The following is a 40,539-nucleotide window of genomic DNA, read 5'->3' on the forward strand; positions in this document are numbered from 1 at the left end:
ATCAGACACCGTCTGAATTTGCAGCGGGCTGGAGAAAGGGTCATTCTGAGAATGAAGATTCCGACGTTACTAACTGAGTGTTGTATCTAATCGTGGGGGCAGGTCATCCTGGCAACGAAGGAGGACGCCAGATCCTGCTGGGCAATATGCTGAAGACCATCACCGCAAATGGCACAAAGACACAGCAACTGGCGGAAGAGGATATTGCTGAGGTCCTGAGAACCCGTTTTGCGCTGACGGCCGCGTAACGGATCGGGGGACAATTTCGCTTTCAGCACAGACCGGGTTTTATACGCTGTGCCGGTTGCGTAAACCGTCCCCCCACTGTAATAACAGACTGAACGACGCGGGCAGTACCGTGAGTGTGACCAGCGTCGCGACCAGCAACCCCCCGATAATGGCATACGCCATAGGTCCCCAGAATACCTGGTGCGAGATGGGGATCATGCCCAGAATGGCGGCACAGGCGGTCAGACAGATAGGTCTGGCCCGGTGCTCTGCGGCTGCGATAATGGCGGCATCGTTCGTCATCCCCTGAGCCAGATTGCTGTCAGCTTCGCCGAGCAGGATCACCGCGTTACGAATGATCATGCCCGCCAGCGCGATCACGCCTAGCAGGGCGACGAACCCCATCGGTGTTCCACCCGGCAGCATCGCCAGAACGATGCCCGGTAAGCCAAACGGGGCCATGAACAGGGCCAGAAACATCCGGGAATAGCGTCGTAGCTGAAGCATCAGCAATAACAACATAATGACCAGCGTCACCGGAAGAACGGTAAAGACAGAGCGGTTTCCTTTATCGGATTCCGCAACCGCGCCGCCTTCCTCAATACTGTAGCCCGCAGGCAAACGGGCACGCAGTTTATCCACTGCCGGGCGCAGCGCGGCGGAGACGACCTCGGCTCTGAGTCCCGGCGCAAGGTCAGTTTGCACGGTGATAAACGGCAGGCGCTGACGACGCCAGACAACCGGATCGTCCACACCCCAGACCGGCGTTGCGACAGCACTGAGCGGAATTTTTTTGCCATCGTTCCCCTCAACGGTCAGTGACGACAGTGTGGCCAGATTAAGACGTTCACTGTCTCTGGCGCGGAGCACCACATCCACCAGCCGGTCATTATCCCGTATTGAGGTCACGACGCTGCCGGACCAGACCGTATTCAGCGTCCGGGCCAGACTTTCTGACGACACGCCCGCAGCCCGGGCCGCCGTCTGATTCACCTCAAGGGTAATCACTCTCTCCGGTTCACCGGCGGTCTGGTTGACTTCACGTGAGAGCGGTGACTGGCCAATCACTTCCGTCAGGTGATTCGCCAGCGCCCGAACCTTCACATAGTCCGGCCCGCTAACCCGGTATTTGATTGGCCAGCCGACCGGGGGGCCGAGCTCCAGGGGCGATACGCGTGTGATGATGTCGCTAAATTGCGTCGCCAGTATCTTGTTCAGCTGTGCGTGCAGACGGTCGCGGGCGGCGAGGTTTTTCGCGACCACCACCAACTGGGCACTGTTTTCATTCTCCAGCAGCACATCCATTGGCAGATAAAAACGGATGGCGCCCGATCCCACGTATGTTGAGTAATGATCGATATTGCTATTGCCTGCCAGCGCCTTCTCCAGCTTTTCGGCCTCTCTTTGCGTTTCCGACTGTGAGGCGTTGGCCGGAAGCGTCAGGCTCACCAGCAGCTCTGGTCTGTCGGAAGCGGGAAAAAACTCGCCTTGCATAAACGTCGTCCCGTACAGGGACAAACCCAGTGCGGCAAGGGCACAAAGCACGGTGGTGAGTCGGTGGCGCAATACCTTACGCAGCAGCCAGTGATACCCGCGTGCGAGCCGCCCCGGGCCGGAGGCATGATGCCTGACGTTCTCCGGCAGCAGCCATGTTCCGGTCAGCGGTGAAAACAGGATCGCGACCACCCATGAACACAGCAGGGCAATCAGCACGACCGCAAACAGAGAAAAGCAGTATTCACCCGCGCTGGATGCCGCAAAGCCGACCGGAATAAATCCGGCGATCATCACCAGTGTGCCGGTGAGCATCGGGAATGCCGTCGTGGTGAACGCCCGGGTTGCCGCTTGCCGACGGGAATCGCCAGCTTCCAGACGAGAAACCATGGTTTCCACGGTGATCATGGCGTCATCCACCAGCAGACCCAGCGCAATAATCAGTGCCCCGAGCGAGATGCGCTGCAAGCCAATCCCGGCCAGCATCATTCCGGCGAAGGTCATGGCCAGAACCAGCGGGATTGCCGCAGCCACAACCAGCCCCGCCCGTAGCCCCAGAGAGACAAATGAAACGGCCAGGACGATAACCACCGCTTCAATAAGAACCCTGATAAAACCACTCACCGCGTCGCTGACTACCGCGGATTGATCGGCGACCTTCACCATCTCGATACCGTGCGGCAGCCCGGCGCTGAGGGCGGCCACTCTTTGATTCAACGCGGCGCCAAAGCGCAGCATATTGCCTGTCGGCGCCATTGAAATCGCCAGCCCGATAGCCGGTTTTCCGTTAACCCGGAACGCCGGTGAGGGCGGTTCGGCGCTTTTCCGGGTGAGGGTGGCAATGTCAGTCAGGGGGATATAACGATTGTTAATATGCAGCGTGACCGCGCGTAAACTCTCCTCTGAGCTGAGCGCACCGCTGACGTGGAGTGCGATGTTCTCCTGCCCCGTGCGTATGATGCCCGCCGGGACGACTGCATTCTGCGCCCTGAGCGCCTCCGCCACCTGCTGAATATCCAGACCCATCCCCGCCAGACGGGCCGGGGAAAAGGTCAGAACCATCTGTTCCTGCTGTTCACCCAGCAGGGTGGTTTTGCCGATATCCGGCAGGGACATCAGCTCCCGACGCAGTGTCTCCACCCGATCCCGAACCTCCCGCAGGGTATAGCCTTCGGGGATGAAGCCATAAATTGTGCCGAACGTGTCGTCAAATTCGTCGTTGACATCAGGGCCCTGAACGCCTTCTGGCAGGGACGGGGCGATATCCTGCATTTTCTTCCGCACCTGGTACCAGATATCCGGCACCGTTTGCGGCGGCGTATCATCGCGCAGGTTGACATGAATAACGGTGCGTCCTGCCCGGGTTTCGCTTTCGATATAATCAAGCCAGGGGATCTCCTGTAACTTTTTCTCAAGCGTATCCGTCAGTAGGCGAGTCGTGTCCGCTACCGATGCCCCCGGCCATTGCGCGGAGACCACGGCCGTTTTGATGGTAAACGCCGGATCTTCGTTGCGCGGCAGGCGCTCGTAACAGAACACGCCCATCGCCATCACTAGCAGCATAAAGAAACTGACCATCTGCTGATTTTTAAGCGCCCAGGCGGAGAGGTTAAATGTCTCTTTTGTGCTTCTCATGTTCATGGCTGCTCCTCCCCGGCAATCACCTGTTCTCCTGAGCGTAATTTGCTCACGCCAGCCGTAATCACCCTGTCACCGGGCGCAAGACCGGAGGCGATGATGACGGAGGAGGCCGTGTAACGTGCAGGCACAACCACGCGCAGTTGCGCCTGAGATTGCCGGTTGATTACAAACACAGCGGGCTTGTCTGCGTAACGACTCAGTGCCGACGCAGGAAGGACGTAACCGCACGCGGCACTGGAGGGCAGGGTTACGGTGACGCTGGCACCCAGTGCCATGGCGGCGGGCGAGTTGTTCAGGGTGGCTCTGACCCGCCAGGTACGGGTCAGGGGATCGGCCTGAGGCGTGATATCGCGTAACAGAGCTGAAGCATTGACCGTCGGGTCGCTGAGCAAGGCGACGCGGAATTCGGCCTTATCCGGTGAGGGGATCTCATCAGGCGCGGCAACATCAAACACCACATCGCGGGCTTCACCGGTCGCCAGCGTCAGCACCGACTGGCCTGCGCTGACAATCTGGCCCGCAGAGGCGCTGACCGCGGTAATGATGCCTTCCTTCGGCGAGAGAAGGCGGGTCCAGCCCAGGCTTTCCCGGGCGTTGCGCAGTGCCGCCTCGCTACTTTTCAGACGCGCGCTGGCGACAAGCCAGTCTGCACGGGCTGTGTCGAGTTGTGTGCGGGCTATAGCGCCGGTGGACATCAGCGTTTGCATTCTGTTGACGTTGAGCGCGGCAATCTGCGCTGAGGCTTTGGCACCCTCATAGTCAGCGGTGGCCGCGTCGAGCTGATTTTGTCCGGTGGTATTGTCGAGGGTCGCCAGCAGTTGCCCGGCGGTAACCCGATCGCCAATATCGACGACGCGCGTGAGGATCCTGCCCCCGGTACGGAAACTCAGCGTCGTCTCATCATGGGCATGGATCTCACCGGTTCTTTCCAGTGCTGGCAGCGTTTTCGCTGAACCCACCACACTGTAGCGTACCGCCCGCACGGGGGGCGGCGTGTTTTCGTGTTTATCGCCGCAACCGGTTAGCGGGAAGATAGCCAGGGCAAGTATCACCAGGGGAATAAAGTGTAGCCAGGAAAGGGTGCGCGCCACGCTGTATACATGATGCAGGCTGTGGCGGAGGGAGAGAATGAATTCGTCTGACATAACGCCGCTCCAGAAAAGGGATGGCGTTATTTAATCGGCTGTTCATCGAGAAAGATTCGATGTTGTGTCAAGGGTTTATCAAGAGCGGGAATTTTCCTCGTCACAAGCGCGCCAGGGCAGTTGGATGCGCACCAGAAGCCCTCCGGTTTCTGGTAATGACGCGCTAATACTTCCCCCATGCGCCTGACAAATCGCCTGCGCAATTGATAAACCGAGGCCGCTGCCACCGGAGTGCCGGGCGCGTGATTGTTCCTCGCGGCTAAATCGCTTAAACATGTCCGGTAAAAAGTGCTTTGATACACCCGGACCGTCATCGGCGAATTCGAGGGTGTACTGCCCCTGGGCATAATGCAGGGCCACCTCCAGATGGCCTCCCTCGCATCCGTAGCGGAGTGAATTCTCCATGAGGATCGTAAATACCTGTCCCATACGGAACGCATCGCCTCTGAAGGGGCATGCGCGCGGGTTACGCAACGTTATCGTAAAATTATGCGCATCGGCCTGCGGGGTTATCCAGTCTGCCCGCTCCTGAATCAGCTCATCCAGACGGAATTGCCTGTCTTCAAGCACAAGATTTCCCGCATCAGCCAAAGAGAGAAGGTGCAATTCATCGGTCAGCCGGTTGAGGTGCTGGAGCTGTTTCATCACCATCCCCAACTGCTCCGGGGTGGCGTCAAACACGCCGTCCATCATACCCTGCAAACGCCCAATGGCTGCCGTCAGGGGAGAGCGCAGCTCATGTGCCATGGCAACGTGCGAGGCGCGCAGCTCCTTTTCATAGCGAGCCAGTTGTCCGGTCATGGTATTAAAGTCAGCCGCAAAGCTGATCATTTCTGCGGGCGCATCTTTCACCAGCTCTGCCTGTCGGCCAAACTGTCCATCGGCCACATCTTTGGCCGCATCACGAAGACAGCTGAACTGCAGCGCCAGAGGACGTGCGTGCTTAAGTCCCATTACCACAATGAAGGGGATCATCACCAGCACCAGCAGAGCCACGGTGACCCAGTCAGCCGAGGCGATAGATGGGGTGGAATAACTGAGCCCCCACCAGCTGTCTACAATATCGTGAAAGCGGGCCGGGTTTGACTGCGGATTCTGGCTGAGCGTGAGAAACTCCTGCCGGACCGCTGCGGGCATTTTGCCCATTATCCAGTAGTTCTGCACGGCGTAACGCAGCCACATACAGGCTGCTATAACAATCACGCTGCCAATCGCCAGCGCCAGGATGCGCGCGCAAATCCAGCGCCAGAGGGAGGAATGACGGGTCTTTATCATGGCTGTCTGAACCTGTAACCCACGCCGCGAACGTTAACCAGCACGCCGGAAAGACCCGCGGCTTCGAGTTTTTTACGCAGGTTATAAATATGGGTATCCACCACCCGCTCCAGGGCCTCGCTTTCCGGCAAACAGTGCTCCAGTAAATATTGACGGGAAAAAGGACGCGAAGGTGAACGCATCAGCGTGGTCAGTAGCGAAAATTCCGTTGGGGTCAGATCCAGAACCCGCGGCGTGTTGTCATCATTGATGATGCTCGCCACAATGGCCGTGACATCCACCTCCAGCGTCTGCCAGCGAAGGATCTCTTCTTCGCGCGTGTTTTTATTGCTCCGGCGCAGCACCGCCTGCACCCGTGCCACGACTTCACCTGGATGATAGGGTTTAACGACATAGTCATCAGCCCCGTATCTCAACGCGCCGATGCGATCGGGCGTATCGCCCATAGCCGTCACCATGATAACGGGCACATCGCTTTTGCGACGCAGGCTGGCCAGCACCTCAGTTCCGTTGAGTCCGGGAAGCATGACATCCAGCAAGACAAGATCGGGTTTCCAGCGTTGCGCCATCTCCAGCCCGGCCAGCCCGTCCCCCGTGACGTTCACATCGTAATTTTCACGGCGTAAATAGGCTTCAAGTACGCCAGCCGCATCGGCATCATCTTCAATAATCAGCACCCTTCTGGACAACATCTGTTCACCTTGACCGTTTCTTAACACTATCCCGACTATTCATTGATTTAGCCAAATCATACTGCGCACAACGTAGAAGTGGAGACCAGTATGATAGCGAGAAAAAAAGCCCTGTATATGACCGTTCCGTTTCTGATGACGGCAGCATCCGGCGTACACGCCGATGAGGCACAAACGTCTTCCGACTATTTGACGATTGGGGCAGGAGGACGCTATGCGCCTCGTTATTCAGGCTCTGACAAGCAGGTATGGCAAGGGGTTCCTGTTTTACAGGTGCGCAAAGGTGCATTCTTTATTGATGCGCAGAAAGGCATTGGATATGACCTGCAAAATGACAGCGGCGTGTACCTTGAACATACGCTGGGTTACGACCTGGGGAGGGCGGACGAAAACGCCAGCTGGCGCGAGGGAGCGAATAATCTGAAAGGGATGGGAGAGATCGATACCAGCCTGAATACCGGGCTGGCGGTCGGCTGGCAAATCACTTCCTGGCTGAGTGTGGAAGGCAAAGCGACCCTGCCTGTAACGGACAGTCAGGGGGTAAACTACCAGGCCTCTGTTACGCTGCTCCCTCTACAAACCAGTCAGGACACGATTGCTTTTCAGTCTGCATCCCTGTTTGGCGACAGCCGTTACCTCAATACCTGGTATGGGGTCAGTCAGCAGCAGAGTCAGCGCTCCGGTTATAGCCGTTATTCAGCGCCCGGTGGATTCTACGGTATAGACAGCAGCCTGACATGGAGTCATCAGTTCGATACCCATTGGGGCACGGTACTGAGTGCCGACTACACCTGGCTTGGGGAGCATGCAAATAACAGTCCGATCGTATCGCGACGTAACGAAGGCGCTGTCACCGCCGCCATCACCTGGACATTCTAGTGTGGAGGTGAGAGATGCGATCTTCCTCGGCGTAGCCGGGGTAATCATTACGGCCATCTATGTCATTACCTGGTACGTCTATGTATACGGGTGAACAGAGCTGGCCGGAGCGAGAAAATTCCTGGAAGATTATTTCTTCTTGTTCATCATCGCTTTCAAATCAGCAAACGGATTAAAGGTGGCCACACCCACATCTTTTTGCGCGTCTTCTCCCGCGACAACGGTGGTGCCGTACTGATCCGCTTCGGTGTACTTCGAGTGTTCATGATCGTGGCAAAACAGGCATAACAGCTCCCAGTTACTGCCATCTTCCGGGTTATTGGTATGGTCGTGATCGATATGGTGAACCGTCAGTTCCCGAAGGTTGGAATAGACAAATTCCCGTGAGCAGCGCCCACAGACCCATGGATAAATTTTTAATGCTTTTTCACGGTAGCCGCTTTCCAGCCGCGCGTAGTTTTTAGGGATCAGAGCCATTGCCGGTTTTACCTGCCAGGAAAAGAGTGAGCGAAATTATATCCCATTATGGAACGCAATAGCGATCTGCTCAGGTCAGTCAATTTATTTGACGCTTTCCGTTAAATAAACGGCATTTATTGTTGCCCGGTAATGCGTAGAGTAGAAGAAACGCAACACATTCTCAGGATTACCCCTTATGAAAAAGATCGGATTTTTATCATTTGGTCACTGGACGCCGTCGCCACAGTCCGGTACCCGAACCGCAGCGGACACGCTGCTGCAGTCCATCGACCTGGCCGTGGCCGCTGAAGAGCTGGGTGCCGATGGCGCTTATTTCCGTGTGCACCACTTTGCCCGCCAGCTCAGCTCGCCGTTCCCCTTGCTTGCGGCGATAGGCGCAAAAACCAAAAACATCGAAATCGGTACCGGCGTGATCGACATGCGGTATGAAAACCCAATGTACATGGCGGAGGATGCCGGGGCGGCGGATCTGATCTCTGGCGGGCGTTTGCAGCTGGGAATTAGCCGCGGCTCGCCGGAGCAGGTGATTGATGGCTGGCGTCACTTTGGCTATGTCCCGCAGGAAGGGGAAAACGAATCGGATATGGCGCGTCGTCATACCGAGGTGCTGCTTGAGATGCTGCGCGGAGAAGGGTTTGCGAAACCAAACCCGCAACCGATGTTCCCGAACCCGCCGGGCCTGCTGCGCCTGGAGCCTCATTCCGAAGGTTTACGCGACCGCATCTGGTGGGGCGCCGGTTCAAATGCAACGGCGGTCTGGGCCGCAAAACTGGGCATGAACCTGCAAAGCTCAACGCTGAAAGACGATGAAACCGGCGAGCCGTTCCATATTCAGCAGGCAAAACAGATCCGCGCGTATCGTCAGGCCTGGGCTGAGGCGGGCCATACCCGTCAGCCGCGCGTGTCGGTGAGCCGCAGTATCTTTGCCCTGATGGACGATCGTGACCGGATGTATTTCGGGGCCAGCCGCAACGACAGCGATAGCGTGGGCTATCTGGATGAAAAAACGCGGGCGATTTTCGGGCGCAGCTATGCGGCAGAGCCCGACAAGCTGGTTGAACAATTGAAGCAGGACGACGCGATAGCCGAAGCGGATACCCTGTTACTGACCGTACCGAATCAGCTTGGCGTGGACTACAACGCGCATGTGATTGAGTCGATCCTCAAACATGTGGCGCCAGCAATGGGCTGGCGCGAGTAAGTTAACTGACGGGTTGCTCAGCCTCTGTGGCTCATATCGCTCAGCAGTACGGCGATACTTTGCCCGCCCGCCGTCTGCTCAAGCGCTATCTTGACGATGATGGTCAGCGGAACGGAGAGCAGCATGCCAACGGGGCCGAGCAGCCAACCCCAGAATATCAGGGATAAAAACACCACCAGGGTCGAAAGCCCGAGCCCGCGTCCCATCATGCGCGGTTCAAGAATGTTTCCGAAGACCAGGTTAATCACCAGATAACCGGCCAGCAGAATCAGGGCATCATACAAACCACTGAAAACCAGCACCTGCAGAATAGGCGGGATGGCCGCCAGCACGGAACCGATGTTGGGAATATAGTTAAGCGCAAAGGCGAGCAGTCCCCAGACGAACGCAAACCGCACATCCAGCGCAACCAGCATGCCCCAGACAACACACCCGGTGACGAGACTGATCGCCGTTTTCAGCACCAGATAGCGGGAAACACTGTCCAGTGCACGCTGAATCGCGCCCATGCCTTCCACCGGCCGAACCATTATATGCTGTAGTTTGGCAGGCAGTTGCGGCACCTCCAGCAGCATAAACACCACGGTTAAAAACAGCAGGAAAATAGAGGTCATGGCGTTGGAGAGCTGCGCCAGCAGGCTGGTGACGAGGGTCATGGCTGCGTTGGGATCGATATACTTCAGCAGTTCCTCAACGGAGACCTCAATGCCCGCGCGCTGCAGCCAGGGTTCAATCTGCAACAGCGGTATCACCAGCGACGAGCGGTATTTCGGCAGCGTGCGCGCCAGTTCATTCAGGGATGTGCCCAGATAAGCGACCAGCAGCACCATCGCAATAATAATGATGCTGATGAGCAGGGTGATCGCCAGCACGCGCGGTATGCGTATCCGCACCATGCGCTGAACCAGCGGGTTAAGGATCACTGCAATAAACAGCGCCAGAATAAAAGGCACGATAATATCGGCGGCAAAACGAACGCCCGTCAGGATGATCACCAGCATACCGAGCATGGTGACAATCTTGAGGCCGTTCAGGGTAATGATGGGTTTAGCCATGGCAATTCCTGCGTATTTTTTTATTTATAATAAAGGCGAAAGGCGTTTAATAAACTAACCAAAATCAAACGGCCTCGGTAAAGAATTGAAAAGACTTTGAGTAAAATCCTGGCTTATGGTACAAATTTAGCGTGTTTAACTACCGAGGACAATTTTGATCCGCAAAGACGAGAAGCAACATCGCGGATAATTGTAATTTTATGGACAATTTGTTCAGGACGTATTCTTCAAACCATACTGCTGTATTCTCCACCTCTTTCTTCCTTCTGTCCGGTGAGCAACACTGGCGCAACGCGCTATAGTCACGTCTTCTGCCTGAGCTGGCGCCATGCGCTTAGCTATCTGATTTTATTTCCTTTTTTGGGTTTGCTGTTCGCAGCGAGCCGCGATGGATTATATTCTCAAGCAGGAGAAAAACATGTTTTACTGGATTTTATTAGCCCTGGCTATTCTCGCTGAAATTACCGGCACGCTGTCTATGAAATGGGCAAGCGTCAGCGATGGCAACACCGGTTTTATTTTAATGCTGGTGATGATTTCGCTTTCCTATATTTTCCTCTCGTTTGCGGTGAAGAAAATCGCGCTGGGGGTGGCTTATGCCCTCTGGGAAGGTATCGGTATTTTGTTGATTACGCTGTTCAGCGTTTTGTTATTTGACGAAACCTTATCAACAATGAAGATCGCCGGATTGACGACGCTGGTAGTCGGGATTGTGCTGATTAAATCGGGTACACGTAAACCGACAAAACCGCAGAAGGAGCAGACCCATGCAGCAGTTTGAATGGATCCACGCGGCCTGGTTGGGGTTCGCCATTGTTCTGGAAATTCTGGCGAACGTGTTTCTGAAATTCTCTGATGGTTTTCGCCGTAAAGTTTACGGTCTGATGTCGATTGCCGCTGTGCTGGGGGCGTTTAGCGCCCTGTCTCAGGCGGTCAAAGGTATCGATCTGTCTGTAGCCTATGCCCTGTGGGGCGGGTTTGGTATTGCCGCGACCCTGGCAGCAGGGTGGGTGCTCTTCGGCCAACGGTTAAATAATAAAGGCTGGATCGGCCTGGTATTGCTGCTGGCCGGTATGATTATGATAAAACTCGCCTGATGACGTCAGGCGAGGCGGCGCTGGCCTGTTATTGTGCCAGCGCTTCCAGCTTGTCGCGAAAACCGGTCACCGAGAGAGCACGGTTATCCGCGCGCCATCGGTCTTTGGCCGCCGGGGCTGAACTCTGCACACCAATCAACTGCCAGCCGTTATCCGTTTTCAGCATCAGCGGTGAGCCGCTGTCGCCCGGTAACGTATCGCACTGGTGAGAGAGCACGCTGTTTTGCGCCCAGCCGGTCACAATGCAGTCGGTGTGGGTATACAGCGTATCCAGATGATCGACCGGATAACCGGATTGCGTCACCTTGCGATCGACGGCTTTCAGCGCGGCGGTCAGCGCGGCTTTATCGCCATCAAACAGGGGCAGAGGAGTGATTCCAGAAGGCGGGTAGCGCAAAATGATGAGACCGAAATCCCAGGAGGCCGCAGCGGGCGGGACTATCCAGCCGTCGCCGTCCGGTTTCAGGCGCTTACCCAGCGAAGGGTCAACCCGGCCTTCAATCCCGTGAATTTCATAGCGCCACATCCCTTTCTGAGACACAAATCGCAGTACCACGGCTTTGTCGGGTTTGCCGTCCGGCGGCGTCAACAGGCAATGGCCTGCGGTCAGGGCAAGCTGAGGGGTAATCAGCGTGGCGGTGCATAAGTTACCGCTGGCGGTTTCCAGTTGCCCGATGGCATCCCACGGGGCCTGGGTAGGATCGGCGACACGCGTACGATCATCATGACCGAAAAACAGCGTTTTAAGCTCTTTCGCGCTAATGGTGTCATCATCGCCATCATCCGCATGCGCGAATCCAGAAAAAAGAGCAAACGTTCCCAGTAATAACACAACAGATTTACGCATATCACACTCTGGTGGGGGTAATTATGATTATTAAAAGTGAACCCTATGAAAATACTATAGACGGGACAGCGCTAAAGTGGGAGTAAAATCAGCGTGCTACGATCAGGAAAGATAAAACTGGCTTGCGATGAGCGCGCATAAAATAAGCAGGATAAGGATCAACTCAAACCGATAGCGTCGCAGCATACGCCCTCCGGATAAAAAAACGGCGCTGTATTGAAAGGTTCAGCGCCGGTTTACCAACGTGCCCCGAAGGGCACGGTTTAGCTTGTACTCTTACGCAGCTGGCTGAGCAGCTGGTTTAGCAGCTTCGTGTTTTACTGCTTTTTTGTGATGCTTTTTAGCGGCCTGAGCTTTCTGCTCTACAGCGGGTTTAGTCGCTTTTTTGTGGTGCTTTTTGGCGGCCTGTGCTTTCTGCTCAACAGCAGGTTTAGCGGCGTCTTGTTTTACGGCTTTTTTGTGGTGCTTTTTAGCCGCCTGCGCTTTTTGCTCAGCAGCAGGTTTAGCGGCTTTGTGATGTTTCTTGTGGTGTACCGTTTTTGCCGGTGCAGCGGTGGTTGCAGCAGGTGCAGCGGCAGCTGGAGCAGTTGCAGTAGTCTCAGCAGCGAACGCAGCAGAAGACAGACCCATAGCAGCGGCAACAACCAGAGCTAATACTTTATTCATGTTCATACCCTCGAATTTGGTTTTTCATTTAACCCCACTGCGGGGCCGTTGAAATAACTATATCCCTGTAAATTCGGGGTTTCCGTGAGTGATTGGTATCGGCGTGTAACCGTTTGTACAACGCCGGGGCTTTCCCCGGCGTGGGTCATTACAGGTAACGCGAGGTCAGGTGTTCACGGAAGTAGCGGATATTCAGATCTTCTCCCGTCGCCTGGGTGATCAGCTGTGATGTGGTAAACCGGCTGCCGTGTTGCCAGATGTTCTGGCGCAGCCAGTCAAACAGGGCCGACAGATCCCCGTCAGCGATAGAGGCTTGCAGACCTGGCAGCGCCGTTTTCGCGGCATGGAACAGCTGCGCGGCGTACATCGCCCCCAGCGTATAAGACGGGAAGTAACCGAATCCGCCGTCGGTCCAGTGGATATCCTGCATACAGCCGTTGCGGTAGTTGTCTTTGGTGGATAACCCGAGCCACGCCTGCATTTTCTCATCCCACAGGGCCGGGATGTCCTCCACCTCGATATCGCCATTGATCAGCGCCCGCTCAATCTCATAGCGCAGCACCACGTGTGCCGGGTAGCTCACTTCGTCGGCATCGACGCGGATATAGCCCGGCTTCACGCGCTGGTTCCAGGCGATAAAGTTCTCTTCGCTAAACGCCGCCTGGCTGCCAAAACGGGCATGAACGGCAGGGAGGAGATGTTTCAGGAACGCCTCGCTGCGGCCAAGCTGCATCTCAAAGAACAGACTCTGGGATTCGTGGATTGCCGTTGAACGCGCCAGGGCAACGGGCTGACCGGCCCACGCGCGCGGCAGGTTCTGTTCGTAGCGCGCGTGTCCGGTTTCGTGGATCACGCCAAACAGGGCGCTGAGGAGTTCATCTTCGTCATACCGCGTGGTAATGCGCACATCTTTCGGCACGCCGCCGCAGAACGGGTGCGCGCTCACGTCCAGACGACCGCCGTTGAAATCGAAGCCGAGCATCTTCATGGCTTCCAGCCCCAGCTCACGCTGCGTTGCCGTCGGGAAGGGGCCCTGAGGCGGAACGAATGTCTGCCTGGACTGCTTGTCGACCACGTTTGCCAGCAGATCCGGTAGCCACGACTTCATGTCGGCAAAGAGCACGTCCAGACGCGCGCTGGTCATGTCTGGCTCAAAAATATCCAGCAGCGCATCGTAAGGTGAGCAACCTTTTGCCTCCGCGCGCAGACGCGCCTCTTCACGGCTGAGTTTTACCACCTCTTTAAGATTGGCGGAAAAGCCTTGCCAGTCATTGGCCGGACGCTGGGTACGCCAGGCGTGCTCACATTTGCTGCCCGCCAGCGATTTGGCTTCCACCAGCGATTCCGGCAGCAGAGAGGCCTGCTGATATTGACGCGTCATTTCACGCAGGTTGGCCTGTTCGACGTCATTCAAATCTTCACCTGCCGCTGCAGCCAGCCATTCACCCACTTTTTTGTCGGTCAGGATCTGATGTTGCAGGACGCTCATCTCCGCCAGCGCTTCACCGCGCGCGGCGCTGCCGCCGGGCGGCATCATGGTGAACATGTCCCAACTGGCGATGGAGGAGAGATGCGAGAAGCGGGAGAGACGCTGGAAGGTTTTCACAAGTGACTGATAGGCGGATGTTTTTTGCAATTCTTATTTCCTCTTGCCAGGGATGTGTTTCAGGGAGCATACAATGAAACAGACCAAATTCCCCAGCATTTCCCACACGGAGGAAATCTAAGCCGATCTCCTCCGTTGAAACCGTCTCCGGAATGCCGGGAGACGGTTTTCGGTGGTTACTTAGGTCTTATCACGCATAACCTGTTGCAAGATCGCCAGCGCCTGGGTGAACTGGGAATCCGGAATGGTCAGCGGATAAAGGAAGCGGATCACGTTGCCGTACTGGCCGCAGATCAATAACAGCAGGCCCTGGGCGAGTGCCTTTTGCTGGATCGCCTGTGCGATGGCGGCCGAAGGTGCACGGCTCTCGGGATCAAAAAACTCCGCCGCAATCATCGATCCTCTTCCCCTTATCGCCACGAGCGCAGGGAAGGTGCCCTGAATCTCTTCCAGGGTGGCTTTCAGTCGATCGCCCAGATGTCGGGCGCGGGCGCACAGTGACTCGTTGTCGATAATATTCAGCACCGCGTGCGCGGCGGCCACCGCCAGCGGGTTGCCTGCATAGGTCCCCCCCAGACCGCCGGGCGCCGGCGCGTCCATGATTTCGGCGCGACCCACCACGCCGGACAGCGGCATTCCGCCTGCCAGGCTTTTCGCCATCGTCATCAGGTCGGGCTTGTCGGCGTAGTGTTCCATGGCAAACAGTTTCCCCGTACGGGCGAAGCCGCTCTGTACTTCGTCGGCAATCATCACGATCCCGTGTTCATCACAGATACGGCGGATGGCGGCCACCAGATCTGGCGGGGCGACGTTGAATCCGCCTTCACCCTGAATGGGTTCAAAAATAATCGCCGCTACCTGTTTCGCCTCAATGTCTGCTTTGAACAGACGTTCTATCGCCGTGATGGCATCCTGCGTCGTGATGCCGTGCAGCTCCGAGGGATAGGGCACGTGATAAACCGACCCCGGGAAGGGGCCAAATCCCAGCTTATAAGGCGCGACCTTGCCGGTTAAGGCCATGGTCATATAGGTTCGACCGTGAAAGCCTCCTCCGAAGGCAATCACGCCCGGTCTGCCGGTGTGGGCCCGGGCGATTTTAATGGCATTTTCCACTGCTTCCGCGCCCGTTGTGAAGAATGCCGTTTTGGCCGGGCTCTGCACCGGAGCCAGCTCGTTAAGTTTTTCGGCTAATGAAACGTAGCTTTCATACGGCACAATCTGGTAGGCCGTGTGGGTGAACTGGTGAAGCTGTTTTTCCACTGCAGCCACCAGTTCAGGATGCCGATGGCCGGTATTCAGTACCGCGATCCCGGCGGCGAAATCAATATAGTCGTTGCCTTCCACGTCGGTAAGCGTGGCATTCTCCGCCGTGCGGGCAAAGAAATCACACATTACGCCTACGCCGCGCGGGGTGGCAGAAAGTCTACGCTGATGAAATTCCTGGTTACTCATGTCAGATACCCTTTTGTCGAAACGCTCATACGCCAAGACGATCGCGCAGGCTGTAATACGCCGCGCCCATCGCCGTGAATGGAATCCGCAGGCTGCGACCGCCCGGGAAGGGGTAGTGCGGAAGGTTGGCAAACGCATCAAAGCGCTCAGCGTCACCGCGCAACAGTTCCGAAATCAGCCGTCCGGCCAGGTGGGTGCAGGTCACGCCGTGGCCGCTGTAGCCCTGCATGTAATAGATGTTTTTATCCAGACGACCAAACTGCGGCATGCGCGACAGGGTCAGCAGGAAGTTGCCCGTCCAGCGGTAGTCGATTTTGACACCGGCCAGCTGTGGGAAGGTTTTCAGTAGCTTTGGCATCACCAGACGCTCGACATCGTCCGGATCGCGCGCGCCATAGACGACGCCACCGCCGTACAGCAGGCGGTTGTCGGCGGTAAGACGGTAGTAATCCAGCAGGTAGTTACAATCTTCCACGCAGTAGTTATTGGGGATCAGCGTGCGGACGAGCGCTTCCGGCAGCGGGGCGGTGGTCACAACCTGAGTGCCGCAAGGCATGCTGCGTTTTGCCAGTTCCGGTTCTATCTTATCGCCCAGATAGGCATTCCCGGCGACGATCACATAGCGGGCCGTCACCTGGCCATGCTGCGTGCTTACCACCGCCGGGCTGGTGTGCTGAATGGCGGTCACCGGGGACTGTTCATACACCCGCCCGCCGTTCAGGCGAATGGCGTCTGCTTCGCCGATCGCCAGGTTCAGTGGATGAATATGCCCCCCGCTGCGGTCCAGCAGCGCGCCGGTATAGCGTTCGCTGTCGACTTCCCGGCGGATGGCACTGGCGTCCAGCAACTCCAGCTGCGTATTGCCGTAGCGTTCCCAGTTGGCTTTTTGCTCCTCCAGCGTCTCGAGCTGCTTATGGTTTAGCGCCACAAACAGCCCGCCCGGACGATAGTCGCACTGGATCTGATAGCGCTGGATACGCTCCCGGATGATCTCCCCGCCTTCAAACATCATGCTCCCAAGGACTCTGGCGGCATCGGGACCGTAGTTTTTCTCAATTACGTCGATATCGCGGCTGTAAGAGTTAACCAGCTGGCCGCCGTTGCGTCCGCTGGCGCCGAAGCCGATGCGCGCCCCTTCAAGGAGCACCACGTCGTAGCCCATTTCGGCGAGATGCAGCGCGGAGGAGAGGCCGGTATAGCCGCCGCCCACCACGCACACGTCACAGCTGATCGACTCGTTAAGCGTCGGGAAAGGTTCGTAAGCGTTCGCGCTGGCCGCGTAGTAGCTGGTGGTATGTTCGGTCATGATTGAGACTCCAGGGCAATCCAGATGGTTTTCAGTTCGGTAAATTTTTCCAGCGCGTGCAGGGACTTATCGCGACCGTTGCCGCTCTGCTTATAGCCGCCAAAGGGTACGGTCATATCGCCGTCGTTATAGTTATTGACGAAGACCGAGCCTGCTTTCAGGCGGCGGCTCATGCGGTGCGCGCGGGAAAGATCGCGGGTCCATACCGCCGCGCCAAGCCCATATTCACTGTCGTTGGCCAGCGTTAAGGCTTCCTCTTCGGTTTTAAAACGGGTGACGACCAGCACCGGCCCGAAAATCTCTTCCCGGCACAGCGGGGAGGCAGGATCGATGTCGACAAAAATGGTGGGACCGACTGCACAAGGCCATGCTTGTTCCCGCCCGTCAAGCAGCAGCGTACCTTTTCGGGTTCCCTCGCGAATAAACGTGTGGACGGTATCGGCATGTGCAGCGTCGATGAGCATGCCCATCGTGCTGTCAGGGTCGAGCGGATCGCCCGGCTGCCAGTGACGGGCCTGCGCTTTCAGCTTTGCCAGAAAGTCATCGGCGATGCTGTCTTCGAGTAGCAGGCGGGTACCGGCGATACAGACTTGCCCCTGGTTATAAAAAATCCCGGCGGCGGTCGCGCTCAGGGCTTTGTCGAGGTCCGGACAGTCGGCAAAGATAATGTTGGCGCTCTTGCCGCCCGCCTCCAGCCAGACGCGCTTCATGTTGCTTTCTCCCGCGTCCTTCAACAGCTGCTTGCCGGTACGGGTAGAGCCGGTAAACGTCAGCACCTCGACCTCTGGATGCAGTGCCAGTGCCTGGCCCGCTTCGTGGCCGTAACCGCTTATCACATTCAGCACGCCGTCCGGCAGGCCTGCCTCTTTCGCCAGCCCGGCCAGCCGCAGGGCGGTGAGCGGTGATTTCTCCGACGGTTTCAATACCACGCTGTTGCCCGCGATCAGTGCCGGGCCCAGCTTCCAGCAGGCCAGCAGCAGCGGGAAGTTCCAGGGAACGATGGCCGCAACCACCCCGATCGGCTCGCGCACGATCATCGCCAGTTCGCCCGGCCCCGTAGGTGCCACTTCGCCGTAGACTTTATCCGCCGCTTCGGCGTACCAGCGAATGGCGCGCGCCGCGCCGGGAATATCGTCGCGCAGGCTGTGGCGGATGGGTTTACCGGTGTCCAGTGTTTCCAGTAAGGCCAGCTCTTCGCCGTGGCGTTCCATCAAATCGGCGAGCTTATTGAGCACGGCCTTGCGCTGCGCCGGAGACGCCTGCGACCAGTCACCGCGCTCAAATACCTCACGCGCCGCCTGAACTGCACGGTCCACGTCCGCCTGCTTGCCCCGGGCCACGTTCGCCAGCGTCTGTTGTGTCGCGGGATTGACGGTTTCAAATGTGGCATTATCGGCGGCGTCACAATAGGCACCGTTAATAAATAACCGGGTCTCAATGGCGCTGTTTTTTGCTTTATCCTGCCAGTAAGTCAGGTGCTGAAAATGCATATTCACTCCTTTCTTTCGCAATCAGATAAATAAGGTCATGGCCGTTTCAGGCAATACGAAGCCGTGGGGCATCCCGGGAATTAACCCATTGAATGCCGACATTGATCGTTTTTATTTGTCCCGGCGTAAGCGCACTTACGTCGGGACTGAGTGGTAATTAGAACGTGGTGGGGGTGTGGGCACTGATAATGCGGCAGATGCCTGCCGAGGTGTTGCTGAAGCTGTGCGGTATGCCGGTATTAATGGCATAGCTTTGCCCCGCAACCAGGTGATAAGGCTGGCCATTAATGGTCAGCACTATTTCACCTTCCAGTATCGTACCGATCTCCTCACCCTGGTGTTTGATCCTCTCTCCGGTCGTGGTTCCTGGCTGGTAAGTTTCAAAAATCATCGCCAGCGTACGGTTCGGATTTCCGTTATGAACCAGCTTCATCGAAACCCCCTGACTGCCTATTTCGATAAGGTCTTCCTGATTAATAACCACCTGCGGTTCATCAGGTTTTTCCGGTTCCGAAAAGAATTCCGAGAGCGACAGCCCATATACTTTCAGCAGCTTTTGCAGCGTACTGATGGCAGGACTGACTTTGTCCTGCTCAATGGTGCTGATGGCACTGTGTGTTAACCCAGACAGTTCGGCGGCACGCCGCTGCGAGAGACCCAATTGCTGGCGGATCTCAGACAGACGTTTCCCTGGCGCCAGTCCGTCATCGCTCATAGTTGCATTTCCTTTACGGTAGTGGTCAAAGCCGTTGCTTCTCGGCAATGTGGCTTTGACAGGCGGTGATAAAACCTTCAAACAACATGCGTGACAGGGCGTACTCGCTGCTGTTCCATTCGGGGTGCCATTGCACACCGAGGGCAAAAGGGTGGTCATGAACGCTGACCGCTTCAACGAGCCCGTCCGTCGAGCGGGCCTCCACGCGGAGCCGTGGTCCTAACGTCCGTGCACCTTGCCCGTGTAACGAGTTTACCCAAAATGTGTTACAGCCTGGTATTAATTGAGACAGCAGTCCTCCCTCCTGAACCTGAACTTCATGAGAAGGGGCGTATTGTAGCTCAACCGGCAGTTCAGGATCTTCCCGGTGCTCAAGCAGGTCGTTCTGCTCGAACAGGCGGCGATACAGCGTCCCTCCCGTGGCAACAACCATTTCCTGCAGCCCCCGGCAGATGGCGAAAATGGGGATGCGCCTTTCGAGCGCGGCAGCAATCAGCGCCATACTCAGAAGATCTCGCCCGGGATCGGCGTCAGGCTCATCGCCGTTTTCACCATAAAGGTGCGGCTGCACGTTACTTGGGCTGCCCGGCAGGTAAATTCCGTCCAGGGTTGGCAGCAGAGCGGTAATAAGCTCTGGCTCTGCCAGCGCATGCGGTAAGGCAACAGGTAAGCCCCCCGCGTTAATAATGGCATTCAGGTACTTTTCTTGCAGGGTCTGGGTCTCATGACCCTTAAGCCTGTTTCTGCACATCACCACGCCAATAACTGGCTTGTTCATTATATTTTCCATGATCGCCCTCACAAAGTGGACTAAATTTAGGCCATTCTCGCCTGTGAAACGGCCTTTTCGTTCAATATTTTCTCAATCTAGCAACGGGATCTGCCTTTTGCAAACTTAATTTAACATTTGACAAACAATTTGTTTGCATACAGATTCGATAGTGTGGACATTATATTTGACAGTCCAGAGCAGCGAACGCAAATCCCAAAAACGGTGGTAAATCATGGAAACCAATATCGTAGAAGTTGAGAACTTTGTGCAGCACACGGATGAGAGGCGGGGCAGCGCCTTTACGCAGGAAGTGAAGCGCTATTTAGAAAAGTATCCTGACACCCAGTTTATTGATGTCCTCCTGACCGACCTGAACGGCTGTTTTCGCGGCAAACGCATCCCGGTTGCCGGACTGAGCAAACTTGAAAAAGGCTGCTATTTCCCGGCATCGGTTTTCGCCATGGACATTCTGGGTAACGTTGTGGAAGAGGCAGGGCTGGGGCAGGAGCTGGGCGAGCCGGACTGTATCTGTGTGCCGGTGCCGGGCACCCTGACACCCTCCGCCGCCGACCCGGAGTATATTGGTCAGGTGCAGCTCACCATGGTCGATGAAGATGGCGCTCCCTTTGACGTTGAGCCGCGGAACGTACTCAACCGACTCTGGCAGCAGCTGCGCCAGCGCGGTCTGTTCCCCGTGGTAGCGGTAGAGCTGGAGTTCTATTTACTTGACCGTAAACGCGATGCCGACGGCTATCTGCAGCCACCCTGCGCGCCGGGCACCGACGTGCGTAACACGCAGAGTCAGGTCTACTCGGTTGATCATCTCAACCACTTTGCTGACGTGCTGAATGACATTGACGAACTGGCGCAGCTGCAGTTGATCCCCGCCGACGGGGCAGTGGCTGAAGCCTCCCCGGGCCAGTTTGAGATTAACCTGCACCATACGGAAAACGTGCTGGATGCCTGCGATGATGCGCTGGCGCTAAAACGTCTCGTCAGGCAGATGGCGGAAAAACACAAGATGCACGCCACGTTTATGGCAAAGCCGTATGAAGAACATGCGGGCAGCGGGATGCATATCCACATCAGCATGCAAAACAACAGAGGCGAAAACGTGTTCGCAGACGCCAGCGGTGAGGATTCCACGCTGCTGAAACGCGCGCTGGCCGGGATGATCGATCTGATGCCAGCGTCCATGGCACTGCTGGCGCCGAACGTCAACTCCTACCGCCGTTTCCAGCCGGGAATGTACGTGCCGACGCAGGCGTCATGGGGACACAATAATCGCACGGTTGCCCTGCGTATCCCCTGCGGCGATCGCCATAACCATCGGGTCGAATACCGGGTGGCGGGAGCAGACGCGAATCCGTATCTGGTGATGGCGGCGATTTTTGCCGGCATTTTACACGGGCTGGATAACGATTTACCCCTGCAGGAAGAAGTTGAAGGCAATGGTCTGGAGCAGGACGGATTGCCGTTCCCGATTCGTCAGAGCGATGCGCTGTGGGAGTTTATGCAAAACGATCACCTTCGCGAGCGACTGGGCGAACGTTTCTGCCACGTCTATCACGCCTGCAAAAATGATGAGTTACTGCAGTTCGAACGCCTGATTACCGAAACTGAAATCGAGTGGATGCTGAAAAACGCCTGATGACGTGCCCCGGTCAGGGGCCGCTTTGTTTCATTGCATACGTATCACCAAACGGCCTGCGCGGAGCCTGGCCGAACTGTTCGCTGGCACGCCAGCTATCTCCCGGGAGTCGCGTTATGGAGCGCAGGCGGCACAGGGACTTTCTTAACGACACTGTGTGACGAGGTAGGAAATGATGCAGATGTTCAACTATCCGCAGGGCGAAGGGGGCCAGTCAGGCGCCTGCTGTGAGTGCGAGCGAGAGACGCTGCGCTGGTACGATCGCGTATGTTCTTTACAACTTCCCCCTTTGCTAAGCAGGTTTGCGTTAAGGTCAACGCGATTGCAAACCACGGTAAGCATGGGGGGGATGGTTTATGGCGACTAATACATCTCTTGATTCGCCGGGCATGGCCGGAAGAACCCGGCTGCGCAGTTCCCTCAAACTCTGGCAGGTGGTGATGATGGGGCTGGCTTACCTCACCCCCATGACCGTGTTTGATACCTTCGGCATTGTGTCCGGTATCAGCAATGGCCACGTGCCCGCCTCGTATCTCCTGGCGCTGGCGGGCGTCATGTTTACCGCCATCAGCTACGGCAAACTGGTACGACAGTTCCCGGAAGCGGGCTCTGCGTACACCTACACGCAGAAATCGATCGGACCCCACCTGGGATTTATGGTCGGCTGGTCATCGCTGCTGGACTATCTCTTCCTGCCGATGATCAACGTGCTGCTGGCGAAGATCTACCTTTCCGCATTGTTCCCGGAAGTCCCACCGTGGGTGTGGGTGGTAGGGTTTGTGACGATCCTGACGCTGGCGAACCTGAAGAGTGTTAATTTGGTCGCCAACTTTAACACCCTGTTTGTGCTGGTGCAGATCGCTATCATGGTGGTGTTTGTCATACTCGTGGTGCATGGCCTGCACAAGGGGGAGGGCGTGGGCACCGTCTGGTCGCTGCAGCCGTTTATCAGCGAGAACGCACATCTGATCCCGATTATTACCGGCGCGACTATCGTCTGCTTCTCTTTCCTCGGGTTTGACGCGGTCACCACGCTGTCGGAAGAGACGCCAAACGCGGCGCGGGTTATTCCCAAAGCCATTTTCCTGACCGCACTGTATGGCGGGCTGATATTCATTGTTGCCTCGTTTTTCATGCAACTCTTCTTCCCGACGATTGCGCGCTTCAAGAACCCGGACGCCGCGCTGCCGGAAATTGCGCTGTACGTGGGCGGCAAGCTCTTCCAGTCGGTGTTTCTGTGTACCACGTTTGTGAATACGCTCGCTTCAGGCCTGGCTTCACACGCCAGCGTCTCACGCTTATTGTATGTGATGGGGCGTGACAACGTCTTTCCGGAGCGGGTGTTTGGCTACGTGCATCCGAAATGGCGTACTCCGGCCCTGAACGTCATTATGGTAGGGATAGTGGCGCTGTCGGCCCTGTACTTTGACCTCGTGACCGCGACGGCGCTGATCAACTTTGGCGCGCTGGTGGCGTTTACGTTTGTTAATCTCTCGGTGTACAACCATTTCTGGCGGCGTAAGGGGCTGAACAAAACGTGGAAAGATCGGTTCCACTATCTCCTGCTGCCACTCATTGGTGCCATAACGGTCGGCGTGCTGTGGATAAACCTCGAAGCGACGTCCCTGACGCTTGGCCTCATCTGGGCGGCACTGGGGGTCCTTTATCTGACATGGCTGACGCGCCGTTTCCGAAAACCGCCTCCGCAGTTTGAAGCCGCTAAGATAGAGCAGGCCTGGGATTCCTGAATGTAAAAACGGCACCAGTACGCTGGTGCCGTTTATCTGGATCGCTCGTCTTACCGGACATCAGCCAGCAGGCGGATTATCTCAGACGTTTATGAAGACTGGCACCCACCAGCAGTGACCCGCAGAGCATCAGCGCGATAAACCCGCCCACGCCGTTCCAGCCGTAGTTGTGCCAGAACACACCGCCCAGCGTCCCGGCGAAGCTGGAGCCAAGATAATAGCTAAACAGATACAAAGAGGATGCCTGGCCTTTGGCACGACGGGCGCGCGGGCCAATCCAGCTGCTGGCAACGGAATGCGCGGCGAAGAAACCGGCAGAGAAGAGCAGCATCCCGGTGAAAATCAGCCACAGGGACGAGAAGAGCGTCAGCAACAGGCCCAGCAACATCACGGCGGTTGAGACCAGCATCACCGGCCCACGGCCATAGCGGGCGGTCATCGCTCCGGCTTTTGGCGAGCTCCAGGTCCCGGTCAGATACGCCACGGAGAGCAGGCCCACCACCGCCTGGCTCAGATGCCACGGCGAAAGCATCAGACGATAGCCAATATAGTTAAACAGCGTGACGAACGATCCCATCAGCAGGAAGCCGGTCAGGAACAGCCGCGGCAGCCCTTTATCCCGCCAGTGCAGGCGGAAGTTGATAAACAGCGTTTTCGGACGCAGGGAGGTGGGGCGGAAGTGGCGTGATTCCGGCAGAATTTTCCAGAACATCAGCGCAGAGGCCAGTGCAAAGCAGCCAATCACCGCCAGCGCAATGCGCCAGTTAAAGAAGTCTGTAAACACGCCGCTCAGCAGGCGTCCGCTCATACCGCCAATGGAGTTCCCGCTGATGTACAGCCCCATGGAGAACGCGACAAAGCTCGGGTGGATCTCTTCACTGAGATAAGTCATCCCGACCGCCGCCACGCCGCTCAGGGATAACCCGATGAGCGCGCGCATCATCAGGATCCCGTGCCAGCTGGTCATCATGGTGGAGAGCAACGTACAAACCGACGCCAGCATCAGCGCGGTCACCATCACCTGTTTACGCCCAATGGCATCAGAGAGAGGGCCGGTAAAAAGCAGGCCGACAGCCAGCATCCCGGTTGAAATAGAGAGAGAAATACTGCTACTGGCCGGTGAGACGCCAAACTCATGTGACAGCACGGGAAGGATAGGCTGAACGCAGTAGAGCAGGGCAAAGGTTGCCAGACCGGCTGAGAACAGCGCCAGCGTGACGCGCATAAATTGGGAGGTACCACGTTTAATAAACTGCGCCGGCTGAGAAGCTGCGGGTAAATCATCGATATCGCGTGCCGGTTCGATATCAACGGTAGATGTACGACTCACACATGTTCCTTGCTTAAACATCCCCGTGGTTTCTGGTGACGGGTATGACCACCCCTTCAGGGTAGGAAAATGTAAATATTCTGTCTAATATATTAATAATCTCAAATGATACTTATAAAATATGAATATCGAACTGCGTCATTTACGCTACTTTGTCGCGGTGGCAGAAGAACTCCATTTTGGCCGCGCCGCCGCGCGCCTGAACATTTCGCAGCCGCCGCTCAGCCAGCAAATTCAGATCCTGGAGCAGCAGATTGGCGCCCGTCTTCTCGCCCGCACCAACCGTAGCGTGAGCCTGACGGCGGCAGGCAGGCAATTTCTGGCCGACAGCCGACAAATTCTGAGCATGGTTGACGACGCCGCCGCCCGCGCAGAGCGGCTCTACCTGGGGGAAGCCGGTGAATTGCGCATCGGGTTTACCTCGTCTGCCCCGTTTATCAGCGCCGTCTCGCAAACCCTGTCGTCGTTTCGCCGTGACTTCCCGGACGTGCATATTCAGACGCGCGAAATTAATACCCGGGAACAAATTGCTCCGCTGAATGAAGGGGCGCTGGATTTAGGGCTGATGCGCAACACTCAACTGCCGGACTCGCTGGCGTGGCAGGTGATCCTGCGTGAGCCGCTGATGGCGATGATCCCGCGCGATCACCCCCTGGCGTCGAAGCCTGCCGTCACGCTGGCGGAGCTGGCGAAAGAGCCGTTTGTCTTTTTCGACCCGCAGGTGGGAACCGGTCTGTATGACGATATTCTGGGCCTGATGCGCCGCTACGATCTCGCCCCGGTCATTACCCAAGAGGTAGGAGAGGCGATGACGATAATAGGTCTGGTCGCCGCCGGGCTGGGGGTTTCTATTCTCCCGGCCTCCTTTAAACGGGTACAATTGCGTGAAATGTGCTGGGTTCCGCTTGCCGAAGACGACGCGGTATCGGAGATGTGGCTGGTGTGGTCCAGACATCATGAACAGAGCAATGCGGCACAGCGTTTTAAAAAGCAGCTTATCACCGCCTCTGCCGGGCGATATTTATAGGGAAAAATGGGCAAAAATGTGCAGTAAATCACATGGCTAAGTAAATATTTGACGACGGCCATGCAAGTGCTTCACCATAGCCCAAAGTTTATTTCGAAGCTCGAAAATAAGGGAGTACGAGGTGGTTGCTGATAGTCAGCCAGGGCATATTGATCAGATTAAGCAGACCAACGCTGGCGCGGTATATCGCCTGATTGATCAGCTTGGTCCGGTTTCGCGTATCGATTTGTCGCGCCTGGCCCAACTGGCTCCCGCCAGTATTACCAAGATTGTTCGCGAAATGCTGGAAGCCCACCTGGTTCAGGAGACGGAGATTCAGGAGCCGGGGAGCCGGGGTCGTCCGGCGGTCGGGCTGGTGGTGGAGACGGAAGCGTGGCATTACCTGTCGCTGCGCATCAGCCGGGGTGAGATCTTTCTTGCGCTGCGCGATCTCAGCAGCAAGCTGGTGGTAGAAGACCGGCTGGAGCTGCCGCTTAACGCAGATCAACCGCTTCTTGAGGCGATTGTCACACATATCGATCACTTCTTTATTCGTCACCAGCAGAAACTTGAACGCTTAACGGCGATTGCCATCACCATGCCGGGCATTATTGATACCGAGAACGGCATTGTGCACCGCATGCCGTTTTATGAAGACGTTAAAGAGATGCCGCTGGGTGAGGTCCTGAAAAACCATACCGGCGTACCGGTCTACATTCAGCATGACATCAGCGCCTGGACTATGGCGGAGGCGCTGTTTGGCGCGTCACGCGGGGCGCGGGATGTCATTCAGGTGGTGATCGACCATAACGTCGGGGCGGGCGTCATCACCGACGGACGCCTGTTGCATGCGGGCAGCAGTAGCCTGGTGGAGATCGGCCACACGCAGGTCGATCCCTACGGGAAACGCTGCTACTGCGGCAACCACGGCTGCCTGGAGACCATTGCCAGCGTGGAAAGCGTGCTGGAGCTGGCGCAGGTGAGGCTCAGCCAGTCCATGAGCTCCTCGTTGCACGGGCAACCCCTGACGGTAGATTCCTTGTGCACAGCGGCGCGGCAGGGCGATCTGCTGGCTAAGGACATCATTACTGGCGTAGGGAATAACGTCGGGCGCATTCTCGCCATTATGGTGAATCTGTTTAACCCGCAAAAAATCCTGATCGGCTCCCCGCTCAGCCAGGCGGCGGATATCCTCTTCCCGGCGATCTCGGCCTGCATTAATCAACAGGCGCTGCCCGCTTACAGCAAAAACATTGTGGTCGAAAGCACGCAGTTTTCGAACCAGGGCACCATGGCCGGCGCCGCGCTGGTAAAAGATGCAATGTATAACGGCTCCTTACTGATCCGCCTGCTGCAGGGCTAACTCTTTTCCACAGACTTACTAAAAATTGCGCTATCTCAAGCCGGATAGCGCACGCTTCCCGTAGACTTCCCCCACTGAATTATTTACCTGGTTTATATTTTCGAAGCATACCCAAGAGGTGGAATGAGTCATGCTTAAGCGTTTCTTTGTTACTGGTACAGATACCTCTGTCGGCAAGACTGTTGTATCGCGCGCGTTGCTACAGGCGCTGGCAGCAAGCGGTAAACGTGTTGCAGGGTACAAACCGGTCGCAAAAGGCAGTAAAGAGACGCCAGAGGGGCTGCGTAATAAAGATGCCCTGGTTTTACAAAGCGTCTCATCCCTGGAGCTGCCTTATGACGCGGTCAATCCTATTGCCCTGAGCGAAGAGGAGAGCAGCGTGGCGCACAGCGGGCTGATAAATTACACCCTGCTGTCGGATGGGCTGGCGAACCTGAGCGAGAAGGTTGATCACGTTGTGGTTGAAGGCACGGGCGGCTGGCGCAGCCTGATGAACGATTTGCGTCCGCTTTCCGAGTGGGTGGTGCAGGAGCAACTGCCGGTGGTGATGGTGGTGGGCATCCAGGAGGGGTGTATCAACCATGCGCTGCTCACGGCGCAGGCGATCGCCAATGATGGCCTGCCGTTAGTGGGCTGGGTGGCAAACCGTATCAACCCGGGCCTTGCGCACTATGCAGAAATCATCGACGTGCTGAGCAAAAAACTGCCCGGCCCTCTGGTGGGCGAACTGCCTTATTTGCCGCGCGCCGAGCAGCGCGAACTAGCGCAGTACATCGATCTCTCTGCTCTCGGCAGTGTGCTGGCCGTAGATCGAGTCGTGGCGTAACGTTCGCGAGAGCACGGACGCAACAACGCAGGCAATCAGCAGGCCGGGTAGCAGAAAATACTGCCCGGTCATTTCACACACCATCAGCGCCGACATAATAGGCGCATGCGTCGTGGCAGCGAGCAACGTCGCCATCCCCGCCAGTCCCAGCAAAATCGCCGTTTCAGAACCCGGTAGCCACAGCGCAAAAAGCTGCGCAAACAGCATTCCTGTCGCCAGCCCGACAAACAGCGTCGGCGTGAAGACCCCGCCCGGTGCGCCCGAACCGCTGCTTGCCAGGACCGCCAGCAGCTTACAGATAAACACGCCCGCAATAACGGACAGCAGCGGCGGTGAGAGCAGAAAGGCCTGCACCACGCTATAGCCGTTACCCCACACTTTGGGCGTAAGAAGCGACAACATCCCGACGATCAGCCCCCCGAGCGCCAGCTGCCAGGGTGGTGAGAGTTTGAGACGCAGAAACAGGGCGTGGCTAACCGTCATCAGCCACATCAGCAGCGGGCCGCAGACGCCCGCCAGCAGACCGATGATAACGATCAATCCGTAATCGCCCGCAGTGAGCGTTTCGCTGAGATGCACCTCATACAGCGTGGTAGCGCCAGGGCTTAACAGACGCGTCGTCAGCAGCGCGACGACGGCCGCAATGACTACCGGGCCGAGCGAGGCCAGCATCAGCGTGCCGAACAGGATTTCCGCAATAAACAGGCTTCCGGCTAGCGGCGCGTGGTAGGCGCTGGCCATTCCCGCCGCAGCCCCGCAGGCTATCCATAATTTCCATTCGGACTTCGGCGTAAAGCGCTGCGCAAACAAGGAGGCGGCGAGGGCAGCGAGCAGGATCATCGCGCCTTCACGCCCGATGGCGCTTCCGCTGGAAACCACCAGCAGTGACGCCAGGGATTTGACCAGGCTGGCACCGTAATCGAACTGCCCGTCACCCGTTTCCAGCGCTTCCATATAATCCGTAGGCGCATGCGGGCGTTGCGCCGTCAGCCGCTGCCACCCCCACAGCAACAATCCGGCTGCCAGGCCGCCAAGAGCAGGCGTGAGCATGCGACGCCAGGGGGACAACGCCGCCGCGGCATTCACCAGGCTGCCGCTGTCGTTACTGAGAAACAGCCACTCCAGCAGATACATGCTGTGGCGAAACACGGCAACGGCCAGCGCGGCCAGTACGCCCGTGACGGTGGCAATCAGAAGCCGGCGAAACATCGCGCGGATATCGGGGTAAGTATGAAGACGTTGCATGGGTCGCGAGTAAACGAGATCGGTATTCTATTGTGATAGGAACTCAACCAGTATGCAAATGAGTGTTTATAGGGGTGTTCTAAATATTTAAGTTGTTTATTTTTAGTGGTGATTTATTTGGTTGTTAAATATTAACCAAATGTGCGGAATAAATCTGGTTAACTCATATTCATAGTAAAATTCCTTTTTTATTAACGAAAAGGAAAAGGGAATTCTTTATGAGTAATCAATTTACTAATTACCGGAGCGTAACGCATGGGTTACCGTACCGATAATTTTGGTCGGGGACAGGCGCTTGAGAATGATAAAACGACTACCGGTGCCAGGTGTATTGCGTCTATTACGGACAGCACCGAATTTGGACGCAGAATTCTCAGGGTAGGTGATAAAACCACTCCCTGTCCTAAATGTGGCAGGAAGGGCGTGATTGTATCAGGTGAGGAACGGGTGACATTTCACGGCGTACCCGTCGCCGTTCACGGTTCAAAAGTACACTGTGATTGCCCACTAGGTTCAAATCGGGTAATTGCTCCCGCAGGTCAGTGGCTGGGACGTGGCCGAGACCCGGTTGATGTTGCCAGGGAACAACACGCCGCCAGGCTGGCAGCAGAAAAGCAGGCTGAAGAAAACCGCAGAGAGGAGGAAAGGGAGCGCAACCGGGTATTTGCAAAATCCTGCCTGCGGGGGGATGGCTGCAATGATGCCGGTGACGAGCGCGAACCCCATACTAATTTTGCCGATATGGCATTTTTCCTGGCCATGCCGGCCAGCGACCCGGCAACCGATTCAGACACCCCGCAGCACGCGCAGACCGCCAGAAAGAAAAAGCCAGAGGATATCCCCAGACCGAAAAAGCGCAGCGCCCTTTATCGCTGGTGGAACGGCAACCAGGAGGAGATGGATTATCAGGCCGCTGTTGCCGCCGCAACTGCAGCTACGCGCGCGCAGACGGCCACAGCGGGCGCAAGCCTGCTGGAGCTGATAAGCGGCAGGGCGCTGACCTACGGCACATGGGCGGTGCGTGGTGCCGCCGGGCTGGGTGAAATAGCTGCCGCCGGAGCGGGCGCACCCGTGGCCGGGCTGCTGGTGGGAATGATGCCCGGCAGGCTGAACGACGGCGAACAGGACTTTATTGACCGTATGCGCCTGGCGCAGATGCGTGAAGCCCCGAGCAGGGTGCGCTATACGTGGGAGAGCAACAGCCGGGGGAACCCGGTGCCGCATGGCTGGCACACGCCGCCTGGCCGGGACAGTGTGCGCGTCAGAAAAATGGAGTACGACAGTAGCGCGCAGGCGTACACCTTCACCACGGAGGAAGAACCGCGCATCACCATCGTGTGGACGCCTGACCGAACAGACGAGAAAAAGCCGTGGAACACCGGCGACCAGGCGCGGCCAGTGCTGCCGAACCCGGTCGTTGTTGACCCGCTGCCCGTTAACACCGGCATAACGGCGACCACCAGCCCGGCACAGGAAGAAAAGCGTTTCGCGGATTACATTCTGATCCTGCCGTTCCCTGACCTGCCGCCGATTTATATCTACCTGAGCAAACCACCGGTGGAGTTTCTGGAAGTCGAGCTATACAGTGACTTTAAACGCCGTTCGCGGCAGGGGATGTATGAGGCGGATCACATGCCGTCCAGAGCTGCTGTTGATGCATATCTGAGAGCTAATTATCCGTTGCTAGATGATGACGAGATACTTGCGCTGACTGATAAAGTTGCTGCCATCGTGATCCCGAAAGATATGCATCACAAAATAAGCGAGACATATGGTGGACGTAATACGCCTACACAAATTGATCTTGACTCCAGGAACCTCAGGGCAGCAGTGGATCGCAATCTGGATGCCATAAAACCGGCATTGAAAGATCATGGCGCGACCGAAATTCAGATCGAAGCAGCAAGGGTGAAAATGCATAAAATAAATAGTGAAGCGGGGCTGTACAAATGACGGTAAACGTTGAAGCGCTGATAAATAGTCTTGGTAAGTCTTATCAATATATGCTTGATAAGGATTTAATTCCGTATAAGACTGCCCCGAAGGGATCTTCTGGAACACCGACCATCAACCTTGAAATGGCTCAGGAAGGGATTTTTCTTTCTTTCTGGCGAGAGGGGCGGATTTTGAAATCTGTCACACTCAGAATTCAGCACGAACCTGCGTCCAGTTGGACATTTCCTAATGAACTACCAGCACCCTTGCAGGCGTCTATGTCACGCAAATGGGTTAATGAAAATCTTGGAGAGCCGCTACGAAGCGCGCCGCCTTACACTGTAATGAATAGGGATTATGGTTGGACAGACCTCTATGAGGTAAAGGATCACGATATTCCCACGAGCATGCAGATTAACTATGACGTAGAGGATAGCGTGAGGTCTATAACCTATATGCTAACGTCAGAGCTTCGCTGGTAATGCTCTATACAAGCCCCGAAAGGGGCTTTTCTGGTATAATTCTCAATTCTCACTGTGAATATTCAGCGCCCTGCGCGTACGCCCTGAGCTGAGGTACTCCGCGATATAGTCCTGCGAAATCTCACCGTTATAGCGACCCTCTTCATCCACAATCGGCATCCAGCTGGTGTTGCTTTCATACAGGCGGGAGAGCACCACGCGCAGGTTATCTTCCGCTTTGCCGGTCATGCGGAACGGATGCAGGATATCGGCACAGGTGCCGCTGGCGTTGCGCGCTTCCCGGCGTTTCACAAACCCCAGCGGTTTACCGTGCTCGTCCACCACGGTGATGGCGCGGATATCGTGATCATCCATGGTGGCAAAGGCCTCTGGAAGCGGGGTAGAGCCGCGTACAGTGAAAGTAGGCTGCTGGTCGGTGACGTCGCCTGCCGACACCAGCAGCAGGCGCTTCAGAGTGCGGTCCTGACCCACAAACGAGCCGACAAACTCGTTCGCCGGCTTCGCCAGCAGCTCGTCCGGGCTGGCGCACTGGACAATCTTCCCCTGACGGAAAACGGCGATACGATCGCCCAGCTTCAGGGCTTCATCGATATCGTGGCTGACCAGCATCACGGTTTTCTTCAGCTTGCGCTGCATCTCCAGAAACTGGTTCTGGATCACTTCACGGTTGATGGGGTCCACCGCGCCGAAGGGCTCATCCATCAGCAGTACCGGCGGATCGGCCGCCAGCGCGCGGATCACGCCGATACGTTGCTGCTGGCCGCCGGACATCTCGCGCGGATAGCGGTGAAGAAACTTACGCGGATCCAGCGCCACCATATCCATCAGCTCTTCGGCACGGGTTTTACACCGGGCTTTATCCCAGCCCAGCATGCGCGGCACCACGGTAATGTTCTCTTCGATGGTCATGTTCGGGAACAGGCCAATTTGCTGAATCACGTAGCCGATGTTGCGGCGCAGCGTCACCGTATCCATCCCGCTGGTGTCTTCACCGTTAATCAGGATCGTGCCGCTGCTTGGCGTAATCAGGCGGTTGATCATCTTAAGGGTGGTGGTTTTCCCGCAGCCGGACGGGCCGAGCAGGACGCACATTTCCCCTTCGGGCACGTTCAGGTTGACGTTGTCCACGGCCTTAAAGGTCTGGCCATGCTTCTGTGAAAAATGTTTGGTGAGGTTTTCCAGTTTTATCATTATCGAATCCCCTTCGGAGTCAGTACCACCTGCAGACGGTGCAGCAGCCAGTCGAGCACAATCGCTAAAAGACAAATCATCAGTGCCCCCGCAATCAACATGCGGATATCGCTCCCGCCGATGCCGTTAAGCAACAGCAGGCCCAGGCCGCCCGCGCCAATCACGGCGGCAATCGCCATTACGCCGATGTTCATCACCACGGCGGTGCGGATGCCGCCGAAAATCACCGGTAGCGCCATGGGAATTTCAACCCAGCGCAGCCGCTGCCAGAAGGTCATGCCGATGCCGCGTCCGGCCTCACGCAGACCCGGCGGCAGGCTGTCCAGCGCGGTATGGGTGTTGCGTACAATCGGCAGCAGCGAGTAGAGAAACACCGCGGTAATGGCGGGCAGGGCACCAATGCCCTGACCGATCAGCGAAAACAGCGGGATCATTAGGCCAAACAGTGCGATGGACGGAATGGTCAGCACGATGGTCGCGATGCCCAGCACCGGTGTCGCCAGCCATTTGTGACGGACAATTAAAATGCCGAGCGGAACGCCGATAATAATGGCCAGGCCAACCGCCAGCGCCACCAGCCACAGATGCTGCAGCGTCAGGGTTAAGAGGTAATCCCAGTTATCCAGAATGTAGTGAATCGTCTCCATAGCGCCTCCTACAACAGCTTTTTGCTACGCAGGAAATCACGGGCGACCTGCTGCGGTGACTGATGATCGATATCCACCTTCTTGTTCAGCTCGGTGATAACGTCGTTGTTGAGCTGGGCGGAGAGGGTGTTAAGCGCCTCTTCCAGCCCCGGGTTCGCCTCCAGCGTGTCTTTACGCACCACCGGGGTGACGGCATAGCTCGGGAAGAAGCCTTTATCATCTTCCAGTACTTTGAGGTCGAAACCTTTCACGCGGCCGTCGGTGGTGTAGATCAGCCCGGCATCAACAAAACCGTCGCGCACCGCGTTATATACCAGACCGGGATCCATCTGGCGGATCTGCGGACGGTCCAGCGCCATGTTGTAGGCCTTCTGCAGCGGCTTCATCCCATCGCTGCGCCCGGCAAACTCAAGATCCAGTCCCAGCAGCCAGTTTTTATCCGGGTTGGTTTTACGCACCTGCTCAATCTTCGCCACCATCTCAGACATGGTGTTGATATGTTCCGCTTCGGCGCGTTTACGCTGCATGGCGAAGGCATAGGTGTTGTTCATATCGGCGGGTTTGAGCCAGACCAGACCGTGCTTCGCGTCCAGACGCTTAACCGTCTCGTAAGACTCCTGCGGCGACATGCGTTTGTTGATGTGGTTAAAGATGATCAACGATGTACCAGTGTACTCCCAGGTCATATCAATCTGTTTGTTGATCATCGCGTTACGGGAGATAACGGTCGCAATATTGGTTTGCGGCTGCACCTGGAACCCTTTCTTTTGCAGGTACTGCACGGTCATGGCCGAGAGAATATGCTGCTCGGTAAAGCTCTTGGTCGCCAGAATCAGCGGGGCGGCTATCGCCTGGCTGGTGAAGAGCGCCGCGGCACACAGCGCCGTCAGGCTGGATATTAGTCTCATGAAAGCTCCTTGTTATTGTTATCGAGCGAGATGGGGACTCATCACGCGACCCAGCGCAGCCAGCAAGGTGTCGAGGATCAGGGCAAACAGCGCGGTGGCCGCCGCGCCCAGGATCAGCGTCGGGAAGTCGTTCAGGTAGATGCCGGGGAAAATCAGCTCGCCGTAGCTGCTGGCGCCAATCAGGAAGGCCAGCGGAGCTGTACCCACATTAATGGCGGTGGCGATGCGGATGCCCGAGAGCATCACCGGCCAGGCGTTAGGTAACTCCACCTGGCGCAGACGCTGCCATTTGGTCATCCCAATTCCGTTTGCCGCTTCCAGTAACGACGACGGCACCGAGCACAGCCCGGCGTAGGTATTGCGCACAATCGGCAGCAGCGAGGCAAGAAACAGGGCGATGATGGCTGGCGTATCGCCAATGCCAATCACCACCATCGCCAGCGCCAGAACGGCCAGCGGCGGCAGGGTGTTGCCGATGTTGAAGATTTGCATCACGTATTCGGCTACCCCACGCGCCGCCGGGCGGCTGAGCAGGATACCCGCCGGAATGCCAACCAGCAGTGCGAAGAACATCGAGGAAAATACGAGGATTAAATGCTGTTGCCCGAGGTAGATCAGGTCAACCTGACGCGCCTTGATCGTCTCCAGCCCAATGCCCCAGGTGAGGAGGGCCAGAACCAAGATAATGGCGCCGACAAACAGCAGCGAGCGTTTGAGTAATGGATGCATTGCGGTGTGTCTCCCTGTGCGCATGCGTTATCGCAACCAGAGGTTGCCTGTTGTTATGCCATGTTTCGGCAGGGGTAGTTGACCTATAGCAAGTGTTTGGGAAGGGTTCCAGCGAAGGGGAAAAATCAGTAACCCTATGAAACTAGTGACAACCTTGATTAAGCCTTATGAGGTAAGGGCTGGCTGTGGTGCAGGCAGAATAATCTTAAAGCGAAGCGTAGTGTGTGACGCTGTCACAAAATGCGCCCGCATTTCATCGTGCGGGCGGGGGGAGCGTCACAACTGAGACGTTTGCCAGATGGACTCCAGCCCTTGCCGGTAAGTGGTGACGGTGAAGGCGGGAAAACGCTGCTTAAATTTGGCAGAGTCAAACAGGTTGTCTGATTCGTACCTCGGCAATAGCTCGCGGATTTCCCGGGCGTTGTGAGAAAACAGACCCGCAGCGGCGAAGGCCATTTTGCTGATAACGGTATAGTCAGCACGCTTGCCGAAAATCTCACCGGCAAGGGTGACAAACTGTTGATACGTCAGCCTTTCGTCGCAGCAGGGAAGATGCCAGGTTTGACCATACGCGTCCGAGGTATTGCCCAGCAACGCCAGCGCGCGGCTGGCATCCGGCGTCCAGATGAGTGTGCGAAGCTTATCGTCACGTACCGGAACGCGTGGGCGTTTATTACGCTTCAGTCTGTCGATGACCAGCGCGTTGGTGAAACTCTGCGTCCTGGCGGGCCCATAGAATTCGGGGGCGCGACCAATAAGGACGGGAATATCACCGCGCGCCATTTCGTCCAGCACCCTGTTTGCCATCATGGCGCGTACCTTTCCTTTGCGCCCCCGTGGCGCGAACGGCGTCTCTTCAGTTTGCGGCACGTCGTTCTGCGGATACATATAGGTATTGTCAAAATAGACAAATCTCGCGCCCGCGGCCCGGGTGGCATTCAGGACATTGTCCAGCATGGTGGGGAACTGACGCTCCCACAGGGCTGAATCCGGGGGTAAACCTGCGGTGAAATAGACCGTGTCGCTGCCTTTCACTGCCTCATGAGCCTGCCGGGCATCCAGAAGATCGGCAGAAAATGTGGTATCGCTGTCGTTAACTTTCTGCGGATGGCGGCTGACCAGCCTCAGATTGTCGGTATATCCGCGTTTAAGCTCGCGGGCAAGTTCACGGGCAATTTGCCCGCTGGCACCCAGAATGGTTTGCATTGTCGCTCCTGATAACATGACGATTCGATTGACCGTATAAAAAGTTTAAGCTTAAAGTTAACTTTAAGGTCAATATGCAAAAGAAGATGAGATGAAAATTGGCGAGCTGGCGAAAATGACGGGCATAACCCCGTCGCGAATTCGCTTTTATGAGGCAGAAGGTTTGCTGCCAAAACCTGGCCGACAGGGGAACGGCTACCGCAAATACTCCCCCGAAACGGCGGCGCTGCTGAAAATAATCGACAACGCCCAGCGTACCGGGTTTACGCTGGAGCAAATCCGGCGTTTTCTGCCGCAGCCGCACCAGCCCTGGGATCATGCGGAACTGGTCCAGTCCCTGAAGACACGTATTTCGGAGATAGAGGCGATGCAGCAGCAGCTTGAGGAAAACCGCCAGGCGCTGCTGGATCTGGTCGCCAGCATCACGAACAGACCTGACGGCATCTCCTGTGACGACAACATGCAACGCCTGCTGGGACAGTTGCAGAACTCAGACGGTAGCCCGAACCCGGCGAACCCGCGTTGAGACGGTGATAATAGAGACGACGGCGACCACGGTGAGCATCACGCCCAGCGCCAGCATCGCATTAAACCCAATCCACCGGAACAGGAGCAACCCTGCGATACCGCCCGTAATAAACGAGAACAGGGTGGTTAAGTGGGTTTTAAGCTGGCTTTTCTGCGCCGCTGTATCTTTGGAGTAATCCCGGCGCAGCATCGCCACCACCACCGAGGCCAGCGATATTCCCGCGTCCGTCAGCGTGCCGGTGATGTGCGTTGATCTCACCCGGCCGCTGGAGAGCTGGGTGGAGGTGGAATTGTGGATCCCCATCAGACCACAGAGAAAGATAATAATCGTGCGGTTGCTGGTGAGGGCATGGAAATACATCTCGTAAACCGAAATACCGGTCAGTAATAACCCTTCAACAAAGAGGATCTGGCAAAAAACCAGCCGGATATTATGGATAATGCCCCAGATAACAATAATGCGCGCAAGAATGGCACCCGTGACAAACGCCAGAATAATGGAGCCAAAGAAAATAATATCGTTCAGATCGGTGGAAGAGACTTCGCTGGATAATTGTGAGGTATTGCCGGTCATGTGAGAGGGGAAAAAGCCAAATGCCCCAAGAGCGATGGCGTTGAGCAAGCCGGCGGATGTCGCCAGCCAGAGGGCTAACCGGCGATCCTCCTGATGCGTTCGTTCTTTTTTGAGTTTAATCAGCAAGAATACCTCCGGGGTGAGCTTTGCCTGAAACGTCAGGCTAGCAAAGCGGTACAACGGACAGTCCAGGATATGGCTTAATTATTATTCCCTCTGACGAGATGCAGGGTTTTGTAATTAAATAAAATATCCTTGCTGAATATAGGGCCGTGGGGAATTCAGACCATGCCGTTATTTCCGTGTCGCAAAAATGCCGGGCGCTGATTAAGACGTTCAAACCAGGCATCAATGGCAGGCACCGCGGGTTTGTCAAAAGGCGTCATCTTCCAGCGGTTCACCGACAGCCCCAACACTACATCTGCAAGCGTAAACGTTTCGCACGCAGTAAAGGCGCCGGTGCGCTGCAACTGCTGCTCCAGAATGCCGATGCAGTGGTTCCACTCTTTTATCCCGGCGGCAATCCGCACGGGATCGTTATAGTCCGGGTTTTTGCGGCCCAGCGCCGGAAAGACATAGCGCCACGCGTTGTTGAATTCGGTTGCCTGCCAGTCCATCCAGCGCTCGACGTTAGCGCAGGTCTGCGGCTGCGATGGCAGCAGGTCATCGCGCCCGGCTTTGCGCACCAGGTAGCGGCAGATTGAATTCGATTCCCACAGCACAAAATCGCCGTCGATCAACACCGGCACCATGGCGTTGGGGTTCAGGGCGCGGAAGGCGTCCGTTTCCGTCGAGGCAAATCCGCTGCCGTAATCTTCCTGCTGATATGCAATTCCGGCTTCTTCGCAGGTCCAGAGGACTTTACGCACGTTGATGGAGGTGGTTTTGCCGAGGATGGTGATCATGGGTCAGGTGTCCTGCACTGGAATGAATGGTTTAAAAACAATACATCAGTTTTGTGAAAGAGGTCGGGGCAAAATTAGGTGATGAGTGCGCTGGATTGGGGGAGCGATACCGTCTTTCTGGAAGGAGCCTCGCAAACCTAAAAGTAACCCGGTGAAAATGAGGGTTAATGCTTTTATTCCGATTACCTGGGTCGTAAAGTGACGGCGTTGCGGCACATCCGCAATCGGGTGTAGGAACCCGGATCTCACAGTGCGACTTTATTTTGTCGCAACAGTGCATATGCCGTTAAAATCACGGTGGCGCTGGCGGAGCAGCCGTTAAGGCTGGCCGTTTTCTCTGTGGGCGGTATTCCTACCTCCGTCAGCGCTGCCCCCTCGAGCGTAGGAACTCATCGGGTGGTTAATTCAATTTCATACACTGAGGATGCCTTATGGCTACTATCCCAACCCTGTCTTACCTGCAATCTGACGAAAACATTATTCAGCAACTTATTACCCGACCCCTTCCGGTTGACGCCGACCTCTTTGACGTGGCGGACAACTGCGCCGCGCTGGTGACCGTGCTGGTCGAAAGCGATGACAGCGTCATTTGCACTGCGCTCTGTGAGCGTCTGCTGCAAGCGCTTCTTCGACTCCGCGAACTCTGCGATGCCGATCTCCCGCCGAACCTTATTGAACAGTTGATTGTGGGAGAGAAAATGACCTCCTGCGTGCCCGACTGCTGGCACGACACCGCTACTCAGATAGACTATGCGCTGGCACTTACCCAAGCCGTTAAAGGGGGGACATTGCCTGCGAACGTTGCGAAAGAGCTTACTGGGCTGCTGCACGATATGATTTGGCTTCTGGCGGAGTTTGTGAAGGAGCCGCGAATTGTGGCGCACTGAGTGCGGGCAGGCATTGTTAGCTGCTTAGAGGGTGGTGTGGGAAAGGGGCTAAGGTGAGCCCCTCTAAGGTTTTTTTGAGGCTTCTGTTGAGACTGGGGGTAAATGGCTACTATGAGCCAGATACGGACGGTTCTCTACTGATTGAACCACAATCTGGTGAGACGCTAAATGTAGCTCAAATAACCGCTCATGAAAGTCTTTTTTTTGCCGATATAACACGGAAGTTTATGTACTGAAGTTAAGTATGTTTCTTTAGTGACTGTGATAAAGACATGGTTTTTATTAGATAAGGAATAATGATGATTAGAATTTTAGGGCTTATATTTTTGTTACTTATGACAGGGTGTTCAACGCCTGGAAAACCAGCTTTCTATTATACCTGGACACAGTACAAAACCGGTGTTGAAGTGATGCTGGTCAATGAACCGCAGTACAAAGATGGTTTTGATGGAATTCTTCGTATTGACGATAAAGGCAAATACGCAGTAATGGCTATATACAACGGTGGGGATATGTCGAGTCACTTCGGATATGTCACCAGGGACAGTCTCGAAAGTTGGATAACTATGTACACTGACTTTTTAAAATGGGATCCGCAAAATCCAGCGCAGCCGACAAAATTCACTATTCTGGATAATCTTTCGTGGACCCATAAAGACTACGATGTTGAGTATCGATTCGTGAACGGTAAAAAGCTATTTGTTATCAATAAGCACAGTACTGGAAACTGGTTTGTGGACTTCTCAGAGCTCTCCATGGATGAAGCCAATGTCGCAAAGCTGACTGATGTCTATCTCGCTCTGAGACAGAAGCTGAAATAGCCAGTCAACAGCTCTCGGTTGGGCCTCATTTGGAGGTTTTCCGTGACTGTCAGAGATAATCTAATCGTCTGCATTGTACCTCTCCGTTGAATGTAATGCAGACTTAGCAATGTCCGCTTCTGGCACTGAGCGGACAAGCCCGCTTGCTTGTCGGGCTCTGGCCTCGCCAGTTTCGCCGATGAGACCATGCCCCGCCTGTCGTAAAATGGCCGTTTGTGCGACGGCCATCATGGATTATCCCCATACTCTTAATATCCGAAACCAATCAGCCATCCGTTGAACGGGTTAGTTTTTCCCATTGTTCAATTTCCTTACCTAACGCTTCGAGTTTTTGTCGTACCAAACTTAATGCATCACTGCCTAGCAACAGATGAGTAGGAGGATTTTGGCTCTCGATCAATGCAAGCATGGCTGACCTGCCCCCACGATTAGATACAACACTCAGTTAGTAACGTCGGAATCTTCATTCTCAGAATGACCCTTTCTCCAGCCCGCTGCAAATTCAGACGGTGTCTG

39 protein-coding genes and 2 pseudogenes are annotated in these 40,539 nt (G+C 56.1%); 17 read left to right on the forward strand and 24 right to left on the reverse strand.

The window, feature by feature from the left end; genetic code table 11:
• Window positions 1-77: 77 nt before the first annotated feature.
• On the forward strand, window positions 78-248 hold the full coding sequence (locus tag ACOTX3_RS22425) for a hypothetical protein (protein WP_374208806.1): 171 nt from the start codon (window positions 78-80) through the stop codon (window positions 246-248).
• A 40-nt stretch (window positions 249-288) separates the two neighbouring features.
• Here the strand turns inward: ACOTX3_RS22425 and ACOTX3_RS22430 are convergent, their stop codons facing one another.
• The 4 genes from ACOTX3_RS22430 to ACOTX3_RS22445 all read right to left on the reverse strand — a co-directional run bounded on the left by ACOTX3_RS22430 (window position 289) and on the right by ACOTX3_RS22445 (window position 6,475).
• A complete protein-coding gene (locus ACOTX3_RS22430; RefSeq protein WP_058679533.1) occupies window positions 289-3,363 on the reverse strand; it encodes an efflux RND transporter permease subunit in 3,075 nt (1,024 codons plus the stop codon).
• Window positions 3,360-4,508, reverse strand: coding sequence for an efflux RND transporter periplasmic adaptor subunit (locus tag ACOTX3_RS22435; RefSeq protein ID WP_058679532.1), 1,149 nt, complete (start codon window positions 4,506-4,508; stop codon window positions 3,360-3,362). The genes ACOTX3_RS22430 and ACOTX3_RS22435 overlap by 4 nt, the downstream gene beginning before the upstream one ends.
• Before the next feature lie 78 nt (window positions 4,509-4,586).
• Complete coding sequence (locus ACOTX3_RS22440; RefSeq protein WP_013096848.1) at window positions 4,587-5,783, reverse strand: sensor histidine kinase; 1,197 nt, start codon at window positions 5,781-5,783, stop codon at window positions 4,587-4,589.
• Entirely contained in the window at window positions 5,780-6,475 is a 696-nt protein-coding gene (locus tag ACOTX3_RS22445; protein ID WP_013096847.1) for a response regulator, read from the reverse strand. The genes ACOTX3_RS22440 and ACOTX3_RS22445 overlap by 4 nt, the downstream gene beginning before the upstream one ends.
• 90 nt (window positions 6,476-6,565) lie before the next feature.
• Between ACOTX3_RS22445 and ACOTX3_RS22450 the strand changes: the two genes are divergently transcribed.
• Window positions 6,566-7,354, forward strand: a complete 789-nt coding sequence (locus ACOTX3_RS22450; protein WP_013096846.1) for a MipA/OmpV family protein — start codon at window positions 6,566-6,568, stop codon at window positions 7,352-7,354.
• Window positions 7,355-7,483: 129 nt separating this feature from the next.
• Here ACOTX3_RS22450 and yajD read toward each other — a convergent pair whose 3' ends face one another.
• Entirely contained in the window at window positions 7,484-7,831 is a 348-nt protein-coding gene (yajD, locus tag ACOTX3_RS22455; protein ID WP_006808895.1) for an HNH nuclease YajD, read from the reverse strand.
• A 178-nt stretch (window positions 7,832-8,009) separates the two neighbouring features.
• Between yajD and ACOTX3_RS22460 the strand changes: the two genes are divergently transcribed.
• Window positions 8,010-9,035 (forward strand): LLM class flavin-dependent oxidoreductase, encoded by a 1,026-nt coding sequence (locus ACOTX3_RS22460; protein ID WP_013096845.1) that lies wholly within the window; start codon window positions 8,010-8,012, stop codon window positions 9,033-9,035.
• A 17-nt stretch (window positions 9,036-9,052) separates the two neighbouring features.
• Here the strand turns inward: ACOTX3_RS22460 and ACOTX3_RS22465 are convergent, their stop codons facing one another.
• A complete protein-coding gene (locus tag ACOTX3_RS22465) occupies window positions 9,053-10,090 on the reverse strand; it encodes an AI-2E family transporter (protein WP_127869184.1) in 1,038 nt (345 codons plus the stop codon).
• Between the two features lie 131 nt (window positions 10,091-10,221).
• Between ACOTX3_RS22465 and ACOTX3_RS22470 the strand changes: the two are divergent.
• The 3 genes and pseudogenes from ACOTX3_RS22470 (at window position 10,222) to mdtI (ending at window position 11,187) form a co-directional block, all read left to right on the forward strand.
• Window positions 10,222-10,392, forward strand: a pseudogene (locus tag ACOTX3_RS22470) (hypothetical protein).
• A gap of 116 nt (window positions 10,393-10,508) precedes the next feature.
• Window positions 10,509-10,871: a multidrug/spermidine efflux SMR transporter subunit MdtJ gene (gene mdtJ, locus ACOTX3_RS22475; protein ID WP_029882799.1), complete on the forward strand. Its 363-nt coding sequence runs from the start codon at window positions 10,509-10,511 to the stop codon at window positions 10,869-10,871.
• Window positions 10,858-11,187 (forward strand): multidrug/spermidine efflux SMR transporter subunit MdtI, encoded by a 330-nt coding sequence (gene mdtI / locus ACOTX3_RS22480; protein WP_013096842.1) that lies wholly within the window; start codon window positions 10,858-10,860, stop codon window positions 11,185-11,187. The genes mdtJ and mdtI overlap by 14 nt, the downstream gene beginning before the upstream one ends.
• Before the next feature lie 28 nt (window positions 11,188-11,215).
• Here mdtI and ACOTX3_RS22485 read toward each other — a convergent pair whose 3' ends face one another.
• The 8 genes from ACOTX3_RS22485 to puuD form a co-directional block, all read right to left on the reverse strand.
• On the reverse strand, window positions 11,216-12,034 hold the full coding sequence (locus ACOTX3_RS22485; RefSeq protein ID WP_013096841.1) for a trypsin-like serine peptidase: 819 nt from the start codon (window positions 12,032-12,034) through the stop codon (window positions 11,216-11,218).
• A gap of 276 nt (window positions 12,035-12,310) precedes the next feature.
• Window positions 12,311-12,700, reverse strand: coding sequence for an acid resistance repetitive basic protein Asr (asr, locus tag ACOTX3_RS22490; protein ID WP_013096840.1), 390 nt, complete (start codon window positions 12,698-12,700; stop codon window positions 12,311-12,313).
• 148 nt (window positions 12,701-12,848) lie between these two features.
• A complete protein-coding gene (locus ACOTX3_RS22495) occupies window positions 12,849-14,336 on the reverse strand; it encodes a carboxypeptidase M32 (protein WP_127869185.1) in 1,488 nt (495 codons plus the stop codon).
• A gap of 150 nt (window positions 14,337-14,486) precedes the next feature.
• On the reverse strand, window positions 14,487-15,758 hold the full coding sequence (gene puuE / locus ACOTX3_RS22500) for a 4-aminobutyrate transaminase (protein WP_038980440.1): 1,272 nt from the start codon (window positions 15,756-15,758) through the stop codon (window positions 14,487-14,489).
• A gap of 25 nt (window positions 15,759-15,783) precedes the next feature.
• The gene (locus ACOTX3_RS22505; protein WP_058679530.1) at window positions 15,784-17,064 is read right to left on the reverse strand and encodes an NAD(P)/FAD-dependent oxidoreductase; all 1,281 of its coding nucleotides are present in this window, start codon (window positions 17,062-17,064) and stop codon (window positions 15,784-15,786) included.
• On the reverse strand, window positions 17,061-18,554 hold the full coding sequence (gene puuC / locus ACOTX3_RS22510; RefSeq protein ID WP_058679529.1) for an aldehyde dehydrogenase PuuC: 1,494 nt from the start codon (window positions 18,552-18,554) through the stop codon (window positions 17,061-17,063). Before puuC ends, ACOTX3_RS22505 begins: the two co-directional genes overlap by 4 nt.
• 157 nt (window positions 18,555-18,711) lie before the next feature.
• Window positions 18,712-19,269, reverse strand: coding sequence for an HTH-type transcriptional regulator PuuR (gene puuR / locus ACOTX3_RS22515; protein ID WP_013096835.1), 558 nt, complete (start codon window positions 19,267-19,269; stop codon window positions 18,712-18,714).
• Window positions 19,270-19,294: 25 nt separating this feature from the next.
• Window positions 19,295-20,059, reverse strand: a complete 765-nt coding sequence (gene puuD / locus ACOTX3_RS22520) for a gamma-glutamyl-gamma-aminobutyrate hydrolase (RefSeq protein WP_014831700.1) — start codon at window positions 20,057-20,059, stop codon at window positions 19,295-19,297.
• A gap of 214 nt (window positions 20,060-20,273) precedes the next feature.
• Between puuD and ACOTX3_RS22525 the strand changes: the two genes are divergently transcribed.
• The 3 genes from ACOTX3_RS22525 (at window position 20,274) to ACOTX3_RS22535 (ending at window position 23,440) form a co-directional block, all read left to right on the forward strand.
• On the forward strand, window positions 20,274-21,692 hold the full coding sequence (locus tag ACOTX3_RS22525; protein ID WP_058679528.1) for a glutamine synthetase family protein: 1,419 nt from the start codon (window positions 20,274-20,276) through the stop codon (window positions 21,690-21,692).
• 181 nt (window positions 21,693-21,873) lie between these two features.
• Window positions 21,874-22,059 (forward strand): hypothetical protein, encoded by a 186-nt coding sequence (locus ACOTX3_RS22530; protein ID WP_418250462.1) that lies wholly within the window; start codon window positions 21,874-21,876, stop codon window positions 22,057-22,059.
• A complete protein-coding gene (locus ACOTX3_RS22535; RefSeq protein WP_058679527.1) occupies window positions 22,049-23,440 on the forward strand; it encodes an APC family permease in 1,392 nt (463 codons plus the stop codon). Before ACOTX3_RS22530 ends, ACOTX3_RS22535 begins: the two co-directional genes overlap by 11 nt.
• A 76-nt stretch (window positions 23,441-23,516) precedes the next feature.
• On the opposite strand, the gene ACOTX3_RS22540 is transcribed toward ACOTX3_RS22535, so the two are convergent.
• Window positions 23,517-24,770: an MFS transporter gene (locus tag ACOTX3_RS22540; protein ID WP_058679526.1), complete on the reverse strand. Its 1,254-nt coding sequence runs from the start codon at window positions 24,768-24,770 to the stop codon at window positions 23,517-23,519.
• Window positions 24,771-24,891: 121 nt separating this feature from the next.
• On the opposite strand from ACOTX3_RS22540, the gene ACOTX3_RS22545 reads away from it, so the two are divergent.
• The 3 genes from ACOTX3_RS22545 (at window position 24,892) to bioD (ending at window position 27,965) form a co-directional block, all read left to right on the forward strand.
• On the forward strand, window positions 24,892-25,797 hold the full coding sequence (locus ACOTX3_RS22545; protein ID WP_023620317.1) for a LysR family transcriptional regulator: 906 nt from the start codon (window positions 24,892-24,894) through the stop codon (window positions 25,795-25,797).
• 121 nt (window positions 25,798-25,918) lie between these two features.
• On the forward strand, window positions 25,919-27,139 hold the full coding sequence (gene mlc, locus ACOTX3_RS22550; RefSeq protein ID WP_013096827.1) for a sugar metabolism global transcriptional regulator Mlc: 1,221 nt from the start codon (window positions 25,919-25,921) through the stop codon (window positions 27,137-27,139).
• 130 nt (window positions 27,140-27,269) lie between these two features.
• Window positions 27,270-27,965 carry a dethiobiotin synthase gene (gene bioD, locus ACOTX3_RS22555; RefSeq protein WP_013096826.1) on the forward strand — a complete coding sequence of 232 codons (696 nt, stop codon included), beginning with the start codon at window positions 27,270-27,272 and terminating at the stop codon, window positions 27,963-27,965.
• Here bioD and clcB read toward each other — a convergent pair.
• The gene (gene clcB, locus ACOTX3_RS22560; RefSeq protein WP_013096825.1) at window positions 27,900-29,210 is read right to left on the reverse strand and encodes a voltage-gated ClC-type chloride channel ClcB; all 1,311 of its coding nucleotides are present in this window, start codon (window positions 29,208-29,210) and stop codon (window positions 27,900-27,902) included. The genes bioD and clcB overlap by 66 nt on opposite strands.
• Window positions 29,211-29,465: 255 nt before the next feature.
• Here clcB and ACOTX3_RS22565 point away from each other — a divergent pair, with 255 nt between their 5' ends.
• On the forward strand, window positions 29,466-31,163 hold the full coding sequence (locus tag ACOTX3_RS22565; RefSeq protein ID WP_127869186.1) for an S-type pyocin domain-containing protein: 1,698 nt from the start codon (window positions 29,466-29,468) through the stop codon (window positions 31,161-31,163).
• Complete coding sequence (locus tag ACOTX3_RS22570) at window positions 31,160-31,627, forward strand: DUF6392 family protein (RefSeq protein ID WP_044158498.1); 468 nt, start codon at window positions 31,160-31,162, stop codon at window positions 31,625-31,627. Before ACOTX3_RS22565 ends, ACOTX3_RS22570 begins: the two co-directional genes overlap by 4 nt.
• A 42-nt stretch (window positions 31,628-31,669) precedes the next feature.
• Here ACOTX3_RS22570 and osmV read toward each other — a convergent pair whose 3' ends face one another.
• The 5 genes from osmV to ACOTX3_RS22595 form a co-directional block, all read right to left on the reverse strand.
• Entirely contained in the window at window positions 31,670-32,818 is a 1,149-nt protein-coding gene (gene osmV / locus ACOTX3_RS22575; protein WP_013096823.1) for an osmoprotectant ABC transporter ATP-binding protein OsmV, read from the reverse strand.
• Entirely contained in the window at window positions 32,818-33,465 is a 648-nt protein-coding gene (gene osmW, locus ACOTX3_RS22580) for an osmoprotectant ABC transporter permease OsmW (protein WP_006808875.1), read from the reverse strand. Before osmW ends, osmV begins: the two co-directional genes overlap by 1 nt.
• Window positions 33,466-33,473: 8 nt before the next feature.
• A complete protein-coding gene (gene osmX / locus ACOTX3_RS22585; protein WP_013096822.1) occupies window positions 33,474-34,373 on the reverse strand; it encodes an osmoprotectant ABC transporter substrate-binding protein OsmX in 900 nt (299 codons plus the stop codon).
• 18 nt (window positions 34,374-34,391) lie between these two features.
• Window positions 34,392-35,102: an osmoprotectant ABC transporter permease OsmY gene (gene osmY / locus ACOTX3_RS22590; RefSeq protein ID WP_058679525.1), complete on the reverse strand. Its 711-nt coding sequence runs from the start codon at window positions 35,100-35,102 to the stop codon at window positions 34,392-34,394.
• A gap of 276 nt (window positions 35,103-35,378) precedes the next feature.
• Window positions 35,379-36,308 (reverse strand): NAD-dependent epimerase/dehydratase family protein, encoded by a 930-nt coding sequence (locus ACOTX3_RS22595; protein ID WP_058679524.1) that lies wholly within the window; start codon window positions 36,306-36,308, stop codon window positions 35,379-35,381.
• A 91-nt stretch (window positions 36,309-36,399) separates the two neighbouring features.
• Between ACOTX3_RS22595 and ACOTX3_RS22600 the strand changes: the two genes are divergently transcribed.
• Window positions 36,400-36,834: a MerR family transcriptional regulator gene (locus ACOTX3_RS22600; protein ID WP_048971296.1), complete on the forward strand. Its 435-nt coding sequence runs from the start codon at window positions 36,400-36,402 to the stop codon at window positions 36,832-36,834.
• Here ACOTX3_RS22600 and ACOTX3_RS22605 read toward each other — a convergent pair.
• A complete protein-coding gene (locus ACOTX3_RS22605; RefSeq protein WP_048971298.1) occupies window positions 36,799-37,536 on the reverse strand; it encodes a YoaK family protein in 738 nt (245 codons plus the stop codon). The two genes, ACOTX3_RS22600 and ACOTX3_RS22605, sit on opposite strands and share 36 nt — an antisense overlap.
• A gap of 155 nt (window positions 37,537-37,691) precedes the next feature.
• The gene (locus ACOTX3_RS22610) at window positions 37,692-38,315 is read right to left on the reverse strand and encodes a glutathione S-transferase family protein (protein WP_058679523.1); all 624 of its coding nucleotides are present in this window, start codon (window positions 38,313-38,315) and stop codon (window positions 37,692-37,694) included.
• A gap of 431 nt (window positions 38,316-38,746) precedes the next feature.
• On the opposite strand from ACOTX3_RS22610, the gene ACOTX3_RS22615 reads away from it, so the two are divergent.
• Both ACOTX3_RS22615 and ACOTX3_RS22620 read left to right on the forward strand, forming a co-directional pair.
• A complete protein-coding gene (locus ACOTX3_RS22615; RefSeq protein ID WP_058679522.1) occupies window positions 38,747-39,202 on the forward strand; it encodes a hypothetical protein in 456 nt (151 codons plus the stop codon).
• A 296-nt stretch (window positions 39,203-39,498) separates the two neighbouring features.
• A complete protein-coding gene (locus ACOTX3_RS22620) occupies window positions 39,499-40,023 on the forward strand; it encodes a hypothetical protein (protein WP_223813270.1) in 525 nt (174 codons plus the stop codon).
• 265 nt (window positions 40,024-40,288) lie between these two features.
• Here the strand turns inward: ACOTX3_RS22620 and ACOTX3_RS22625 are convergent.
• Window positions 40,289-40,435: pseudogene (locus tag ACOTX3_RS22625) on the reverse strand (short-chain dehydrogenase/reductase); the annotation flags it as partial.
• Window positions 40,436-40,539 lie beyond the last annotated feature (104 nt).

The sequence above is a fragment of the Enterobacter cloacae complex sp. IR5384 genome (genome assembly GCF_049237265.1).
In the GTDB taxonomy this organism is placed as follows: domain Bacteria; phylum Pseudomonadota; class Gammaproteobacteria; order Enterobacterales; family Enterobacteriaceae; genus Enterobacter; species Enterobacter cloacae.

Coding starts and splice junctions, on each gene's coding strand:
- clcB (WP_013096825.1), bottom strand. CDS start 29,210: ATGCAACGTCTTCATACTTACCCCGATATCCGCGCGATGTTTCGCCGG.
- ACOTX3_RS22430 (WP_058679533.1), bottom strand. CDS start 3,363: ATGAACATGAGAAGCACAAAAGAGACATTTAACCTCTCCGCCTGGGCG.
- ACOTX3_RS22620 (WP_223813270.1), top strand. CDS start 39,499: ATGATGATTAGAATTTTAGGGCTTATATTTTTGTTACTTATGACAGGG.
- ACOTX3_RS22545 (WP_023620317.1), top strand. CDS start 24,892: ATGAATATCGAACTGCGTCATTTACGCTACTTTGTCGCGGTGGCAGAA.
- ACOTX3_RS22570 (WP_044158498.1), top strand. CDS start 31,160: ATGACGGTAAACGTTGAAGCGCTGATAAATAGTCTTGGTAAGTCTTAT.
- ACOTX3_RS22595 (WP_058679524.1), bottom strand. CDS start 36,308: ATGCAAACCATTCTGGGTGCCAGCGGGCAAATTGCCCGTGAACTTGCC.
- ACOTX3_RS22525 (WP_058679528.1), top strand. CDS start 20,274: ATGGAAACCAATATCGTAGAAGTTGAGAACTTTGTGCAGCACACGGAT.
- ACOTX3_RS22565 (WP_127869186.1), top strand. CDS start 29,466: ATGGGTTACCGTACCGATAATTTTGGTCGGGGACAGGCGCTTGAGAAT.
- ACOTX3_RS22615 (WP_058679522.1), top strand. CDS start 38,747: ATGGCTACTATCCCAACCCTGTCTTACCTGCAATCTGACGAAAACATT.
- ACOTX3_RS22445 (WP_013096847.1), bottom strand. CDS start 6,475: ATGTTGTCCAGAAGGGTGCTGATTATTGAAGATGATGCCGATGCGGCT.
- bioD (WP_013096826.1), top strand. CDS start 27,270: ATGCTTAAGCGTTTCTTTGTTACTGGTACAGATACCTCTGTCGGCAAG.
- mdtI (WP_013096842.1), top strand. CDS start 10,858: ATGCAGCAGTTTGAATGGATCCACGCGGCCTGGTTGGGGTTCGCCATT.
- ACOTX3_RS22465 (WP_127869184.1), bottom strand. CDS start 10,090: ATGGCTAAACCCATCATTACCCTGAACGGCCTCAAGATTGTCACCATG.
- osmX (WP_013096822.1), bottom strand. CDS start 34,373: ATGAGACTAATATCCAGCCTGACGGCGCTGTGTGCCGCGGCGCTCTTC.
- ACOTX3_RS22485 (WP_013096841.1), bottom strand. CDS start 12,034: ATGCGTAAATCTGTTGTGTTATTACTGGGAACGTTTGCTCTTTTTTCT.
- puuC (WP_058679529.1), bottom strand. CDS start 18,554: ATGCATTTTCAGCACCTGACTTACTGGCAGGATAAAGCAAAAAACAGC.
- ACOTX3_RS22600 (WP_048971296.1), top strand. CDS start 36,400: ATGAAAATTGGCGAGCTGGCGAAAATGACGGGCATAACCCCGTCGCGA.
- puuE (WP_038980440.1), bottom strand. CDS start 15,758: ATGAGTAACCAGGAATTTCATCAGCGTAGACTTTCTGCCACCCCGCGC.
- mdtJ (WP_029882799.1), top strand. CDS start 10,509: ATGTTTTACTGGATTTTATTAGCCCTGGCTATTCTCGCTGAAATTACC.
- ACOTX3_RS22535 (WP_058679527.1), top strand. CDS start 22,049: ATGGCGACTAATACATCTCTTGATTCGCCGGGCATGGCCGGAAGAACC.
- puuD (WP_014831700.1), bottom strand. CDS start 20,059: ATGGAAAATATAATGAACAAGCCAGTTATTGGCGTGGTGATGTGCAGA.
- ACOTX3_RS22440 (WP_013096848.1), bottom strand. CDS start 5,783: ATGATAAAGACCCGTCATTCCTCCCTCTGGCGCTGGATTTGCGCGCGC.
- osmV (WP_013096823.1), bottom strand. CDS start 32,818: ATGATAAAACTGGAAAACCTCACCAAACATTTTTCACAGAAGCATGGC.
- ACOTX3_RS22505 (WP_058679530.1), bottom strand. CDS start 17,064: ATGACCGAACATACCACCAGCTACTACGCGGCCAGCGCGAACGCTTAC.
- ACOTX3_RS22435 (WP_058679532.1), bottom strand. CDS start 4,508: ATGTCAGACGAATTCATTCTCTCCCTCCGCCACAGCCTGCATCATGTA.
- ACOTX3_RS22530 (WP_418250462.1), top strand. CDS start 21,874: ATGTTCAACTATCCGCAGGGCGAAGGGGGCCAGTCAGGCGCCTGCTGT.
- ACOTX3_RS22450 (WP_013096846.1), top strand. CDS start 6,566: ATGATAGCGAGAAAAAAAGCCCTGTATATGACCGTTCCGTTTCTGATG.
- ACOTX3_RS22610 (WP_058679523.1), bottom strand. CDS start 38,315: ATGATCACCATCCTCGGCAAAACCACCTCCATCAACGTGCGTAAAGTC.
- puuR (WP_013096835.1), bottom strand. CDS start 19,269: ATGAGCGATGACGGACTGGCGCCAGGGAAACGTCTGTCTGAGATCCGC.
- asr (WP_013096840.1), bottom strand. CDS start 12,700: ATGAATAAAGTATTAGCTCTGGTTGTTGCCGCTGCTATGGGTCTGTCT.
- osmY (WP_058679525.1), bottom strand. CDS start 35,102: ATGCATCCATTACTCAAACGCTCGCTGCTGTTTGTCGGCGCCATTATC.
- osmW (WP_006808875.1), bottom strand. CDS start 33,465: ATGGAGACGATTCACTACATTCTGGATAACTGGGATTACCTCTTAACC.
- ACOTX3_RS22460 (WP_013096845.1), top strand. CDS start 8,010: ATGAAAAAGATCGGATTTTTATCATTTGGTCACTGGACGCCGTCGCCA.
- yajD (WP_006808895.1), bottom strand. CDS start 7,831: ATGGCTCTGATCCCTAAAAACTACGCGCGGCTGGAAAGCGGCTACCGT.